The organism is Massilimicrobiota sp. SW1139 (assembly GCF_012027715.1).
In the GTDB taxonomy this organism is placed as follows: Bacteria; Bacillota_I; Bacilli_A; order Erysipelotrichales; family Coprobacillaceae; genus Allocoprobacillus; species Allocoprobacillus merdigallinarum.
Map to the genome: position 1 here is coordinate 1 of NZ_SJOR01000007.1, position 57,671 is coordinate 57,671.

Consider the following 57,671-nt stretch of genomic DNA (forward strand, 5'->3'; position numbering starts at 1 on the left):
CATTATGAACGAACACGATTCAACGCGCTATCTTTTTGCACAAAGTATTAAAGATTTAATGGCAAAACAGTCATTAGATAAAATGACTGTTACAGATATTGTGAAACATAGTGGAATGACAAGACAAACTTTTTACCGCTATTTTAAAGATAAATACGATTTGGTTAATTGGTATTTTGAAAAACTGGCTGATAAATCATTTCGACAGATTGGCAATTCTTCAACACTGAGAGAAGGACTGATTAAGAAATTTACTTTTTTACTGAATGATAAAATCTTTTTTATGCAGGCGTTTCAATCTAAGGATTATAATAATGTCGAAAATTATGATTATCAATGTATTTTAGAGTTTTATCAGAATATTATTTATAAAAAAATAGGAAATATTCCTACGGATATTATGTTTTTATTAGAAATGTACTGTCATGGTTCTATCACAATGACAGTGGAATGGGCGATTTCAGGAATGAATAAGACACCTGAAGAAATGGCTGATTTATTAATTCAGGCTTTACCTCCTAAATTAGAGCAATTGTTGTCTGATTTATAGTTTTGATGAGCCTATATGGGACATGTTAATAGGTTATGAAAGTGGAGTTCATATCAATATAGAATTCCTGTGAAAATGTTTTATGAAGTAAAGTGACAAACGCTTTCATTTGTCACTTGTTTTTATTTTCACAAGAATGTTAAAATAGAATCAGCAAAATAAAGGAGATGTAATAAAAATGGCAAACAGATTTGTATTAAATGAAACAAGCTATCATGGAAAAGGAGCAATCAATGAAATTGTTACTGAAGCAAAAGCAAGAGGTTTTCAAAAAGCATTGGTTTGTTCTGATCCGGATTTAATTCAATTTGGAGTTACAAAAAAAGTAACAGATTTATTAGACGAAGCAGAATTGGTTTATGAAATTTATTCAGATATTAAAGCTAATCCAACAATTGAAAATGTACAACATGGTGTAGAAGCATTGCATAATGCAAAAGCTGATTATATTATAGCTATTGGTGGTGGATCATCAATGGATACTGCTAAAGCGATTGGGATTATTGATCGTAATCCAGAATTTGGAGATGTAAGAAGCTTAGAAGGTGTTGCTGATACTAAAAATCCATGTACACCAATCTTTGCAGTACCTACAACAGCAGGAACAGCAGCTGAAGTCACTATCAATTATGTTATTACTGATGCACAAAAAGATAGAAAAATGGTATGTGTAGATGTTCATGATATTCCAGTTGTTGCTTTTGTTGATCCTGATATGATGGCAAGCATGCCTAAAGGTTTAACTGCTGCAACAGGTATGGATGCATTGACTCATGCGATTGAAGGATATATTACTAAAGGAGCATGGGAAATGAGTGATATGTTCCATTTAAAAGCAATCGAAATCATTGCGAAAAACTTAAGAGGAGCTGTTGAAAATACACCAGAAGGTAGAGAAGGTATGGCTTTAGGTCAATATATCGCAGGTATGGGATTCTCTAATGTTGGTTTAGGATTGGTTCATAGTATGGCACATCCTCTTGGAGCATTATATGATACACCTCATGGTGTGGCTAATGCGATTATTTTACCAACAGTTATGGAATACAATGCACCATATACTGGTGAAAAATATAAAGATATTGCTGAAGCAATGGGTGTTGATACAACAGGTATGAGCCAAGATGAATATCGTCAGGCTGCAATCAATGCTGTTAAACAATTATCACAAGATGTTGGTATCCCAGCTGATCTTAAAGATATTGTTAAAGAAGAAGATTTAGACTTCTTAAGTGAATCAGCTTTAGCTGATGCATGTTGTCCAGGAAATCCTAGAGATACAAGTGTTGAAGAAATTAAAGCATTATATCAATCTTTATTATAATAATTCACAAAGTACATCTGTCATGGGTGTACTTTTTTTGTTATAATGAAAATGGAGTGTGAAAATAGATGGAAATGATTAACCAAACATTAATAATGTCTTTTTTAGGGATGATTGCAGTTAGCAGTATTGTTTTTCCTATTCTTTTTCTTGTACAAAGACGTAAACAACATCGTGAATGGATGCAGTGGTTAGAGATGAAAGATAAAAATAAATCTTAAGATGGATTTTATTGATAATTTTAAAAATGATATTATACTATAAAGTAGAGGTCGTTTGACAATTCAATGGTTTTATAGTAATATTTAGGAAATTTATGTGATGAGAAGGAGATATGTATCAAAATGGACTCGAGTCAGATAGTCATGATTTTTACTTTTATTGTGCTTATTTCATTATCGGCTCTTTTTTCAATGAGTGAAACAGCATTTATGTCAATCAATAAAATAAGAGTAAAGACATTGGCAGAGGAAAATAATAGGAAAGCGATTCTAATTCGGTCATTATTAGAAGATCAGACACGTTTATTAAGCTCGATATTGGTAGGAAACAATTTAGTCAATATTGCTGCTTCTTCTTTAACGACATCTTTTGTGATTAGTATTTTAGGTAATGAAGGAACGGGTGTTGCACTTGCAACAGGTGTTGTGACTTTAATTATATTAATTTTTGGTGAGATTACGCCTAAATCTCTAGCTACACAAAACGCTGAATCTATTGCTTTTGGAGTATGTCGCTTCATTAAGCTGGTTGTTATTATTTTTACTCCTGTTGTGGCTATTTTAAATATTGTTTCAGGTTTTTTTGTTCGTCTTTTTGGTGGTGATGCTAACAAAGGTCCAACAATGACAGAAGAAGATTTAAAAACCATCGTTACTGTTTCTCATGAAGAAGGCGTTTTGGAAGATGAAGAAAAAGAAATGATTCATAATGTGTTTGAATTTGGTGATACTGAAATTAAAGAAGTCATGACTCCAAGAATTCATGTTGAAAGTATTTCTGATGATACGACTTATGATGAAATCATTTTAGCTTTTAGAGAATCTCAATTTTCAAGATTACCTGTTCATAATGATTCATATGATGAAATTATAGGTGTATTATATATTAAAGACTTGTTTTTATATGATGTTCACCGTGAAGATTTTGATGTAACAAAAATCATGCGTGATACTTATTTTGTTTATGAATTCAATCAGATTTCTGATGTTTTTGAAGCTATGCGAAAAGATCATGTGTCGTTAGCGGTTGTATTAGACGAATATGGTGTCATGAGTGGAATTGTAACTTTAGAAGATATTGTAGAAGAAATCGTTGGCGAAATTGATGACGAATATGATGAAGTTGAACAGTCCATTGTTGATTTAGGTCGAGGTGAATATCTCATTGATGGAAGTTTGAATATTGATGAGGTTAATGATGTTTGTGAAACATCATTTGATTCAGAAGATTTTGAGTCTATTGGTGGTTTGGTTTTAGGACAGTGTAATGGAAGTCCTGAAATCAATCAGGAAATCATTATTGATTCGGTTATATTTACAATCAAAGAAATTGATAAGAATAGAATTGTATTGTTGCATTTAAAAAAGGGATTTGAAAATGAAGACGAGAAAGGGGAGGAAAAACAAAGTTAATGTTTTTCCTCTCTTATTGGTGGGAGGCCATTTATGAGAGAATTCTATGAGCGATGTACAATTATATATGATGATTATCGTACTGCTATACCACCGTATGCAGCTGCGGCCTTATCTTTTTATCTTCTGTTGCTGTTAATACCAGCATTTACATTAATTGCGATAGGAACATCACTTTTTAATATTGATATGACTGTACTCCAAAATATTATAGAGCAGTTTGTTGTTAAGGAATATGCACAGATGTTGATTGAAATATTAGAATCACGTTCTTTTAATACAGTTGCCTTAGTGACAATTCTGGTATCTATATATACAGTTTCAAGAGGTATTGGCAATATTTATGAAATCAGTAAACGTATGTATCAACCTGAAACTGAAGAAAGTATCTTAGGGTTTTATGTTTATACGATTAAGATCACTATTTATTTATTATTGTTGTTGATTGGAGTTATTGCGATTACTGCGATTGGACCGTTAGCTTATATTTTTAACTTTTTATATTCCTATGCAGGAATCCGTCATATTTTGTTATATGTTTTAATCTGTTTTTGTTTAACTGGCATTTATATGATTGTACCAAGAATGAAAATTCATTATAGCGATGCTTTTCAAGGGGCATTGGTTGCCAGTGTATTACTATTGATATTATACTATGCATTGAGTTTTTATTTTCAAATTGCTGATTATCAGTCCGTATATGGGCCATTGGCTTCTATTGTGATTGTTTTGTTTGTTTTTAACTGGACTGCCGAATTTTTCTATGTTGGCATGTATATTACAAATATATTATATTTCAGGAGGATCTCTGATGAGAAAAGAAAGAGTAGAAATAAAGAAATTGGGAATTAATGGTGAAGGAATAGGGTATATTGAAAAAAAGATATGCTTTATTCAAGATGCTTTGCCAGGTGAAATTGTAGATGTTGAAATCATTGAAAGAACACGTCAATTTACAAAGGGAAAAGTTGTCAGATATATTCAAAAGTCACCATATCGACAACCATCGGTTTGTAAAGAGTACACAAATTGTCAAGGTTGCGCTTTAACAACGCTTGAATATTCAAAACATTTATCATTTAAAAAAGGATTATTGAAAGATGCCTTAAAGAAATACACACATTTTGATGTAGAACGTTTACCTATTCAAAAAACAATAAAAGCACCTGAAACTTTACATTATCGTCAGGTTGTGTCTTTGCCTATAACATATTTTAAAGGAAAAGTACATGCTGGAATTTTTCAGCGTGAAACAAAATATTTAACTTTAATGAATCAATGTTCAATGCAAGATTCCTTGATCAATACATGTATTCAAAAGATTGAAGATATTTTAAATGAACATCATGTCAGAGATTATAATGATAAAGTTAAAAAAGGTTTACGCTTTATGCGTATGCGAAATATTGATGGACAAATTCAAGTTTTATTTGTGACTGGACAGGATGGCATGAAACAGGAAGTCATCAATGATATCAGCCAAATTCCTGAAGTGAAAAGTATCTGGTATACAATCAACACAACACGTTATCAGCAATTTGAAATGCAAGGATATAAAAAGGCTTATGGACAATCTTATTTGCCATTCCAGTTTTTTGATCAGAAGTATTTATATTCGATAAAATCTGAATTCCCTGTTTATCCTCAAATGGAAAAAATAAAACTTGATACAATTCGTTCTTTATTATCTGAAAATTCAAAGATTTTATCATTGAATTGTGGAATAGGTTTATTAGAACTTTCTTTAAAACAAAATATTGTTGCTGTTGATGAAAAGAATTATCATATTCATGATGCAAAAGAAAATGCAAAATTCTTGGTTAAAGATAATGTTCAATGGATTTGTCAAAATGTTCATGAAGCATGTATTCAACAATGCAAGAAGAATCATTTTGATGAAGTGATTGTAAGAAGTTCTGAATTAAGTGATGCTTTTAAACAAAGTTTTATCTTATCAAAAATAAAACATATTATATATGTCAGTGATCACCCATCTTCTTTAGCGAAAGATTTAGAAGAATTGGATAAATATTATCGTATAGAAAAGATCATTCCTATAGATACATATCCATATTCTGCTAAATTTGATACAGTGGTTAGTCTGATTAGAAAATAGTTTCCTTTTATGGGAAACTTTTTTTGTGAACATTTTGTGAACATAGGATATAATTCTATTTCCAAATACATAAAAAAATGCTATACTATACTAGTATTTTAAAGATATGGAGGGATATAATGTCAATTTTATCTGGAAAAGGAAAAGTAAAGTTAGATGGCCAAAAAGGCTTAACTAAAGATAAACCTATTTTGACTATCGAAACACCTGACGTTATTTATGTTCCCCTTGTTTTAGGAGTTGCAACAGATTTTGATGTTCATGTTAAAGAAGGAGATCATGTCTGCATTGGAACAAAATTGGCAACACGTAAAAGTATGTACGTTCCAATTTATTCTCCAGTTTCTGGAACAGTTAAGGGAATAGAAAAACGTATGCATGCTTCAAAGCGTTTACAAAATCATATTGTGATTGAAAATGATCATAAAGATGAAAGAGTAAAAGCATATGAAGTCAGTGATCCTGATCATATGAGTCAGGAAGATATTATTAAAGCCATTAAAGAATTGGGAATTGTTGGATTAGGTGGTTCTGGATTCCCAACATATGTTAAATATGAAAATGTTCAAAACATTGAAACAATTTTAATTAATGGTGTAGAATGTGAACCATTCTTAACAAGTGATCATGTCGCTATGAAAAGAGATATTAAAGCACTTTTTGATGGAACACATTATTTAATTCAAGCTGCGGGAGCTAAAAAAGCCATTATTGCTATTAAGGAACATAAACCTGATTTAATGGAACTCTTAGTAGAAGAAGCTAAAAACTATGATAACATTGAACCACGTGAAGTTCCTGATCGTTATCCTATGGGATGGGAAAGAGTATTGATTCGTACGGTCTTTAAAAAGGAATATGATCGTTTACCTGCTGAAATAGGTGTTATTGTCAATAACTCATCAACAGCTATTGCTGTTTCTAAAGGAATACGTCAAGGCGAAGCGATTACACGTCGTGTTGTGACATTCTCTGGAAATGGTTTGAAAGAACCACAGAATGTTGATGTCGCAATTGGAACACCAGTTAATTATATTGTTGAAAAAATTGGTGGATATATTGATGAAGATTGTGATGGATTCTTAGTTGGTGGTGGACCAATGATGGGAAAATCTGTTATGAATGATACATTTGTAATCTATTCTCATAACAATGCCATTACAGTTATGAAAAAAGAAAATATTCAACCATTACCATGTTTAAAATGTGGTGAATGTACATTGCACTGTCCAATGCATTTGCAACCTGTACGTATTATGCAGGCAGAAAAGGCAGCCAATGTTGAACTTATTGAAAAATTAGATACATCTCGTTGTGTTGAATGTGGTATGTGTACATATATTTGTCCAAGTAAGATTGAAGTGACAGATATGGTCGCAAAAGCAAAACGTCGTTACCAGTTAGCACAAAGAAAAAAGAATGCGTAGGGAGGGTGAAGATTAATGAAAATTACTTTACAAAGAACATCACCAAATTATAGACAAAAGCTCTCTACACATCGTATTATGAGAGATTTAACAATTGGTCTTTTGGTGTTAGTTGCTTATTCTTTATATTATTATTACTATAACTTTACAACAAATGATCCATTGATGCATGTTGCATTGATGTATATTGTTTCTTTAGTTGTTGCGATTGCAACTGAAGCTGTATGGGCACTTATTCATAAAGAAAAAGTTCTCACTTATTTGAAAAATAGTTTTGCATGGGTAACAGCTATTATCTTTACATTAACATTGCCAGCTGGAACACCTTTATATGTGACAGCTATTGGTTCATTTATTGCTATATTCTTTGGTAAATTAGTTTATGGTGGTTTTGGACACAATATCTTCAATCCAGCTTTGGTTGGTCGTGTTGTTGTACATTTGGCTTATGGTGCAGAACTGATTGCAAATATTCCTGATACTGTAAATGGTGTTGATATTGCAACAAAAGCAACACCAACAACAATGTTGGCTGGAACTTCATGGCTAGGTGGAGAAAGTTTCTCTTATACTTTAGGTGATTTATTCTTCGGTAATCATACTGGTGCTTTAGGAGAAACTTGTATTGTATTGATTTTAATTGTTGGAATTATATTAGCTATCAGAAAAGTTTATGATGCGAGAATTCCAGTTGCTTATATGGGAACAATCTTAGTTTTAGCTGAAGTGTTTGCTTTAGTGAATGGATTAGATCCTATAAGTTATCCATTAATTCATTTCTGTTTAGGTGGAGCAATGTTTGGGGCTGTCTTTATGGCAACGGACCCAGTTACATCACCATCTAGTCCGTTAGGAAAGATTATTTATGGTATTTGTTTAGGATTTTTAACAATGATTATTCGTTTAAAAGCGAATTATCCTGAAGGTGTATTATTCTCAATTTTAATGATGAATATGTTAACACCATTAATTGACTCATTTGTTTTAGGTAGAACTGACCAAAATGTTGGTAAACAATGGGCTGCTATTGGTATTAGCTTAGTGGTAACTGTTGCATGTGTCTTTGGTATTAGCACAGGTATTAAAAATGATGTTGCTGCAGCTGAACAGGAAGCATTAGAAGCTCAAAAAGCAAAAGAGGAAGAAGAAAAGAAAAAGGCTGAAGAAGAAGCTAATAAAGTTCAATGGACATATCTTGAAACAACTGATGATGGATATGTCATGCAAGTTAATGGATTTGGTGGAAGTGCTAATCCAATGAAAGTGGCAGTTAAAATTGATGGTGATACAGTTGAATCTGTTAAAGTTCTTGAATACGCTGGTGAAACAGGTGGATATGGAAAAGATTTAATCGAATCAGGAACAGGCGGAAAATTAAATGAAAAAGCCAAAACTTTCTATGATCAAGTGTTAAATGGTAGTCTTTCTACAAGTGATGTTGATGGTATTGATACATCAACAGGTGCGACAGTCACTTCAAAAGGAATTGTCAATGCGATAAAAGGTGCGATTGAACAAGCTCAAAAAGCACCGGTTGTTGATGGTGATACTTACACATATACTTTAACAGCAAAAGGATACGGTGGAGATGCTAATCCAATGACAATTAAAGTTTCTGTGAATAAAGCAAATGAAACTGTCACAAAAGTAGAAGTTGTTGAATACGCTGGAGAAACAGGTGGATTTGGAAAAGATTTAATTGAATCAGGTGCTGGTGGAAGTTTAAATGAAAAAGCGAAAACTTTCCATGATAATGTTTTAAATGGCGAAACTAAATGGGCTGATGTTTCTGGAATTGATACATCAACAGGAGCAACAGTTACAACAAAAGGAATTGTCAATGCTATTCAGGAAGCTATTGATCAAACAAAGTAGGAGGGAAATAAGATGAAAAATATTGTTAAATTAACTGTTTTCCTTGCAATTGTGGCTGGCTTAGCTGGAGGCGCTTTGTCATTTGTTAATGGCATGACAGATCCCATTATTCAAGAACAAAAAATTGCCAGTGTTAAGGAAAATTTAGTCAAAATTTATTCTAGTGGTGAAGAATTTAAAGCTTTAGATGTTTCTTTAAGTGATTATCCTGCTTTGGTTTCAGTATATGAAGCCGATAAAGGTGGAAGTGCTGTAGGATATATTTATGAAACTGCTGCTCAAGGATATGGTGGACAAGTCAGAGCCTTGATTGCTTTAGATAAAGATGGAACATATAAAGGATTACAAATTATTGATTGCAGTACTGAAACAAAAGGTATTGGTGATCAAGTCGCTGGTGAAGCATTTATTAGTAGTGTTGTAGGTAAGAACATTGGTGATTCTATTGATACAATTTCTGGTGCTACCATTTCTTCAACAGCTGTTGTGGAAGGAATTGAACAAGCAACACAACATTACAATGAAAACTATAAGTAAGGAGGGAACATAGATGAAGAAATTTGATATATTTAAAAAAGGGTTAATTGCTGAAAATCCAATCTTTGTTTTATTGTTAGGTCTATGTTCATCCCTAGCAATTACAACTTCATTAACAAATGCAATTGGTATGGGAATGGCTGTTATTTGTGTTTTGTTAATGAGTAACTTTATTATTTCTTTATTAAGAAAAATCATTCCTAACGAAATTAGAATACCTGTATTTATTGTTATTATTGCAACACTTGTTAAATGTGTTCAAATGCTTATGAATGCATATACACCTGCTTTGTATGAATCATTAGGTGTTTTCATTCCTTTAATTGTTGTCAACTGTATTATTTTAGGAAGAGCAGAAAGCTTTGCTTCTAAAAATGGTGTTGTTGACTCTATTTTAGATGCTTTAGGAATGGGGCTTGGATATACATTTGCAGTTGTGATTATTTCATTCTTTAGAGAATTAATTGGAACAGGTGGTTTATCATTATATAATCCATTTGATGCAAGTCAGATTATTTTCCAATTTAGTTTCTTTAGTGATTACGCAATCAGCTTGTTTACTCAACCTGCTGGAGCCTTCATTACTTTAGGAACAATTCTTGCGTTTATTCAATTCTTAAAAGTAAGAAAAGCTAATAAAGCAAAGAAAGCGGAGGTCAAATAGTTTATGGAATTAGTCAGTTTATTTGTAGGTTTAACGTTTGTTAATAACGTTGTATTAAGTAAGTTTTATGCTATTTGTCCATTATTAGGTGTTTCTAAGAAACCTAAAAATGCTTTGAACATGGGATATGCTGTTACATTTGTCATCTTCTTAGCATCAATTATCACATATCTTTTATACTATTATGTATTAACTCCATTAAATATTACTTATTTGGATTTAATTACATTTATCTTGGTTATTGCGTCTTTAGTACAATTTGTTGAAATGTTCTTGAAAAAGACAAGTCCAGAAATTTATAAATCAATGGGTGTCTATTTACCTTTGATTACAACAAACTGTGCTGTATTAGGTGTAGCATTAGATAATATCAGTGCTGGTTATACATTTATTGAAGCTATGGTTGCAGGTCTTGCAGTACCAATTGGATTTACAATTGTTATTTATGTTTTTGCGACAATTCGTGAAAGATTAGACATTGCAAATGTTCCTGAAAGCTTTAAAGGAACACCAATTGCATTAATTACTGCTGGTATTATGGCATGTGCTATTGCCGGAATCGCAGGTCTTGTTTAATGACTATTTGGGCAATTATTTGGCTAGTTATTTTAATAGCCATCTTTATTGGAACATATTTATTAAATAAACACACACCAAAACCAGAAGGGTGTGAAGATATGAGTGAATGTGTAGGATGCAATAACATTGCTTGTTCTCATCACAGTGCTCATCATAAGGAGGAAGTCAAAGATGCAAATTAGTGCTATTTTAGCATTGCTTGTTATTGGAGCTGTACTTGGATGTGTTTTAGGTATAGCGAATCAATATCTTCGTGTTGAAGAAGATAACCGTATCAGCGATGTTACAGAAATGTTGCCAGGTGCCAATTGTGGTGGTTGTGGTTATCCAGGATGTGCTGGTTTTGCTGGTGCTTTGGTTGAAGGAGAAGCATCAAAAGTGTCTGCCTGTGTTGTCAGCAATCAGGAAACAAGAGAAAAAATTGCAAATTATTTAAATGAAACACCTGGACCAGATGGAAAAACAGTAAACGTTTCAATTTAAATGTTTCATAAGGAAATTGACTATGAAGTGTCAATTTCCTTTTTTTATATTTTTGTTTTGAGTGATCATTTTAAAAATACTGGACTTCTTATATATTAATGCTTTACATTCAAAAAAATGTGTATTATAATACTGTTCGTAACCGAACAATGGAGGTGGTACGATGTTTAGAGATCCAATTGGATATCGTATTAAAACATTAAGCAATTTAATGAAAAGAAATATGGATAAACATTTGGGACCCCAACATGATAGAGCGACAATGATGCAAACCTGGATCATTGGTTTTGTTCAATTAAGAGACAGTGAAGGCAAGGATACTTTTCAAAAGGATATTGAAGAGGAATTTTCTATTAATCGTTCAACGACTTCTGAAATGCTGACCTTGATGAATAAGAGGGGGTTGATTGAACGTGTTCCTGTAGATTATGATGGACGTTTGAAAAAAATTGTTTTAACCAAAAAAAGTTTAGAGATTCATGAATGGATTAATCAGGCTATGATGCAACTTCATGATAAATTAACTGATGGTTTAACAACGCAACAAATTGAAACATTTATAGATGTTGCGGATCATATGATTCAAAATATGTCTAAAAATGAACAGGAATCTACTGATTAGAAATCGTGTTGGTTACAAAATCGTTAAAGAAGGGGTGGTTATATGGTTATTAAAACATTGATGAAACAAATCAAACAATATAAAAAAGATTCTTTTTTAACAATGTTTTTTGTTATCGTCGAAGTTATTTTGGAGATTTTGATTCCTTTGTTAATGGCAAGAATTATTGATTTAGGAATTGAAGCTGGAAATATTAATGCTGTATATAAATATGGATTTATCATGTTTATTATTGCAATTGGAACTTTATCAACTGGTTTTTTAGCTGGGAAATATGCTGCAAAGGCTTCAACAGGATTTGCTGCTAACTTAAGAGATGGAATGTATACAAATATTCAATCATTTTCATTCTCTAATATAGATAAATACAGTACTGCTGGACTTGTTACACGTTTAACAACAGATGTGACGAATGTTCAGATGGCTTATCAGATGATTATTCGTATGTGTATTCGTGCACCAATGAACTTAATTTGTGCCCTGACAATGGCTTTTATGATTAATCATGAATTAAGTTTGATTTTTGTTGGAGCAATGGGATTCTTAATTATTGTTTTAGGATTTATCATGATTACAGCGACACGTTATTTTAATCAGGTCTTTCCTAAATATGATGATTTAAATGAAAGTGTTCAAGAAAATGTTGTCGCTATTCGTGTTGTCAAATCATTCGTAAGAGAAAAATATGAAAATGAAAAATTTAAAAGAGCTGCACAAAATATCTATCGTTTATTTGTAAAGGCTGAATCTGTATTGGCTTTAAACAACCCTGCTATGATGACAGCTGTTTATGGATGTATTTTACTTTTATCATGGTTAGGAGCAAAGAGTGTTGTTGGTGGAACTCTAACAACAGGAGAATTGACAACATTATTTAGTTATATCATGAATATTTTGATGTCATTAATGATGTTATCTATGGCATTTGTTATGATCACAATGTCATTTGCTTCAGCAAGACGTATTGCAGAAGTTTTAAATGAAAAATCAGATTTGGTTTCTCCTGAAAATGCCTTAAAAACAGTGAAAAGTGGATCTGTCACTTTTGATCATGTGACTTTTTCTTATAAACATGGAACAGGTGAACCAGTGCTTAGAGATATTGATATCCACATTCACTCTGGTGAAACAATTGGAATTATTGGTGGAACTGGAAGTGCCAAGAGTACACTTGTCAGCTTAATCAGTCGTCTTTATGATGTTGATCGAGGAAGTGTCATTGTAGGTGGTGAAGACGTTAGAAAATATGATTTGGAAGTTTTAAGAAATGAAGTAGCCGTTGTTTTACAAAACAATGTCTTATTTAGTGGAACCATTTTACAGAACTTAAGATGGGGAAATGAAAATGCGACTTTAGAGGAATGTCAGGAAGCATGTCGTCTTGCTTGTGCTGATGATTTTATTCAAGATTTCCCTGATAAGTATAATACTTATATTGAACAAGGTGGAACAAATGTTTCTGGTGGACAAAAACAACGTTTATGTATTGCCAGAGCATTGTTAAAGAAACCAAAAATATTAATTCTGGATGATTCAACAAGTGCTGTTGATACTGCGACTGATGCAAGTATTCAAAAATCATTTGAAGAACGTATTCCAGATACGACAAAAATTATTATTTCACAGCGTGTATCAAGCGTTCAAAATGCAGATCGTATTATCGTATTAAATGATGGTGTTATTGATGATTTTGATACACATGAAAATTTATTAAAAACAAGTGATATTTATCGTACAATATATGAAACACAGACAAAAGGAAAGGAGGAAGCATAATATGAAAAAACAAAATGTTTTAGCACGTCTTTTAAAGAAAGTCTTTAAACGTTATGGTTTAGCTATAGTCATTGTTTTAATATGTATTATTGGGCAGGCTATCTGTAGTGTTCAGGGACAGGTATTCCAACAAAGATTAATTGATGATTATATTATGCCTTTAATTGGACAGCCATCTCCTGATTTTTCTGGATTGTTTTCTGCTCTTTCTGTTATGGCTTGTTTCTTTTTGGCAGGAATTGTTTTTGCTTATGCATATAACCGTATCATGGTGTCTGTTACACAAGGATTCTTACGTGATTTACGTGTAGAAATGTTTGAACACATGGAATCATTACCAATTCGTTATTTCGATAGAACAACTCACGGAGATATTATGTCTGTTTATACAAATGACATTGATACTTTAAGACAATTAATTAGTCAATCTATTCCACAGTTTACTTCAAGTGCTATTACAATTATTACTGTCCTTATATCAATGTTAATGTTAAATGTGACTTTAACATTGATCAGTGTCATTATGGTTTGTATTATTCTCTTTATTTCACGTTCTATTGGAAGACGTTCAGCAAAATATTTTATTAAACAACAAGAAACATTAGGAAAAGTCAATGGTTATATTGAAGAAATGATTTCTGGACAGAAAGTTGTTAAAGTGTTTAACCATGAAGAAAAAGCTATTGAAGGTTTTAGAGATATTAACGAAGAATTACGTCACAGTTCATATCAAGCTAATAAATTTGCCAATGTTTTAATGCCAGTTACCATTCAGGTAGGAAATATGTCATATATTTTATGTGCGGTGATTGGAGCTGTTTTGGCATTATCTGGTTTTGATTCTTCATTAACAATCGGAACACTTGTCGCATTTATGACATTGAATAGAAGTTTTAATAACCCAATTGGGCAAGTGTCTATGCAAATCAATTCTATCGCTATGGCACAAGCTGGAGCGAAACGTATTTTTGAATTGCTAGATCAGGAAAAAGAAGTAGATGAAGGTATCGTGACATTATGTCGTGTAGAATTTGTTGATGGAAAAATGGTGGAAACTGATAAACGTACAGGACATTGGGCATGGCGTCATCCAAGAGCAAACGGTGAAGTAGAATTGGTTGAAATGAAAGGTGACTTGAAATTAGAAAATGTCAACTTTGGTTATTTTGATGATCATATGGTTTTACATGATATTGATGTATTTGCTAATCCTGGTGAAAAAATTGCTTTTGTTGGAGCAACTGGTGCCGGTAAAACAACTATTACAAACTTAATTAATCGTTTTTATGATATTCAAAGTGGAACGATTACTTATGATGGTATTGATATCAAATTAATTAAAAAAGATGATTTACGTCGCTCATTAGGTGTCGTATTGCAAGATACACACTTATTTACAGGAACTGTTATGGATAACATTCGCTATGGACGTTTAGATGCGACTGATGAAGAATGTATTGAAGCTGCTAAACTTGCTAATGCAGATGCTTTTATCAAACATCTACCTGATGGCTATGATACAATGTTAACTGGAGATGGAGCGAATCTTTCTCAAGGGCAACGACAATTGATTGCGATTGCTCGTGCTGCAGTTGCGAATCCTCCTGCTTTAATCTTAGATGAAGCCACTTCATCTATTGATACAAGAACAGAAACTCTTGTTCAAAAGGGTATGGATGGATTAATGGAAGGAAGAACAACATTAGTTATTGCCCATAGATTATCTACAATTAAAAATAGTGATTGTATTATGGTTCTTGAACATGGTCATATCATTGAAAGAGGTAACCATGAAACATTGATGAAACAAAAAGGTAAATATTATCAATTGTATACAGGAGCTATTGAAATGGATTAAGGTCTTAGGACCTTTTTCTTTTTAAGCACATAAGTTGTAAAAAGTGAAAGACTATGATAAACTTCAGTATATCAATAAAAGAAAAAACTATAATATGATAAAGGAGGCGCTGCATATGGCAGAAGTATTACATGTAAATAGTCAGGAATTTGAAAATGTTATTGCTCAAAATGATGTTGTTTTTGTAGATTTTTTTGCAAACTGGTGTGGACCATGCAAAATGCTTGCACCAAGTATTGATAAATTGGCTAAAGAACATCCAGAAGCAAAGGTTGTGAAAGTAGATGTAGATCAGGAACCATCTCTTGCAATGCAATTTGGTGTACAATCTATTCCAACATTGATAACTTTTAAAAAAGGACAAGCTGTCAATCGTCAATTAGGATTTGTTCCTTATGAAACTTTAGAAAATATGTTGAAATAAAAAAATATCTCCTAGATTTTTTCTGGGAGATATTTTTTGAGTCTTTTTTGTCCTTCGTCTGATAAAACAATATCTGTTTCAGCAAAATATTGAGCTAAGACATCAGCGTCTTTAAGAATCTCACTATATACATCATCAACTTTATCTTTTTCACTATGTCTAGCAATGGCTTGTTGAATAATAGCTTTTTCATCATCCTGAAATTCACTTAAAATACTACTGATCCATTCACTACATCTTAGACCATGCTGGAATGAGGAATGTTGAGTGAATTGAATGTAGTCATGAAATAATCCAATGATGCCTGCAAGTTCAACATCTAAGTGCTGTTCTAAGGCAAGTTTTTGACATAAAGTAGAGACTTGAATGCTGTGTAGTAAAGCTTTTTGCTTATAAATACCATGACATTGTTCTTCAATATGTGTAAAGAAATAGTCTTTTAATGTTTCATAACGATTCATCTTCTTAACCCCTTTGGATATAAGTTTTTAGCTAAGCCTTGACTTTCTTTATAAAAAGAAAGAGGATAATCTTCTACAAAAATGACACCATAACCTTTGTGGTTTGATCCCTGGATGGCTTCTCCATGCAAATACTGTTTGATTTCATCATCATTTTCATGAAAACGATAAAACTGTTTGACGTCTTTTTGAGTTAATGTTAAAGCTAAAGCAAGACTTGGTTCAAATCTGTTTTTCTTGCATTCCCCTAGATAAAGTCCATTGCGTAAAACACGTATTCCTTGTAAATCAGGGAATTGAGGCATGAGAGCATAAATATGATTATGATTGTCATAAAGATAATCAGGAGTAGGAATGTTGAGATATTTCTGATAAAATTCATCAACCAGTTTTTGATTTTGTTTAGAAATATGAGGTTTCATAGGCTTGTATTTTTTAGATACAGACTGACCATTTTTTTGAATGCAGGCAATGAAATGTCCCTCGCCCTGATAATGATGCGGATATAAACGAACAACTCCATCTAGTCCAATGCCATTAGCCATTCCATGACTTCTTTTGAGTGGCTTTAAACAACAATCATATTGTTCAAGAATATATTTGATTTGTTCTTCATTTTCTTTTGTATTATATGTACAGGTAGAATAAATCAGTATTCCTCCAGGCTTTAATAATTGCATCGCCTGATCAATCAATTGTCGTTGAATATAGGCACATTCCTGTACTTTTTCAGGGGACCATGTTGTGATAGCTTGTTCATCTTTTCTAAACATCCCTTCACCACTACAAGGTGCATCTAAAATGATTTTATCAAAAAATTCAGGAAGAATTTTTGTAAATTGAATAGGATCACAATTGGTTACAATGGTATTTTTTAAACCAAATCTTTCAATATTTTCAGAAAGAATTTTGGCTCGCAATGTATTGATATCATTGGTAATCATTAAACCTTGAGGACCTAATCGACTGGCCACTGCACAGCTCTTTCCTCCTGGCGCCCCACACATATCTAAGATATAATCATCTTTTTGAATGTCTAAAAAATGAGCGACAAGCATGGCACTTGGCTCTTGAATATAATACAAACCACAAGAGAAAAAAGGAGATTTTCCTAATGGGTATTTTTCATAATCAAAATAATATCCATCTGGTACAACTGGATGAGGAGAAATAGCGTCCTGATTGAAATAATGTAGACAATCCTTTTTTAAAGGATTTAAATAAAAAGCTTTAACAGGAGGCTTTTGTAATGATTGTATAAAATCATCATATTCATCTTTTAATATTGTTTTCATTTCATTTTTAAATAATTCATTCATTTTGTTCACCAATGCTATTATACAAGTGAAAAATGTCTATGTAAACTAGAAAAGATATGTTAAAATAAGAAACGGTGATGTTATGAAAAGGTGTCAATGGGCTTATAATGAGCGTTTAATCGCTTATCATGATCATGTATGGGGTATTCCTCAACATGATGAAACGCAATTATATAAAATGTTAGTTTTAGAAGGTTTACAGGCAGGACTGAGTTGGGATATTGTTTTAAAAAAAGAAGAATTATATGATAAGGCTCTTGATCATTTTGATTATCATCGCATTGCCTTATATGATCAAAAAAAATATGATGAGTTAATGCAAACAGAAGGATTGATCAAGAATCGTTTAAAAATGAAGGCAATTATAACGAATGCCAAAGCTTTTCTTGAAATTCAAAAACAATATGGAAGTTTTGATTCTTTTATATGGTCTTATGTTGATTTTCAACCGGTCCCACATCATTATCAGACATCACAGGATGTTCCATCAAGTGATGAACTATCTACACAAATTTCTAAAGATTTAAAAAAACATGGTTTTTGTTTTGTTGGTCCAACAATTATATATAGTTATTTGCAGGCTATTGGTATATATAATGATCATGAAATAAATTGCGATTTTTATTGATTTTTAAAAAGATATGTAATATAATAAATAAGCAATTTGATTTGCCTGAGTGGCGAAACTGGTATACGCACAGCACTCAAAATGCTGCGACCTATGTCATGTCGGTTCGAGTCCGACCTCAGGCACCAATTGAATACAAAATCATGAAAAAGATTTCTTTTTCATTAACATGAAGGTATCGAACAAGATAAAGAATTTTGTTCGATATTTTTTTATGGCTCAATACATATTTTTATACACAAGATGATGAATTGGTTTGACTGATAGCTATTTCAAGGATTTTTGCGTGATAGATTTTCATATAAAATTCGACAGGATAAAAGAAAAAATGACTATATTTGATAATATTCTTGCAAAAAAATGACGAAAAAGTGAAGAAAATAGATCAAAAACATATGTTATTCTATGAATATTTTGGAAATATTGTAAAATAAAATCAGGAGGTGTAAAAATATGTTAGAAAATCATATTTTTGGATGTGTTGATCATATTTATGATGATATTATTTTAAATGGATCTGATGAATTAAAAGATATTATTCGTCAATTTGAAAATGTAGCAGGAGATGAAAGTCCTTATTTTTTAAAGAAAGGTATTATGTTAGCCATGACATTATGTTTGAATCAGCTTCAATTTCAGGATGAATTGTTTGAAGGTGTTTTACAGGAATATTTAGAACATATGATGGAAGCCATTCCTGAAATGAAGAAAACAGTCATATGTCGTATTGTGGTTAGAGAGTTAGAAAAGTATATTCATCGCCAGGTACGTATCCCTTATCATATGCCTTTAAATGAATTAGCATATTATATATTAACCATGTTTCAGGCAGAGGGTACTCATCTTTTTACATTTATAACTGATCAGGGAAAATTTGGTTGTGATCAATGTGATGAAGAAATGTTGGATGATTATGCATCAGATGTTTTCTTAGATGAACTAGATTTGAAAAAGGGGGATACTTTTTCGTTGTGGTATGATTTTGGTGATGATTATATATTTGATATTCAGATTCAAGATATTGAACAACACCCAAATGTACAAACTCTTCATGATATAGAAATTATGGCTGGAGAAGGCTTTGGTATTTGGGAAGATGAACATTCACTTTTGGATATGTATTATCATGATAGACAAGCTTTCGTTGAGCATATTCAAGATTTAGGTTTGAATTTGGATGACTTTATTTTTGAAGAATTTGATGTAGATACAGCAAATGGTGCTTTATTTGATGATTATGAATTTTTAAAACATGCTTATATGTATGATGAATATGAAATGTAATGGTTTGTGTTTTTGAATGGAGACTATAAAAACGTGATTTGAGGATGGAAAATAAAGATAAAATAGATATTCTGTTGATATTGAAAAAAATATTTGACAATATAAAAAAGCTTGTTATAATGTATTAGTGCAATAAATGATAGCAGCACATAGAGGGTTAGCCCATGCGTTTGTGACAAAGGGATGTAGAGTATCTTGCTGCAAAGAGAAATACTTAGTACAAACACACCCTAACTGATCTATGCATGTTATTGTTTTATGCCAAATAAAACAATAGGAGGAAAGAAAATGTCACGTTATACTGGACCACAATGGAAAAAATCTAGACGTTTAGGTTTTTCAACATTAGAAACTGGTAGAGAATTAGCAAGAAGACCATATGCACCTGGTCAACATGGTCAAAAAAGAAAAAAATTAACAGAATATGGATTACAATTAGCTGAAAAACAAAAAGTAAGACATATGTATGGAGTTAATGAAAAACAATTCCATAACACATTCAAAAGAGCTGGGAAAATGGAAGGAGTTACTGGTTACAATTTCTTCTGTTTACTAGAATCTAGATTGGATAATATTGTTTATAGATTAGGTTTTGCAACAACAAGAAGACAAGCAAGACAGTTAGTTAACCATGGACATATTTTATTAAATGGAGTTAAAACTGATATCGCTTCTTGTCAAGTTAAAGTTGGAGATGTTATTTCTGTTAAAGAACGTTCTCGTTCATTAGAAATTATCAAAAATGCTTTAGCTTCTCAAACACATGTACCAGGATTTGTTGAAGTTGATGCTGATAAAATGGAAGGTAAATTCATCAGATTACCTGAAAGATCAGAATTAAATCAAGAAATCAATGAATCACTTATCGTTGAATACTACAACCGTTTAGGATAAGATGATCAATATCAAAGTATTGGACAGTTATTTTGTTCAATACTTTTTTCTTTTGATGGCAGTATATCTCTTGTCTATGTAGGATTTTGGAAAAAGATGATGAAATACCTTTCTATTTATGATAAAATAAAACTTAGGAAAAGAGAGGAATTTTAAATGATGGATAATATTATGAGATTGATTGAACAAATAGGTATACGTAATCTCATTTTTATAGGTATAGGTATTGTTGCGCTTGTAATACTACTTTTATTTTATAGGGGAATGAGATTAAGAAAATATAGGAAATTAATTGTGGATGTGGAAAATCGCATGAATGGTATTAAATCACTGCCATTACAATATCGTTTAGGAAGAGTCCATAGTATTTCTAAAAATATGCCAGAAGTTTTGGAAAAATATGAAGAATATGCTCAGGAATTTGAACGTATTACAGATTATCAGAAAAATCAATTAGGTGTATTGGTTAATGAAGTAGATGAACAGCTTTTTTATGGTAAACTTAGAAAAATATCTTCTAAAATGAAAGAATTAGAAAGTATGTTGAAAATCTATGAAGATGATTCTCAGGTTTTACTGGCAAAAATTGAAGAAATTACTGAAATTGAGAATGTTCAAAGAATTGAAATTATTCGTGTGAAAGAAAAGTATCGACAATTGATAGATCACTATGAAACAATCCGTTTTAAAGTAGAAGATTTTGTTAAGGGCATTAAAAATATTTTTAATAATCTTGATGATTCTTTTGTAAAGCTTGAAGATATGATGAATAATCAGAGATTTGAAGATGCTAAAAATTTAACACAGGATATTGATAAAAAAGTAGACTGGTTAAATGCCCGATTACAGGAGTTACCTGATTATATCGCTATTGTCAGACAGTATATTCCTAAAAAGATTCATTATTTGGATAATTTGATTAAAGATATGTCTAATGGAGAATTTGCGTTAGAAAAGTTAAATGTATCTGCACGTTATCAGGCCATCCAATCCACTTTAGAAACAACAACTCAACATATTCAACAATTACAATTAGAAAATGTTGGTGAAGTCTTACAGAAATTAGTTGATGATATTGATGCTATTATTAAAGATTTAGAAGTTGAAAAACAATCATACGATGATTTTAAAACAAAATGGGATGAATCTTATACAGTTATTACCCAGATTTATGATCAGTATAAACAAGCTTTAATTGATCAGAATCGTATTGAAAATTTATATCTGATTAATGAAGATTATGTTGATATTCAAGAAAAATATAAGGACTTTGATCAGATTTTAAGAGAATCTTATGATTTAGAAGAAGAAATGAATGCAGGTAATTTCTCTTACTTACAAATGATTGACAAAGTTGAAAAGATAAAAAATGCAGCTTTGACTCATCAGGATGACTTAAATTCATTCTTTGCATTTCGTGATCATTTATATTTACAGGAACAGCGTGCTATTGATGAGTTAGAAAATATTAATATTGTATTATTGGAAATCAAATCTGAAATTAAGAATAAACACTTACCTATGATCAATGAATCTTACAAAGATTATATTCAGGATTCATACGATAAAGCAGCACAGATTCAAGCCTATCGTATGCATCGTCCAGTGGAATTGTCTGAATTATCTAAACGTGTTGATAGTGCAAGAGATATTATTTATAAATTATATGATAATGTCCATAACTTAATTGTTACAGCTGAAATGGTTGAAGAAGCTATTGTTTTTGGAAATCGTTATCGTTCTACTTTTTTAGAGGTGAATACTGAATTAACAAAGGCAGAAGTTTTATTTAGAAATGGCGAATATACAAAGGCTTTATCAACTGCAGTAGATATTATTGAAAAGATTCAGCCAGGTTCATATGAAAATTTAATTCAAAAAACAAGCGAAAAGTCCTAATTTGGACTTTTTTAGTGGCTTTTTCTTAATAAAAATGGTATATATACATATAATGAACTATGGAGGAAAGATATGATTTATTTAGATTATGTATCAACAACACCATTGAACCAAGAAGTGAATCATATGTATCAGTCATTATTAAATGATTATTTTGCTAATGCTGATTCGTTATATTCTTTAGGATTAAAAACAAGTGCTTTAATGGAAAAATCAAGAGAATTAACAGCACAATTATTACATGTTTTACCAGAAGAAATTATTTTTACAAGTGGTGCCAGTGAATCTAATAGTGCAGCTATTAAAGGATGTGCTTTTCAATATCAAAACAGAGGAAAACATATCATTACAACTGCAGTAGAACATTCCAGTGTTTATCAGTCATGTATTCAATTAAGAGATGTCTTTGGTTTTGAAGTTGATTTTATATCAGTAGATGCTTCAGGAAATCTTGATTTAAAACAGCTGGAAGAAGCAATCAGACCAGATACAATTTTAATCACGATGATGTATGTAAATAATGAAGTGGGAATGGTTTTTCCTATTGAAAGGGTTTATCAGATGATTCAAAAGATCAATCCAAAAATAAAATTACATGTCGATATGGTACAGGCTTTAGGAAAGATGCCTATTGATCTCACTCATGTAGATTTAGCGAGTTTTTCAGCACATAAAATTTATGGATTAAAAGGAAGTGGTGTTTTATATAAAAAAACATCTACGTCATTAGTTCCATTAATTAATGGTGGTCAGCAGGAACATCAATTGCGTGGAGGAACATCTAATACAGCTACACATACAATGTTTGCGAAAACATTAAGATTAGCTCTAGAAAATTTAGAACAGAAATATCAATACGTGACTTCTTTGAATCATTATATAAGAGAACAGCTCACTCAGATACCTGATATTGTCATCAATACACCTAGTGAGCATGTTTCACCATATATTCTCAATTTTTCATGTGTAGGGTATAAACCAGAAGTGATTTTACATGCTTTAGAAATGTATGAATGTTATGTATCAACCAAAAGTACCTGTTCATCTCATAAGAATGATATTTCAAGAACATTACAGGCGATGGGAATTCGAGAAGATATTGCTAAAAGTGCGATTCGTATTAGTTTTTCTCATCATACGACACAAGATGAATTAGATGAATTTTTATTTTATTTAAAGAAAACTTTAAAAACTATTAAGAAACAGAGGTAATTGTCAATGGAATGTAGTCATATATTAGTCAGATTTGGAGAACTAACAACAAAAGGGAAAAATCGTAAACTTTTTATTCGTAAATTAACACAGAATACAAAGGAAATATTAAAAGAGTTTTCACATTTAAGATATGAAATGTCTTTTGATCGTTTATATATTATGTTAAATAATGAAGATCCAGAGGCTGTATGTCAGAAGTTACAGACAGTCTTTGGCATTCACTCTTTTTCAGTTTGTTATAAAGTGGAAAGTGATTTAGAAAAAATAAAAGAAGTATGTTTACAGATTGTAGAGAAAAATCAAGGGCATACTTTTAAAATCAAAACAAAGCGTAATGATAAAGATTATCCACTTCACTCACATGATATCAATACAGCTATTGCTGGATATATTTTTCATCATACATCAAAAGACTTAAAAGTAGATGTTCATCATCCAGAAATATTAATACAAGTTGAATTGCGTAAAGAATGTACCTATGTTATGGATAATGTGATTCAAGGTGCTGGTGGTTATCCTGTTGGTATTGGTGGAAAAGCTTTATTGATGTTATCAGGTGGGATTGATTCACCAGTTGCCGGATATTTAACATTAAAACGTGGTGTTGATATTGAATGTATTCACTATGCTTCACCGCCATATACAAATGAATTGGCAAGGGAAAAAGTTTTAGATCTTGTTGATGTTTTAAGACATTATACTCATGGAAAAATCACTGTACATATCATTCCTTTTACAGATTTACAATTAGCTGTATATGATCATTGTGATGAAAGTTATGCGATGACAATTATGCGTAGAATGATGTATAGAATTGCTGAAGGAGTGGCACATCAAAATCAATGTTTAGCATTAGTGAATGGTGAAAGCATTGGACAAGTGGCTTCTCAAACTTTGGAAAGTATGTCTGTTATTAATGAAGTGATTCATATGCCAGTTATTAGACCAGTTGCTTGTATGGATAAATTAGAAATTATTGATATTGCTCAAAAAATTGGAACATATGATATTTCTATTCGACCACACGAAGACTGCTGTACAATTTTTACACCAAAGCAGCCTGCTACAAAACCAAAAAGCTATAAAGCTGAAGCATTGGAAGAAACATGGGATTATCAAACGATGATTAATGAATGCATTGAACAATGTGAAACAATTGTTATTGATGATCATTATAAAGAAGTAGAGGATTTGTTTTAATTAAAGAATTTTAAAAAAATTTAAAATAAATGAATAATTTTGTCACCTTGACACAAACTAATTGTGTCAGGAGGTGAAAGCAATGAACTCAAAAAATTCAAAAAATAGATTAGTTGTTCCTGGTGCTCAAAATGCAATTGATCAAATGAAATACGAAATCGCTAATGAATTTGGTGTTAATCTTGGACCTGATGCAACATCTCGTGCTAACGGATCTGTTGGTGGTGAAATCACTAAGAGATTAGTTGAAATGGGACAAAATCAGATGGCAGGTAGACAATCTCAAAATCGTTAAGCTATTATAAAAAATCCTAGTCATAATCTTTATTATGAGTAGGGTTTTTTCATTTTTGATAAAAAGTGTATTCGCTTTCAAATTTTTGTTGAGTTTATTCTACAATTTATGTACAATAAATATATGTTATGTATTGTAGGAGGAATAAAAATATGACAAAAATTATGGCAGTCAATGCAGGAAGTTCATCTTTAAAATTTCAATTATTTGAAATGCCTGAAGAAACAGTCATTACATCAGGAATTGTAGAAAGAATTGGGATGGATGATGGTATTTTTACAATAAAATATAATGGAGAAAAAAAGACAACGACATGTCCGATTCCTGATCATCAGGTCGCTGTAGAAATGCTTTTAAAAGCATTGGTTGATGAAGGAGTCGTGACAGAATTAAAAGAAATAGATGCTGTTGGACATCGTATTGTTCATGGTGGAGAATATTTTAGTGATAGTGCTGTTGTTGATGATGATGTTGTCGCAAAGGTTGAAGAACTTTGTGAATTAGCGCCTTTACATAATCCAGCACATTTAATTGGATATCGTGCATTTAAAGCAGAATTACCTAATGTACAGCATGTCTTTACTTTTGATACAGCTTTTCATCAAAGTTTAGATAAAGAAAGATATTTATATCCATTACCATTAGAATATTACACAGATTTAAAAGTGAGACGTTATGGAGCACATGGAACAAGCCATAAATATGTTTCTGAACAAGTGATTGATATGTTAGGGAATCCAACTGAATCACGTGTTATTGTTTGTCATTTAGGTAATGGTGCAAGTATTTCAGCAGTATTAAATGGAAAATGTATTGATACATCTATGGGATTCACACCACTTGCAGGAGTTATGATGGGAACACGTTGTGGAGATGTTGATCCATCTATTATGCCTTATTTATGTAAGAAATTAAATAAAACACCAGATGAAGTCTTAGAAATTTATAATAAGAAATCTGGTATGCTTGGTATTTCAGGAATTTCATCAGATTCTCGTGATATTGAAAATGCTTTATTTAAAGAAGGTGATGATAGAGCATTATTAACAAGTTTATTGTATGCAAGAATTGTTTCTAAATATATTGGAGCTTATTATGCTGAACTTGGTGGATGCGATGCGATTGCCTTTACAGCTGGTGTAGGTGAAAATGCAGCTTATTTAAGACGTTTGATTATTGATGATGTTTCAAAAGCTTTTGGTGTCTTCTTGGATGAAAAACTAAATGCTGTGAGAAGTGATGAAAATAGAGTGATTTCTCATCAGTTCTCACAAATTAAAGTTATGGTTATTCCAACAAATGAAGAAGTTATGATTGCAAGAGATACAGTCAGATTATTAGGGCTATAAGAGAGTTGAATGATCAACTCTTTTTTATTATGGTTATTTTGATATAGAAGAATAAATCTTTTATAAGTTCATATTTATGTGATAATATGGTATTATGATAAACAAAGGTGATGAGAAATGGATAAAATATTAAGAATTAGAAAAGAGTTTGATCAGGTTATTATATATAGACATGTGAATCCTGATTTAGATGCATTTGGTTCCCAACTGGGAATGTATTGGACATTAAAATCAATCTATCCACAAAAAAATATTGTTTTAGCTGGTGAAATGAACAGTGATTTATTAAAATATTATCCTTCTTTTGAAATGGGTGAAATCAAAAAAGGTTATACTTTAGGAATTGTTTTAGATACTGCCAATCGTGAACGTATTGATGGGGATATATCTGTGTGTGATCAGATACTCAAGATTGATCATCATATAGTTGTAGATTCATATGGTGATATTAATATTGAAGATGAAAAAGCTTCTTCATGTAGTGAAATTGTGACTTTATTAATGAAACGTGGAAAAGTTCAAATCCCATTAGAAGCTGCCAATGCTTTGTATTTAGGAATTGTTGGAGATAGCAATCGCTTTTTATATCATTCGACATCTCAAAAAACTTTTGAAGCAGCTTCTTATCTATTGGATATGGGAATTGATATTGAAAAATTATATCAGAAGCTTTATATGCGTACAAAACAGGATTTGGAAATTACAAAATTTATTTATAATCATTATCAGGAAGATGGTCATATCGCATGGTATTATTTGAGTGATGAAAATTTAAAAGCATTACAGATGAGTCGAGAACAAGGGTCTTCTTATGTTAATGTGTTAGCTAATTTTGAAGAGTATTCTGTATGGATGGCTGTGACTCAAAATAAAAAAGACAACAACTATCGTGTAAGTATCAGAAGTCGTGGTATTCCTGTTAATGAAGTGGCAGCACTTTTCCATGGTGGTGGACATGCTTATGCTGCTGGAGCAACCCTTCAATCATTAGATGAATTGGAAGAACTTATTGAAAAATTAAAGGAGAAAATCAATGGAAAATATATTTGAAAAGTTTTTTACAAGAATGACAGAAAATAGGCAAAGTCAATTTTTTCAACAACGTCAGCCCCAAAAAGGCGGGACAATAAAGGCATTGGTCATTGTTTTGATTGTTTTTTTGATTGTTGAATACTTTGTTTTGATTCCTATTAATTTGAGATCACCTGATTTTGTTTTCTTTTTCAGTATTCTGCTTGTTATTTTTATAGCATTAAGAAGTTTATTTCAGGCTTCATTTGATAAAGTAAATAAGATACTTAGTGTAGTGATTGCGTTATTGCTAGTTTATGTTTTTGCTGGACAATTAATCAGTTCACCTATCTTTTTTGCATCAAGTTATCAAAAACAATTAGATGTTGATAAAAATGCTGATTTCTATAAAGATAATCCTAAAGTGAATTATCAGTCAATTCCTGTTGTTGATAAAGAAAGTGCTGAACGTTTAGGAGATCGTAAAATGGGTGAGATTGTCGATTACGTTTCACAATTTGAAGTTGATAATGATTATGTTCAAATCAATTATCAGGATAAACCTTATAGAGTCACAACATTATCATATAGTGATTTGATTAAATGGTTTACGAATCATCGTGAGGGATTACCTGCCTATATTCGCGTAGATATGGTGACACAGGAAAGTGAAGTTGTTCGTTTAGATGAAGGAATGAAATACTCACATTCTGATTTATTCTTTAGAAATATTGATCGTCATTTACGTGTTCACTATCCAACTAAAATGTTTGAAACACCTTCATTTGAAATTGATGATGACGGACATCCATATTGGGTGGCACCGACTTATACTTATAAAATTGGTTTATTTGGTGGTAAAGATATCACAGGTGCAGTGTTAGTTGATGCTGTGAGTGGTGACTGTCAATATTATGATATTCAAGATGTTCCAACATGGATTGATCGTGTTTATCCTTCTGAATTGTTAATAGAACAGCTTAATAACTGGGGAAAATATACACACGGTTTCTTTAATACGATTTTCTCTCAAAAAGGTGTTTTAAAACCAACAGACGGATATAATTATATAGCTTTAAATGATGATGTTTATTTATATACAGGTTTAACATCAGTATCTAATGATGCTTCCAATGTAGGATTTGCATTGATTAATATGCGTACGAAAGAAGCCAAATATTATGCGATTAGTGGAGCAGAAGAATTTTCAGCAATGTCTTCTGCTGAAGGAAAAGTCACAGATTTAAAATATACGGCAACATTCCCTATTTTGATTAATGCTGGAGGAGAACCAACATATTTTATGTCTTTAAAAGATAGTGCAGGTCTTGTTAAAAAATATGCGTTTGTCAGTGTTGAAAATTATCAGATTGTTTCAGTTGGTGATAGCGTTGCCGAAGCAGAAAAAGAATATTATGCATTGTTGAAAGATAATGGTAAAACAAATGTTGATTATGATACAGAAAAATTAACAGCTGTTGTCAGTGATATTCATGAAGTTGTGGTTAATGGAAATTCACAATATTATTTCCAGCTTCAAGATTCGAATCAAGTCTTTATTGCACCTATTTCATTAAATGCTCAATTGCCTTTTGTCAAAGCGGGTGATACAGTGACGATTGAATATGTCAATGATGAATCGACTTCACAAACTGTTTCTTCAATTACGATTCAATAAGGAGGAAGATTATGGGTGAATTATTTCAACGTTTAAAAATGTATGAACCTCTATTTGGGAAATGGAAAATAGATTTTATTGCCATCACTTATACAGATATGGCATGGGTCTATTTGAAAGATGATTATGGCAATGATGCTTTAATGAAAGTGAAAACTTTATTTTGCTTAGAAGAAGATGTGGAAAATGAAGTTTATGAATTGATGAATAAATATGACATCTTGGATTTTCCTGATTTAACACATTCACCTTATTTAGAAGAAGAACATTATTATATTGAAGATGGATCTGAAGTCAAAGGTGTTGATATCTGTTTGTTGTCAAGATATTCACTAGAGGAAGATAACAATCAGCTTTTATCTACCAATGAATTGCTTCAATTAGGTCTACAATATATGAATGGACAGGATAGAGTTCAGGATGAATATCGTGCTTATCAATTGTTTGAAAAAGCAGCTTATCATTCACATGCCAAAGCTATTTGTTCACTTGGATATATGAATGAAGTAGGGTTAGGAACAAAAGTCAATAAGGAACAGGCAGTTGCTTTTTATCAGCAGGCTGCTGATTTGGGTGATAGTCTGGCAGCCTGTAATTATGCTTATTGCTGTTTAAAGGGGATAGGCTGTCAAAGCAATTTACAGCAGGCTTTTGAATATTTTGAAAAGTCTGCCCAAGATCAATATCCTCGAGCTGTTTATTATTTGGGAGAATGCTATTGCTTTGGTTATGGAACGCTCAAAGATGAAATGAAAGCCATGACTTATTATAAACAGGCAGTAGATTTAGGATATACACAAGCTAAATATAGCATTGGGTATTGTTATGAATATGGTATAGGTGTCGCTAAAGATCTTGAAAAAGCTTTTTTATGGTATTTGGATGGTGCCAAAGATGGTCTGCCTGTTGCACAGGTTCAAGTTGGTTTTGCCTATGAAGTTGGTGAAGGTGTTAAACAGGATAGTGAACAGGCTGTGTACTGGTATCAGCAGGCTTCGTCACAAAATTATGCACCTGCTCATTGTTATTTGGCATATTGCTATGAAATGGGAATTGGAACACCTGTTGACTTAAAAAAAGCAAAAGAACTTTATTTACTTAGTGCGAATATGGGATATCCTCGTGCTATGATGGCTTATGGACATATGATTGAAGATGAACATCCTGCATTAGCTTTGGATTATCTTAAGCGTAGTGCGGATTATGGCTATTATCCAGCCATCAATAAGTATGCCTATTATCTGGAAAAAGGAATAGGTATAGAAAAAAATGAAAAACTGGCATTTGAATATATTCAAAAAGCTGCCAATGATCAAGATGCTCAAGCGATGTGTACTTTAGGATACTACTATGAAATGGGCATAGGAACAAAAAAAGATACAGCCAAAGCTTTTGAATATTATCGTCAATCTGCTCAGGCAGGTCATTTACATGGTATGACAAACTGGGGTTATTGTTATGAAGCTGGTATTGGAACTGAGCAGGATTTGTCAAAGGCTATAGAGATTTATCAACAAGCTGCTGATTTAGGTTATGATGTGGCGCAATGTAATTTAGGATATTGCTATGAAGTGGGAATTGGGGTAGAACCTGATTTACAAAAAGCCAAAACCTTTTATTTATTAGCTGCAAAACAAGGACATTTAAGAGCTATGTGTAACTTGGCTTATTTATATGAACAGGGCGTTGATGGTCAACCTGATTATCAGGAAGCTAGAAAATGGTATGAGCAGGCTGCTCAATATCAATATCCTCGAGCACTTTGTTGTTTAGGATATTTCTATGATGAAGGATTAGGGGTTGAAGTTGATTTAGAAAAATCATTTGATTATTATCAACAGGCAGCTAATTTACATGATGGAGCCGCTTTGTGTACTTTAGGCTACTATTATGAAAACGGGATTGGCTGTCAAAAAGATGAACAACAGGCTGTAGAGTGTTATCGAAAATCAGCGGAATCTGGAAACTTGCGTGGTTTAACCAATTTAGGTTGCTGTTATGAACTCGGAATTGGAGTTGAAAAAGATTTATCTCAGGCTATTTCTTGTTATCAACAGGCAGCTGATTTAGGATTTGATGTTGCCCAATGGCGTTTAGGATACTGTTATGAAGATGGAATTGGTGTTGAACAGGACATGTCTAAGGCTATTCAATACTATCAGGAGGCTGCTAAACAAAATAATCCACGTGCTTTATGTGGCTTAGGTCTTATTTATGAAGAAGGTCGAGGAGTGCCGGTTGATTTAACGAAAGCTTTTGAATATTATCAACAAGGTGCACAACTGAATGATGAAGTCTGTCAATGTAATTTGGCTTTTTGTTATGAACATGGAATCGGTGTCGAGCAGGATTTTGCTCAGGCCAAATATTATTATGAATTATCAGCTCAAAAAGGATATCCAAGAGCTTTATGTAATTTGGGTGTCATGTATGAACTGGGACTAGGATGTCAAAAGGATGAAGAAAAAGCTTTACAGCTTTATTATCAAAGTGCAAAGTTTAATTATTCGCCTGCCATTTGCAATGAAGCCTCATGTTATGAAAATGGTATAGGGACAAAGGTCGATTTATTACATGCTTTTGAATTATATTTAAAAGCAGCTAAAAATCAATGGGCTCGAGCTATGTATCATGTTGGTCGTTTCTATGAAGATGGCTTAGGAATTGAAGTGGACATAGAAAAAGCTGTACAATATTATGAATTGGCTGGTCAAAATGGTATAGCAGATGGATATGTCGAAATGGGGAGAATGTATGAATGGGGCATATTGAAACAATCCAATGATCAAGCTATAGAATATTATCAAAAAGCGCTTGATATGCAATCACCACGTGCTTATTATGCACTTGGAAATATGTATAAAGATGGAAAAGGTGTTCAACAGGATTATTCAAAAGCGATTGATTATTTTCAACATGCCGCCAAGATGAATCACGCTTCATCGCTTTATAATCTGGCTGTGCTATATGATTTTGAAGCTGGTAAAGAGTTTGAAGATAAACAAAAAGCAATCACTTATTATCAGCAGGCTGTTGATTGTGGACATGCAGGGGCCATGAATAATCTGGCAGTCTGTTATAAAGAAGGAGATGGTGTCAGCAAAGATTTAAAAAAGGCTTTTGAATTATTTTTAAAAGCTGCCAACCTTAATAATGGACACGCTTATCTCAATCTTGCGAGAGCATATACGTATGGACAAGGAACACAGGTTTCTTTAAAAGATGCTAAATACTGGTGTCAAAAAGCACTGGATGCTCATATTGAGGGTGCTAATGATTTAATGAAAGTGATTAAAAGAAAGTCATTTTTGCATCCTAAAAAGATTAAATAAGGACAACACAGATGTGTTGTTTTTATTATGGAATAAAGTTTGGTATATTTCATAAGGGAATAACAATAAATATAGGAATTCACGCATAATTATGATATAATTACAAAATGAATTGAGGTGGAAAGATTATGAAATCAAAGATTTTAATAGTTGATGATGAAGAACATATTAGAGAATTAATCCGTTTTTATTTAGATAAAGAGGGATTCTCAGTGGTTCAGGCTGCTAGTGGAGAGGAAGCTTTACATCTTTTAGAAAATGAATATATTGATTTAGCAATTGTTGATATTATGATGCCAGTGATGGATGGATTTCAATTGGTAGAGGAAATGAAGGAAATGAAAGACATTCCCGTTATTATGTTAACTGCCAAATCACAGTCAGCAGATAAATTAAGAGGTTTTTCATTAGGAATAGATGATTATGTGACAAAACCATTTGATCCTGATGAACTTTTAGCAAGAGTGAAAACAATTTTAAAAAGATATAGTATCAATAGTCAGAATATTGTGACTTTACATGATGTGGTTTTTGATGGAGATAAATATGAAATCAGATATAAAGATCAAACAATTCATTTGCCTTTAAAACAGTTTGAATTGGCCTTTGAATTAGCGAAAAATCCTAATCAGATTTTTACTCGTGAACAGTTAATTGAAAAAATTTGGGGAATGGATTATGATGGATTTGATCGTACTGTAGATGTTCATATTAAACGTATTCGTGAAAATTTAGGACATTTGCCTGGATTTAAAGTTGTGACAGTAAGGGGATTAGGATATAAGATTGAGGTTGAACCATGAAATCCATTTATGGGAAGCTGATTATTGGATTTTTAGTCAGTATTTTATTTAGTTTTTCAATTGCTGGATATTTTTCATTGCGTAAAAATGCAAATGAACTGGGGTTACTGGCTGTTGAAGAACTTAAAAATTCAACAGAACTTATAGAAGATTTTATTCAATTAATAGATCGAGATGATTTAGATAAAATATTACAGGGTTATGCCTCAACTTCAGAAGTGAGTTTTTATATTGAAAGTAATGGTCAAAAAAAGACTTATGGAAATATCAAAGGAGAACATCTCTCTCATGAAGAAGCAGATGTTTTAAGAGAAAATATAGGACAAAGTATTATTTTACAAGATTCATCTATACGTATTTATGCAAAATCTTTTGAAGTCAAAAATCAAAATTATATTGTCTATGTTCAAAAAGATATGAGTAAAAGGGAAATGATTTTCTTTGATTCTGCTTTAATAGCTGTCTTTTGTATGCTTGTTGCTGGAAGTATCACATTTTTAGTCATTGCTGATATTATTGTTAAACCTATTTCACGTTTAACTAAAGCAACAAATGAATTATCAAAAGGAAATTATCGTGTTCGTGTTAATTATACTGGTAAGGATGAAATTGCACGTTTAAATCGCAGTTTTAATCAAATGGCTCAACAGCTTGCCAAGCAGGATGAAACACGTCAACAGTTCATATCTGATGTTTCACATGAGTTTCAAACGCCTTTAACGGCTATTCAAGGTTTTGCGACAATCTTAAAGAATGAAAAATTAACTGATGAGCAACGTCAAAAATATGCAGATATCATTTTATTTCATAGTAAACGTTTATCTACACTTTCTAAAAATATGTTACAGTTAACTTTATTGGATGGTGAAGATGTCAAATTAGAAATCAGTGAGTTCTCGTTAATTGAACAGTTAAATCGTGTTATTGAAACACAAGATAATTTTGCTTTAAGTAAAAATATTGAAATAGAATTTGAAATACCTAAAAATGATATTCGTATTGAAGCAGATGAGTCACGTTTAGAACAAGTGTGGATTAATTTGATCAACAATGCGATTAAATACACACAAGATAATGGAGTTGTCATGGTACATATCAAGAAAACATCTAAAGAAGTGGAAGTCAGTATCGAGGATACGGGTGTTGGTATGAGCAAAGAAGCTATTTCACATATTTTTGAACGTTTTTATCGTCAAGATAAATCACGAAGTGTAGAAGGCAATGGATTAGGGTTATCTATTGTAAAAAGAATTGTTGATTTACATAAGGGACGTATTGATGTTATATCAAGAGAAGAAGGAGGCAGTCGCTTTACCGTTCATTTGCCTCAGAATAAATCATTTCATATTAGTGAAAGACTTATAAAAAAAGAAAATCATGGTTAGAAAGGAATTGATTTATGTATTTAAAAAGAATTGAATTACATGGTTTTAAATCGTTTGCCGATAAATCAGTCATTGAATTTCAGCCAGGAATTACTGGGATAGTTGGTCCTAATGGTTGTGGAAAATCGAATATCAGCGATGCTGTCAGATGGGTATTAGGTGAACAGTCAGTGAAATCATTACGTGGTTCTAATATGTCCGATGTTATTTTTAATGGTAGTGAAGACCGTAAGGCACAAAATGTTGCTGAAGTGACACTTGTATTTGATAATGAAGATCGTTTTATGAATGTTGATTATAATGAAGTAGAAATAACAAGACGCTTATATCGTCAAAATAATGAGGCAGAATATTTAATTAATAAGGAACCATGTCGTTTAAAAGATATTGTTGATTTAATTATGGATACAGGTTTAGGTAGAGATTCACTTTCCATCATTTCACAGGGAAATATTTCTTCGTTTGCTGATAGTAAGCCTGAAGAAAGAAGAGGAATGTTTGAAGAAGCGGCAGGTGTAGCGAAGTATAAAAAAAGAAAGCTTGAATCGATTCGAAAATTAGAAAGAACAAAGGATAATTTGGATCGTGTTGAAGATATTTGTTTGGAATTAGAAAAACAGATTTCACCATTAAAACGTCAAAAGGAAAAAGCTGAAATTTACTTGGATTTAAAAGAACAGTTACAGTCTATTGAAGTAAGTGTACTGGTAAAAGGAATTGAAACTTTATCTCAATCTTTACAGGATTTAAATCAATCTTTAGATTTACTGGATAAAGAAAAAGTGACAATTGAAGGACAAATCTTAATTAATGAACAACAAAATGAAAGCTTAAAGAAAAAGATGTTTGATTTGGATCAGGAAGTCAATGGACTTCAAGGCCAACTTTTAACAGCTATGAATAATGTTAATCAATTAGAAACACAAAAAGTTGAGATTGATGCTAATCGTAAACATATTTTAGAAACAACTAATAAAGAAGATTTACAGGCACGCATGGAACAGTTAAAAGCCATTTTACAAGATGCTATTAGTGAATATAATGATCGTGTTAATCGTTATAATGAAACAAAGGAAGAAAAATTAACTTTGGAAGCTTCTCAAGAAAAAAATCGTGCTCAGATGAATGCTTTAAGACAGGATATTGAAAATCTTAATTTAAAATTGCATCAAGACCGTCACCGTAGAGAACAGCTGGTTGATTTGGTAGAAAACAAATCTGGGTATAGTTATGGTGTACGTTCTATTATAAAAGCTAAAGATTCCATGAATGGAATTGTAGGTGTACTTGGAGATTTATTAGAAACTCAAGAAGAATATGAAACAGCTTTAGCAGTTGCTTTAGGAAATGCAGTGCAGTTTATTGTGACTGATAGTGATGAAGATGCGAGACATGCTATTCATTTTTTAAAGAATAATAAATCAGGACGTGCAACATTTTTACCTATCACAACAATGAAGGAAAGACATTTGCGAGAAGAACATTTACTGGTATGTCAAAATACACAAGGATTTTTAGGTGTTATGAGTGATTTTGTGAGATATCCTGATAAAATTAAAACGATTGTTTTGAATCAATTAGGACATGTGATTGTAGCTGATACATTGGAGAATGCTTCTCTTTTATCAAAAGCAACATATGCCAGATATAAAATTGTAACTTTGGCTGGTGAAGTCATCAATGTGGGTGGTTCATTAACTGGAGGAAGTTTTAAACAATCTTCATCACTTTTAACAAATAAACGTGAATTAGAATTGTTACAGGAAACCATCCGTCAAAGTGAACAAGATATAACAATGAAGAAAGCCAAACTTAATGAATTAGATAATTTAGCAAGAGAAATTTCTCATAATCTTCTACAAAAACAGATGTCATTTGCTAAATTGGAGTTGGTTGTCACAAATAAGAAAAGTGAATTACAGATTGCCAAAAGTGAATATGAAAGTTTAACACATCAAAGCGTTGAATTATCAGAGATTGAAAAAGGAACGCAAGATAATCAATTGCTTCAAGAGCTAAATGAAGCTAAAAAAAGAAGAGATCGTTTAACTGAAAGTATTCAGGCTAAGCGAGAATTGCGTATGAGTTTTGTTAATGAAAATGATCAGCTGGAAGATACTTTGAAAGTCACACGAGCTCATTTAAGACAAATTCAAAACGATATGACACAAAAGCAGGTTGATAAAGCGAAACAGGAAACAGAACTGCAAAATCATTTACAGCGTTTAAATGAAGAATATAAGATGACATATGAATTTGCCAGTGAAGAATATGCTCGTGATATTGATATGCAAAAATCCAAAGAAGAAGTACGTTTATTAAGACATCAGATTGATTCTTTGGGACATGTCAACTTACAGGCTATTGAAGATTATGAAGAAGTGTCTACACGTTATGAAACTTTAAATCATCAGCGTTTAGATCTTATTCATGCTCAGGATAGTATTTTAAAAGCTATTGATGAAATGGATGAAATCATGGTTTCACGTTTTAGTGAAACATTTGAAAAGATTAATCATGAATTTAATATTGTGTTTAGAAATCTTTTTGGTGGTGGAAAAGCGGAATTGAAATATAGTGATCCTGATAATATTTTAGAAACAGGAATTGACATTGATGTACAGCCACCGGGAAAAGCTGTCCAGAATATCACTTTATTCTCGGGAGGAGAAAAAGCATTGATTGCCATCTCATGTCTGTTTGCTATTTTGCGTGTGCGACCAGTGCCAATGTGTATTTTAGATGAGGTTGAAGCCGCTTTGGATGTTGCGAATGTAGAACGTTTTGCCAAATATTTAAGAGAGTTTTCTCATCAGACACAATTTATTGTTGTCACTCATCGTGAGGGAACAATGGAAGAATGTGATCTGTTATATGGAGCTACTATGCAACAAAAAGGTGTGACAAAACTTGTGAGTGTGAAATTAAAGGATGCTATTGATTTGGCACAAACGGCATCATAGATGAAAAAATATTGACATATCATCAAGAAGTGTTATCTTTATGATATGTCAATCAGTTTGAGGAGGATGTTTATGGGCTTTTTTAGTAAAATCAAAGAAACATTAGTAGGAAAGTCAGCAAAACAAAATGATAAATATGTAGCTGGTTTGGATAAGTCTAATTCTTCATTTTCATCAAAAATCAATGAATTAGCAGCACGTTATCGTGAAATAGATGATGATTATTTTGAAGAACTGGAAAATATTTTGATTATGAGTGATGTTGGTGTCAATATGGTTATGACAATTGTGGATGAAATTAAAAAAGAAGTTCGTCTTCAAAACATCAAAGATCCTAAAGAAATTAATGAAATTATTATTGATAAGATGTTTGTCATTTATGCCAATGATTCCTATATGACAACGAAGATCAATTATGATGATGAAGATTTAACAGTTATTTTAATGATTGGTGTCAATGGTGCAGGGAAAACAACAACGATTGCTAAGTTGGCTCATATGATGCTAAATGAAGGTAAGACAGTCATGGTTGCTGCAGGTGATACTTTTAGAGCTGGGGCCATTGATCAGCTAGATGTCTGGGCTAAACGTCTAGGTATTGAATGTGTGAAAGGTAAAGAAGGTGGAGATCCGTCTTCAGTTGTCTTTGATGCTTTAAAACGTGCAAAAGAACAAAAAGTGGATGTTTTGATTTGTGATACAGCCGGACGTTTACAAAACAAAGTGAATCTTATGAACGAATTAGAAAAGATGAATCGTATCATAAAGCGTGTTGTACCACAGGGGCCACAGGAAACTCTTTTGGTTATTGATGCGACAACAGGACAGAATGGAGTTTCTCAGGCACAGGAATTTTCTAAAATCACGGATATTACAGGTCTTGTTTTAACAAAGATGGATGGAACTGCTAAAGGTGGTATTGTTTTATCTATTAAAGATGCTTTAAATATTCCAGTTAAATTTGTTGGTTTAGGTGAACAAATGGATGATTTACAGGAATTTGATCTTGAACAATATATCTATGGTTTATGCAAAGGATTATTGGAGAAATAATATGACATCACATTTAGAAAAGACACAACGTGTGAATTTGTTGATGGATTGTTATGGTGATTTATTGACAGATAAACAAAGACAATATTTATCGTTATATTATGAAGAAGATTTTTCTTTGTCTGAAATTGCTGAAGACCTGATGGTTTCTCGTAATGCTGTATATGATCAGCTAAAACGAGCAGTAGCTTCATTAGAAGAATATGAGTCAAAGCTTCATTTAATGGAAAAGCATATTGAGCGTATGGCTTTGATTCAAAAAATTGAAAATCAGCAAATTGATAATCAACAAATGCAAGATTATTTAGAAATGTTAAAGAAGATATAGGAGGATAAAATATGGCTTTTGAATCGCTTTCTGAAAGATTGCAGGAGAGTTTAAAAAAGATTAGAGGACAAGCAACTTTAACAGAAGAAAATATGGACGAGATGCTTCGAGAAATTAGATTGGCTTTATTAGAAGCAGACGTGAATTTTCAAGTTGTTAAAGAATTTATTGCGAATACGAAACAAAAAGCTTTGGGACAGGATGTCTTAGGTTCATTAAAACCTGGACAGGTCGTTGTCAAGATTGTTCATGATGAGCTGGTTGAATTATTAGGAACAACAGTCAGTGAACTAGATTTATCAAAAAAACCAACAGTTATTATGATGGTTGGATTGCAAGGTTCTGGGAAAACAACAACTTCTGGAAAGATTGCAAAATTATTATCTAAAAAATATAGTAAAAATCCATTATTGGTTGCGGCAGATATTTATCGTCCAGCTGCAGTTGATCAGTTAAAGACGCTTGGGGAACAATTAGATATTCCAGTCTTTGAAAAGGGAACAGATGTGAAAGCAGAACAAATTGTCAGTGAGGCTATGAATTATGCTTATGCGAATCATCATGATGTTGTTCTTATTGATACTGCTGGTCGTTTACATATTGATGAACCTTTAATGAATGAATTACAGAACATTAAAGATATTGTTCATCCTAGTGAAATCTTATTAGTTGTTGATGCATTGACAGGACAAGACATTGTCAATGTTGCTCAATCATTCCATGATCATTTACAAATTACAGGTGCTGTTCTAACAAAATTAGATGGTGATTCACGAGGTGGGGGAGCACTATCTATTCGTCATATTACACATGTACCGATTAAGTTCATTGGGACTGGTGAAAAATTAGATGCGATTGATTTATTCTATCCAGATCGTATGGCAGATCGTATTTTAGGAATGGGTGATGTCGTTTCATTGGTTGAAAAAGTTCAAGATGTTTATGATGAAAAAGAAACAATGAAAACATTTGAACGTATGAAACGTGGTACTTTTGGTTTGGATGATATGCTTGAACAAATGCATCAAGTTAGAAAATTAGGACCTTTATCTGGTATTTTAAAGATGATTCCAGGTATGCCAAAAATGCCTCAAATCAATGATGAAGATACTGATAAAAAATTAAAATTAACAGAATCCATTATATATTCCATGACATTAGAAGAAAGACGTGATCCTTCTATTTTAAATGCTAAACGTAAAGAAAGAATTGCAAAAGGATGTGGACGTAGTGTGGCTGATGTCAATCGTTTGATAAAACAGTTTGAAGCTTCTAAACAAATGATGAAACAGATGGGAAATTTAGATCCAACAACGGGTATGCCTACGCAAAGGCCACAAAATCGTATGAATTTTAATCCTAATCGTAAAAAGGAAAGACATAAGAAGAAAAAGAAAAGATAGCCAAAAGTCCTTATTGATGATATAATCAATAAGGCTTTTGCATATTGTGAAGCTATGTAAAGAATATGTAAAAAATATAAAATAAAAGAATTTATACAGAAAGTATGATAGTATTATAGGAAAATAAATGATTGGAGATAGTAAAATGGATCAAAATCAAATTAAAGGATTAACTCATGGTGAAGTGCTACAACGTCAGCAACGTGGTGAAGTTAATCGACAACAAAAAACAATTAGTAAAAGTTATAGTCAGATATTTCGTGAAAATATCTGTACATTATTTAATTTATTAAATGTTTTAATTGCGATTGCTTTAGCGCTTGTTGGAGCTTGGTCAAATCTTGTTTTTATTGTGATTATCATTGCTAATGTCTGTATAGGAATTATTCAAGAGATACACGCTAAAAAGCTGGTTGATGAGTTATCATTGCTGATGATTCCTCATGTTAAAGTTTTAAGAGATCAGCAACAAGTGACAATTCATGTTGATGAAATCGTAATGGATGATATTATGATTTTAGAAGCAGGAGATCAGATTTGTTGTGACAGTGTTGTTATTGATGGTGAAATTGAAGCTAATGAATCTTTATTAACTGGAGAATCTGATCCTATTCATAAAAATCAAGAAAGTGATTTGCTTTCAGGAAGTAGTGTTATTAGTGGAAAATGTCATGCAAAAGTTATTCATGTTGGTGAAGATAACTATACATCACGTTTAACAAATGAAGTCAAAAAAGCAAAAGAATTACAATCAGAATTATTAAATTCAATGCGTAAAGTAACAAAAGTGACAAGTTTTATGATTGTTCCTTTAGGAATCATTTTATTTCTTGAAGCTTATTTTCTTAGACAAGATGCTTTGTCACAGGCTGTGATCAGTAGTTCTGCAGGTTTATTAGGAATGTTGCCAAAAGGGCTTGTTCTATTGATGAGTGTAAGTTTGGCAGCAGGAGTCACAAAACTTGCTAAGCAGAAAATTTTAATTCAGGATATTTATTCTTTAGAAACACTTGCTCATGTTGATACATTATGTTTGGATAAAACAGGAACAATAACAAATGGAAAAATGAAAGTTGAAAAGGTAGAGTTTTTATCTTCTTTATCATCTGAAACATTTACAGAATATTTTGGTTCTTATTTGCATTATAGTGATGATAACAATGCAACTTATCAAGCAATATGTGATCATTTTACACTGAATGAAAAACATGTTCCAAGTCAAAAGGTTGCCTTTTCATCACAACGAAAATGGAGTGCCATGACATTTGATGATTATGGAAGTATTGTTATGGGAGCACCTGAACGTTTAATGAAGAATCTACCAGCATCTTTAATGCAGCAGATTGAAGATGGTAAACGTGTAATTATTATTGCATATACTCAAAATAAGCTTGATGCTAAAGCTCCACTTCCTGAAGTGACACCAGTTTTGGCTATTGTTTTAACTGATATGATACGTAAAGATGTTGAAAAAACATTGCAGTATTTTGATAGTCAGGGTGTAGATGTGAAAGTTATTTCAGGAGATCATGTTTTGGCTGTCTCTAAGATTGCTCAAATGGCAGGATTGAAAAATTATGATAAGTATATTGATTTAAGTGAAGTTCAAAATAGTGAAAGTCAAATGGATGAACTTGTGAATCAATATTCAGTTTTTGGTAGAGTGACACCTCAACAGAAAAAATGGCTTGTTGAAGCATTAAAAAGACAAGGTCATACAGTCGCAATGACAGGTGATGGGGTGAATGATATGTTGGCTTTAAAAGAGGCAGATTGTAGTATTGCGATTGCTGAAGGTAGTGAAGCAGTTAAGCAGTTATCTCAAATTGTTTTATTGAATTCAGAGTTTTCATGTTTGCCTGAAGTTGTTTTAGAAGGACGTCGAGTTGTTAATAACTTAACAAGAGTTGCTAGTGTTTTCTTTATTAAAACAATTTATTCTATTATTTTAACAATAGCATGTGCAATCTGTAATATTCCATTCCCATTTATTCCTATTCAAATTACTTTAATTGACTTTGCAATTGAAGCTTGGCCATCATTTTTAACATTGTTGGAACCACAAACACAAAAAATCAAGGGGCAGTTCTTACCAACAGTATTAAAAAATACATTCCCTCATGCTTGTGGTGTCTTATTATGTTTTTTACTTGTTTATACAGGTCGACCATTATTCCATATTCCTATGGAACAAAGTGTCACAATGATGTATTTGGCACTTGCATGTATGAGTATGCAGGCTGTCATCGTTTCAAGTTTCCCAATGACGAAATTACGTTTATTTGTCTGTGTAACTATGGTTTTAGGATTTATTTTGGCTATCCTTTTATTCCATCAATTATTACACATCACAATGCTTACATATTCTCAAATCATTCTCACAATCATTATTACTTGCATTGGATTGCTCTTTAAGGAGGTTGTTAGACATATTATTGCTTTCAAAACAAAAGATGTTAAGTAAAAATACTTGACACATTTCAAATATATGTTATACTAGGAAAGCAAAATCAATAAATGGAGGAAAGATTATGGCAGTAAAAATTAGATTAAAAAGAATGGGTGCAAAAAAATCACCATTTTATAGAATTGTAGCAGCAGATTCAAGAATGCCTAGAGATGGACGTTTCTTAGAACAATTAGGAACTTATGATCCTAGACAAGATCCAGCTGTTGTCACAATCAAAGAAGAAGAAGTTTTAGCATGGTTAAATAAAGGTGCTCAACCTTCTGATACAGTAAGAAATATCTTAAGCCAAAAAGGTATTATGAAAAAATTTGCTGATTCAAAAGCAAAAAAATAAGCTGGTGATATAAAGTGGATTACGTCAAAACTTTACAGGAACTTGCAAGTGAACTTGTTATTGAAAAAGATAAATTAGAAGTCAGACAGATGCCTTCATTAGATGAAGATACAATCGTTTTATATGTCTATGCTTCAAAAAGTGATATTGCAAGATTAATCGGTAGAAAAGGAATGATGGCTAATTCTATACGTCAACTTATGTCTGTAAGTGGACGTTTAAATCATCAAAAATTAGACATCAAATTTGAATCTTACGGAGAATAGATGTGGTTCCACATCTATTTTTTATTCAAGGAGGACATTATGAATCAAGTCATTGTTGGAAAAATCGTGAATACACATGGCATTAAAGGAGAATTGAAAGTAAAAGCATCAACAGATTTTATTGAAGAAAGATTTCAAAAAGGGGCTACGCTTTATTTGGAATATCAGGGCCAAACTATAGAAATGACAGTTGCTTCACACCGTTTTCATAAAGGACATGTGTTAGTGACTTTTGAAAATCATCGCGATATTAATTTAGTGGAAAAATATAAAGGATGTTTACTTTATGCTTGTAAAGATGAAAACTTATTAGGTGATGATGAATATTATGTTAGTGATATTATTGGCTGTCAGGTTTATAATGATGGTCAGTTGATTGGTGTTGTACAAGATGTTCAACTTTATGATCATCATGATATTTTAGTTGTTAAGGGAAAAGAAAAAATTATGATTCCTTATGTTGATGCTTTTATTGTTGATGAAGATATAGAAAATAAGCGTATAGACGTACATTTAATAGAGGGATTTTTATAATGAAAATTGATATTTTATCATTGTTTCCTGAAATGTTTAATGGTTTCTTAGAAACTTCTATTATCAAAAGAGCTATAGATGCACAAGTTGTGGAAGTTCACGTTCATGATTTTAGAGAATTTGCTGATAATAAACATAAAAAAGTAGATGATTATCCTTATGGTGGGGGACAAGGTATGGTTTTAATGTGTCAGCCTATTATTGATTGTTTAAAGACACTGACGACTCCTGACAGTCTTGTCATCTTAATGTCACCACAGGGACAGACATTTCATCAGCAATTAAGCTATCAATTATCTTTAGAAAAACATTTGATTTTTATATGTGGACATTACGAAGGATTTGATGAACGTATTCGTGACTATGTGGATATGGAACTTTCCATTGGTGATTATGTCTTAACAGGTGGAGAACTTGCCAGTATGGTATGTTGTGATGCGATTATTCGTTTATTGGAAGGCGCTATTCGTGAATCTTCTCATGAAGATGATTCTTTTAGTCAAGGATTGTTAGAATATCCACAATACACACGTCCTTATGAATATGATGGAAACTGTGTTCCTGATGTTTTGATGAGTGGTCATCATGAAAAAATTAGACAATGGCGTTTGGAACAATCTTTAAAGAAAACTTATTTGAAACGCCCTGATTTATTAAAAACTAGAAACTTTACTGATGAAGAATTAAAAATATTAGAAAAAATCACAAAAAAAGATTGATTTTTATAATAAAAAATGATAATATTTCTTAGTCTTTGGACGCAGAAGCTCCGCTGGTTAAATAACGTATGAACTTCGAAGATAAATTTTGTGAAGGAGGAAGTCATATCATGAATATGCAATTAGTACAAGAAATTACTAAAAAACAATTAAGAAACGACATTCCAGATTTCAAACCTGGAGATACTTTAAAAGTTTATGTAAAAATTCAAGAAGGAGATAAAACACGTACTCAGTTATTTGAAGGTGTTTGTATTGCTAGAAAAGGTGGAGGAATTTCTGAAACTTTTACTGTTAGAAAAATTTCTTACCAAGTTGGTGTAGAAAGAGTTTTCCCACTTCATTCACCAATCATTGATAGAATTGAAGTTGCTAAAATTGGTAAAGTACGTAGAGCTAAATTACATTACTTACGTGGATTATCAGGAAAAGCTGCAAGAATTAAAGAAATTCGTAAATAAAAAGTATGGGATGGTCCCATACTTTTTTTCTAGTCTTTTGAGCCTATTAAATGTATAATAAAAAGGTACATAGAAAAGGAGCGATGAGAATGAACAAAAAGAAACTCTATGTTTCTATTGTAGAAATTATAGTTGTGATTGCTGTGACTATCGGTATTTTTAAATTTGTTGTAATACCAGTAAGAATTGAAGGCATTTCAATGGAAAATACATTACATGATCATAGTATAGCTATGATTAATGCTATGGGAATTCAAGAAGATAATATCCATCGTTTTGATATTGTAGTGATTGATAGTCAGCAGCTTAATGAAAAGATTATTAAACGTGTTATAGGATTACCTAATGAAACAGTACGTTTTGAAAATGATGAATTATATATAAATGATGAGCTTGTTCAACAAGATTTTTTAGATCAGGATTTTGTTGAAGAATCAAAATTAACTTATAATGTTGAACAATTTACAGATGACTTTGAAGTCACTTTACAAGATGGTGAATATTTTGTGATGGGAGATAATCGTTTGCGTTCCACTGATTCTCGAGAGTTGGGACCATTTACTATTGATGATTTTGTTGGAACGAAAGGACTTGTGATCTATCCATTTACTGATATTCAATGGATTGATTAAAAAGGAGGGTGATGAAAATGGCAAATCAAGGTTCAAAAATGAATATTCATTGGTTTCCTGGACATATGGCTAAAGCTAGAAGAGAAATAACAGAAAAAATAAAAGTTATTGATATTGTCATTGAATTGGTAGATGCACGTGCTCCTTATTCATCAAAAAATCCAATGATTAATGAGATAACAAAAAATAAGCCTCGTCTTATTGTTTTAACAAAGAAGGATATGGCAGATGACCAGTATACCAAACAGTGGGTTCAATATTATGAAAAATGTGGCTATCAGGCTATGAGTGTGAATCTAAAGAATTTCAATGAATACCAGAAAGTTATTGAAAAATGCCGTGTTGTTTTGAAAGATAAAATGGAAAAGGAAAAAGCCAGAGGTCTCAAACCACGTGCTATTCGTGCTATGGTTTTGGGAATTCCAAATGTCGGGAAGTCAACTTTTATTAATAAACTGGCAAATCGTAAAGCTACAGTGACAGGAAATAAACCAGGTGTGACTAAGGCTCAACAAATTATTCGCATTGCTAAAGATTTTGAATTATTTGATACACCAGGTGTATTATGGCCAAAACTTGATGATGAACATGTGGCTAAAAATATAGCATTATTAGGATCAATCAAACAAAGTATTTTACCTTTAGATGATTTGTTTATTGAAGCTATGCGTTATTTGTCTAAGCATTATCCGGAACTTTTAAAAGAACGTTATCAATTAGAAATTGATGAAAATGATCCTGATTGGATTATTCATACATTTGATCATATTGCAAAAATAAGAAAAATAAAACCATTACGTGGGGAAACGGATTATGATCGTGTTATGGAACTTTTCTTTAGTGAAGTCAATGATGGTAGCATTGGAAAAATCACATGGGAGGATCCAACATGTGTGAACGACTAAAATATGAGCAAATGGCTTATGATTTAGGAAAACATTATATTGTGGGACTTGATGAAGCTGGTCGTGGTCCAATGGCTGGTCCATTGGTTGTAGGAGCTGTTATTTTCCCTCGAGATTATTATGATGAAAGAATTAATGATTCTAAAAAATTAACTGAAAAAAAACGTGAAGAACTTTATCGTATTATTATTGAAAATGCGTTAGCTTATCAAATTGAAATTATTGATGTTGAAGATGTTGACCGTTTAAACGTTTATCAGGCTAGTAAAAAAGGAATGCTGGACGCTATTGAACACATATCTATTCGTCCAGATTATGCATTGACAGATGCTATGCCTTTAGGTGATAGTATTGAACATCAGTCTATTATAAAAGGGGATGGATTATCTTTAAGTATTGGTGCAGCGAGTATTTTGGCTAAAGTGACACGTGATCGTATCATGCAGGATTATGCTAAAATATACCCTGAATATGGTTTTGATAAGCATAAGGGTTATCCCACAAAGCAACATAAAGAAGCTCTCAAAAAATATGGTGTGACACCTATTCATAGACATTCTTTTCAGCCAGTTATTGAGGTTTTAAATCAACAATTAAGTTTATTTGATGAATAAACACATCATCAGATTCTATATTTTTTTACTACAAAGTAAAAAATATCAAAATTATTATATCTTACATTCTGTGAAGTGCATTTTTCTCAATGCATTGATCAAAGCAATCAATAGAAAAATTGATTGTTTTTTATTTTTTGAAAAAAATTCATGGAAAAAAAGAAAAATGACAATTTTTTGCGTATATAAATAATAGGAGGATAATTATATGGAAGAATTAGTATTGTATTTTTCTTTAAAGTATGAAGGGGATTTTCAAAAAATCTATAAAGCTTTAATGAATAAAGAAAGAGTTGATGAAGAATTAAAAGTAAAATTAATGAAAAGGATGAATTGTCGTTACATAACAATTTTTAGTGATGAATATCCAGAATTGCTGAAACAGATTAACTGTCCACCATTTGTTTTGTATTATTATGGGGATTTATCATTGTTGAAAACAAAAACGATTGGGGTTGTGGGAATGCGTAATATGAGTGAATATGGGAAACGAGCAACACATTTGTTTGTGAAAGATTTAGTTCAAAATGGGTATACCATTGTCAGTGGGATGGCAAGAGGTATTGATACTGTAGCTCATCAAAATGCAATTGCCTATGGTGGACGTACCATTGCTGTACTTGGAACAGGGATTGAATACTGTTATCCTAAAGAGAATAGACTATTATATGAGGAGCTGAAAGAACATCAGTTGGTATTAAGTGAATATCCTTTTTTAACTGCTCCTCAAAAACGTCTGTTTCCATTTCGTAATCGTATTATTGCGGGTTTATCTTACAGTATATTAATAAGTGAGGCAAAACAAAAAAGTGGAACCATGATTACAGCTGGCTATGCTTTAGAACAAGGAAAAGACATTTATTGTATTCCAGGACGTTTTGATGATTATCAGGGGTGTAATGAGCTTATTAAACAGGGAGCTAAACTTGTTTTAAGTGCTCAGGATATTATGGAAGATGAAGATTATGGTTGACAAATCAAAAAAAAGACTTAATAATAGAAAACACGTAGGAGGTAATATGATGGGTAAGAATTTAGTGATTGTTGAGTCGCCATCAAAATCAAAAACAATTCAAAAGTATTTAGGTGCAGATTTTGAAGTGACTTCATCAAAAGGGCATATTAGGGACTTGGCAACTACCGGAAAAGGTGGTTTAGGAGTCGATGTGGAAAATAATTTCAAGCCTAATTATGTTATTAATAAAGACAAAAAAGATGTTGTGAAAGAGTTGAAAAAATGCGTGAAGGAAGCTGATTATGTTTATTTGGCTACTGACCCTGACCGTGAAGGTGAAGCAATCTCTTGGCATCTTGCAGAAGTGTTGGGATTAGATGAAAATTCAACAAATCGTATTGTTTTTAATGAGATTACACGTGATGCTGTTATCAATGCATTGAAAAATCCTCGTACAATTGATCAAAATCTTGTTAAATCACAAGAAACGAGAAGAGTTTTAGATCGTATTATTGGATTTAAGCTTTCTAAGCTTCTACAAAAAAAGATTAAATCGAAATCAGCTGGTCGTGTTCAGTCAGTTGCATTGAGGTTAATTTGTGAAAGAGAAAAAGAAATTGAAGCTTTTATTCCTGAAGAATATTGGAAAGTCAAAGCTCAATTTGAAAAAGATGATGTGACATTTGAAGCAGAGCTTGCTAAATATCACAATAAAAAAATTGAACTTCATAATGAAGAAGAAACAAATGCTGTTTATGAGGCTTTAAATAAAGAGTTTCGTGTTTCTGATGTGAAGAAAACACAGAAGAAACGTGCTTCAAAACCACCATTTATTACATCTACATTACAGCAGGAAGCATCTTCAAAGTTGAATTTTAAAGCAAAACGTACAATGATGATTGCTCAAAAACTTTATGAAGGTGTCGATATTGGTAATGAAACTGTCGGTCTTATTACGTATATGAGAACGGACTCTATTCGTTTATCTGAAGGATTTATTCATGAAGCTAAGCAATATATTGGTGAAAAGTTTGGTCAAGACTATGTCGGTAGTGTGAAGGTGTCAAAGAAAAAAGACAATGTTCAGGATGCTCATGAAGGTATTCGACCAACAAGTATTATGCGTACTCCAGAAAGTGTGAAAGAGTATTTAAGTCGTGATGAATATAAGTTATATTCTTTAATTTATGCTAGAACAATTGCTTCATTAATGGCTCCAGCTAAATTGAATGCTACAACACTTTCATTGGATAATAATGGTTATGAATTTAAAGCGAGTGGTTCAGTTATTTGCTTTGATGGATATTTAAGAGTTTATGGCGCTTATGAAAAACAAACTGATGAAATTCTACCTGAAGTGACAGTTGATGAAAAATTATTAAGTCAGGATATTCAAAAAACACAGCATTTTACAAAACCACCAGCTCGTTATAGTGAAGCAAAATTAATTAAGGAACTTGAAGATTTAGGAATTGGTAGACCAAGTACTTATGCAAGTATTATTGATACAATTGTAACAAGACAATATGTTGAACTTGTTGATAAAGCATTTAAACCAACGGAGTCAGGTTTATTAACAAATGAAAAGCTTGTTGAATTCTTTGATAGTATTATCAATGTTGAATATACAGCTCAAATGGAAAAAGAACTTGATGAAATTGCTGAAGGACATGATGATTATGTTCATGCTTTAACAACATTTGAAGATAAATTTGAACCTTTGTTAGAAAATGCTTATGATAAGATGGAGCAGATTCAACCACAAAAAACAGGGGAAACATGTCCTGAATGTGGTGGTGATCTAGTGATTCGTAAAGGAAAATATGGATCATTTGTTGCTTGTTCTAACTATCCAACATGCAAATATATTAAAAAGGAACCTGAAACGATTGAGTATACAGGAGAAACATGTCCAAAATGTGGTAGTCCAATGATTTATAAGACAGGACGTTATGGAAAGTTTGAAGCATGTTCAAATTATCCTGAGTGTAAATATATTAAAAATGAACGAAAAAAAGCTGAACCAGTGATGACAGATGAAGTTTGTCCAAAATGTGGTAGTCCAATTGTCATTAAAAAGGGACGATTTGGAGAATTTAAAGCTTGTTCAGCTTATCCAAAATGTAAAACAATTATTAAATAAAAGTCCCATATGGGACTTTTTAGAAAGGAAAAACAAATGGAAAGAGTCAATATTATAGGGGGCGGATTAGCAGGAGTAGAAGCTGCTCATCAGTTGGTTTTACGCAATATTCCTGTGCGTCTATATGAAATGCGTCCACATCAGACAACTGGTGCTCATAAAACTGAATACTTTGCTGAATTGGTTTGTTCTAATTCATTAAGAGCAGATGGACTTCATAATGCTGTAGGTGTATTAAAAAAAGAAATGGAAATGAATCACAGTTTAATTATGAAATTTGCCAGAGAACATCAAGTTCCTGCTGGAGGTTCATTAGCTGTTGATCGTTTTGGGTTTTCAAAAGCAATTAGTGAATACATCGAATCTCAGCCATTAATTGAAGTTGTACGACAAGAAGTGACTCGGATTCCTGAAGGTCCAACAATTATTGCTTCAGGCCCACTGACAAGCCCTGCTTTATCACAAGATATTCAACAATTATTGCAGAAAGATTATTTTTATTTTTATGATGCAGCAGCACCTATCATAGAAAAAGAAAGTATTGATTTTTCAAAAGCTTATCTCAAATCAAGATATGATAAAGGAGATGCTGAATATATTAACTGTCCGATGAATGAAGAACAATTTGAAGCTTTTTATAAAGCTTTAATTGAAGCTGAAGTTGTTAAACCAAAAGATTTTGAAGAAAAGTTTTTTGAAGGCTGCATGCCTTTTGAAGAAATTGCCAGAAGAGGAAAACAGACTTTACTTTTCGGACCGATGAAACCTGTTGGATTAGAAAAGGATGGTCAAAGACCATATGCTGTTGTTCAATTAAGACAAGACAATGCTGTTGGTTCACTTTATAATATTGTTGGATTCCAGACACATTTAAAATGGGGAGAACAGGAACGTATTATTCATATGATTCCTGGTTTAGAAAATGCTAAAATTGTACGATATGGTGTTATGCATCGAAACTGTTTTATCTGTTCGCCTCGCTATCTGAAACCAACATATCAGTTTATAAATCGTGATGATCTGTTTTTTGCTGGACAAATGACAGGTGTTGAAGGATATGTGGAGTCAGCTCAAAGTGGCATAGTGGCTGGTATTAATATGGCAAGATATTTACAAGATCAGGAATTACTGATTTTTCCTAGAGAGACAGTGATGGGCTCTTTAGCATATTATATTACTCATGGTAGTGAAGAGGATTTTCAGCCAATGAAAGCTAATTTTGGAATTTTACCTGATTTAGCTGTGCGTGTGAAGAAAAAAGAACGTAAGGATGCCTATGCCAAACGAGCTATTGAAACAATGGAGGATTTTATTTCAAATGTCTGATTTTTATAAGACAATGAAAGAATATTTACATTATTTGCAGTATTTTAAAAACTATTCATCTTTAACAATCAAAGGATATCAAAGAGATATTGAAGAGTTTATTCAATACTGTCAGCGTGAGAATATTTCTTGTTTTGAAACAGTGAAGTATTCTTTTTTAAGAGGCTATTTGGCTTATTTACATACTAAGAATTTATCACCTAAAACGATTAATCATCATATGAGTAGTCTAAGAGGACTTTATCGCTATTTACAAAAAGAAGAACGCATTGATGATAATCCGTTTCTACTTATCGAATCGTTGAAAGAACCACAACGTCAACCAGATTTTTTATATATTGATGAAATGTTAGATTTGTTAGATAGTATTGATACACATACATCATTAGGGCGTCGTAATAAAGCAATGCTTGAATTAATGTATGCCTCAGGACTACGTTGTTCAGAAGTTGTAGAGTTGCAGTTATCACAAATTGATTTTTCTAGACAACTGCTGTTGATTCACGGAAAAGGTGGTAAAGATCGTTACGTTCCGTTTCATGATTATGCGGCTTCATGGTTAAAAGATTATATTGAAAACGATCGCCAAGAGATAATGTCAAAATCACAACAGGATCATCATTTTGTATTTATTAATAAGTTTGGTAAACCGTTAACAAATCGTGGTGTGGAAGATATTGTCAATCGTGTTGTCAAAGCATATGATCCCACTAAGAAAATTCATCCTCATACCATTCGTCATTCTTTTGCAACGCATTTATTAGAACAGGGTATTGATTTACGTGTTGTTCAGGAGCTATTAGGACATGCTCATTTATCAACAACACAGGTTTATACACACATTACAAAACAGCATTTAAAAGAAATTTATGATCACTCACATCCAAGAAATCAACAAAATCATTAAGAAGTGAGAATATTTGAAAAAAATGTTGACGATAAGATGATAAAATGATAATATACAAATGTTGTAGACCTCTAGCTACAACCGCACATACAAGGTGTTAAAGCGAAGCTGCCTTGATTGGCGAGTCTGAGATTATTATAAAAAGAAGGAGGTACATCATGTACGCAATTATTGAAACTGGTGGAAAACAATTAAAAGTTGAAGTTGGAGATTCTATTTTTGTTGAAAAATTAGATGTTGCTGAAGGAGAAGAAGTTGTTTTAGATAAAGTTTTATTTATTGGAGATAAAACAAATAAAATCGGTAATCCTTATATTAAAGGAGCTACTGTCACTGCTCAAGTTGAAAAACAAGGTAAAGAAAAGAAAGTTTTAATCTATAAATATAATCCTAAAAAGCATTATCATAAAAAACAAGGTCATAGACAACCTTATACAAAATTAGTGATCAAAGATATTAAAAAAACTGCTAGAAAAGCAGCTCCAAAAAGCGAAACTGCAGAAGCTGCTGAATAATGATTGAAGCTGTTATTAAAAAGCACAAACAATCCATTGTTCAAATAACGGTTTCTGGACATGCTCAAAGTGCTGAATATGGCAAAGATTTAGTATGTGCTGGAGTAAGTACTGCTTGCATAGGAATTGCAAATGCATTGGTGCATTATCAGTTTTTATCACAAGAGCTAGGTACGATTGAGATTAATGATGGATATATTGATATTAAGGTTCAACATACGAATGAGCAGATTCAAGTGGTGCTAGGGACATTTGAAGTCATGCTGGAAACAATTGAAGAATCTTATTCAAAATACATGAAAATCAAAAAGATGGAGGTATGAAACCATGATGTTTAAGTTAGATTTACAATTATTCGCTTCTAAAAAAGGTGTTGGTTCAACAAAAAATGGTCGTGATTCTGAATCAAAAAGATTAGGAGCTAAATTATCTGATGGGCAATTCTGTACTGCTGGTTCTATCATTTACAGACAAAGAGGAACTAAAATCCATCCAGGTGTAAATGTTGGAAAAGGTGGAGATGACACTTTATTTGCAAAAGTAGATGGTGTTGTGAAATTTGAAAGAGACGGAAGAACAAGAAAAAAAGTTTCTGTTTATCCAGCTGCTTAATAGGAACCCCTTATATGGGGTTCTTTTTTTGAAAAAGACGGTAAAGAAGGTGAAAAGATGAAGTTTATTGATAAAGTACATATTTATGTTGAAGCAGGTAAAGGTGGCGACGGTGTTGTGGCATTTCGTCGTGAAGCCTATGTACCTAAAGGTGGACCTGCTGGAGGAGATGGTGGAAAAGGTGGTAGTATTATTTTTGAAGCTACAACATCACTTTCCACTCTATTAGACTTTAGATATCATCGTGAATATAAAGCAAAAAGTGGTGGTCAGGGAATGGCTAAAAAGATGCATGGTGCAGATGGTGCTGATATGATTTTAAAAGTTCCTGTTGGAACTGTCATTTATGATGAAGATAGTGGACGTGTTTTAGCTGATTTAACTCATGATAAGCAAAGAGCGGTGATTGCTAAAGGTGGACGTGGTGGACGTGGAAATGCACGATTTGCAACAAGTCGTAATCCTGCTCCAACTATTTGCGAACGCGGAGAACCTGGTGAAAAATATAATTTGATTTGTGAATTAAAATTACTTGCGGATGTTGGGTTGGTTGGATTCCCATCAGTGGGGAAATCAACGTTATTATCAGTTGTAACACGTGCAAAGCCAGAGATTGCTGATTATCATTTCACAACAATTGTTCCTAATTTAGGAGTGGCTCAATCTAAAGATGGACGTTCATTTGTTATGGCTGATTTACCTGGTTTGATTGAAGGAGCCAGTCAAGGAAAAGGATTAGGTCATCAGTTCTTACGTCATATTGAAAGATGTCGAGTTATTGTTCATGTTATTGATATGGGTGGTACTGAAGGTCGTGATCCTTATGAAGATTATTTGGCTATTAATAAAGAGCTTGGTGAATATAAATATCGTTTATTAGATAGACCACAAATCATTGTTGCTAATAAGATGGATGAACCTGCAGCTGAGGAAAATCTTGAACGTTTTAAAGCTCAATTGAATGAAGATATTCCTGTTTTTCCTGTTATTGCTTTGATTCAAGAAGGTGTAGATATGGTTCTTTATGCAATTGCGGACTTATTGGATCGTACACCATCATTTGCCAGTGAAGAGGAAGAAACAGAAAACAGTGTTCTCTATACATATGAAAAACCAGATGAAATTGGATTTGAAATTCATAATATGGGTAATGGGCAATGGCACGTTACTGGTGAAAGAGTGGAAAAAATTGTTCAAATGGCATCGCTTGGTAGCGATGATGGTGTCAAACGTTTTGCACAGAAAATGCGTAATATTGGTTTGGATGATGCTTTGCGTGTGGCAGGTGTTCAAGCTGGAGACACAGTTTCAATTTTAGATTTTGAATTTGAGTTTTATGAATAAACCAATTCCATAATAGATGAAAAAATGAGAAAATTGCTTCTCATTTTTTTATTTATGTTAAAAGTGTGCTATAATGATGTGGATATTATGAAATGGGAGTTGTCACATGTATAGTTATATTAAAGGTGTTATTGTCGATATGTGTAAAGATCATATCGTGGTAGATAATCAAGGAATTGGTTATTTAATTTATGTTTCTAATCCTTATCAGTTTACAAAAGGAAAAGAAACATTAGTTTATGTGTATCAACAGGTCAGAGAAGATGGTATTATTTTGTTTGGTTTTTTAACCAAAGAAGAAAAAGATTTGTTTTTGAAGTTGATACTTGTCAAGGGAATTGGTTGTAAAACGGCTATTGGTATTTTAGCTACTGGTGATGTTCAAGCAATTATTTCAGCAATTGAATCCAAAAATATTACCTATTTAAGAAAAATCCCAGGTATTGGACCTAAGGCCGCTCAACAGATTGTATTAGATTTACAAGGTAAATTTGATATACCATCATCACAAATTGTTTTAACATCAGTAGAATTTGATGAAGCTGTAGAAGTTTTGATAGCTTTAGGATATAAACGTCAGGATGTTGATCGTGTGATGAATACACTTTCTCATGAATCGCTAGATACAAATGGGTATGTAAAAAAAGCTCTAGGTTTATTAGTCAAGATATAGGAGGGTGACTATGGATTTAAATCATGATGTTTTAGATATCAATGAACATATAGAAGATGAAGAAAATCAATTAAGACCTCAATCTTTTGATGAATATATTGGACAAAGTCATTTGAAGAAGAATTTAAAAGTTTTTGTTGGGGCGGCTAAACTAAGAAATGAAACATTGGATCATGTTTTATTGTATGGGCCACCTGGTTTAGGAAAAACAACTATGTCCATGATTATTGCTAATGAAATGGGAACGCATTTAAAAGCAACAACTGGACCAAGTATTGAAAAAACTGGTGATTTGGTTGCTATTTTAACATCACTTGAACCTGGAGATGTCTTATTTATTGATGAAATTCATCGTTTGAATAAAGTAGTAGAAGAAATTTTATATCCAGCAATGGAAGATTTCTATGTAGATGTTGTTATTGGAAAAGAAGCTTCAACACGTTCTATTCGCATTGATTTGCCACCTTTTACACTTGTTGGAGCGACAACACGTGCTGGTGATTTATCAGCACCATTAAGAGATCGTTTTGGTATTGTTTCTAAACTTGAATATTACAATGTTGAAGAATTAACATCTATTATTAATCGTACCAGCCAGGTTTATCATATTGAAATGGATGATGAAGCTAAAATTGAATTAGCCAAAAGATCACGTGGAACACCAAGAATTGCCAATCGTTTATTTAGACGAGTGAGAGATTTTGCACAATATAATGGTGATGATGTTATTACAAAAGAAAGAACAGTGGAAGCTTTACAATCGTTAAAAGTAGATGAATTAGGTTTAGATGATGTTGATCATAAATATCTATTAGGTATTATTCAACGTTTTCGTGGTGGGCCAGTTGGCTTAGAGGCTATTGCTGCAAGCATTGGTGAAGAACCATTGACTTTAGAAGATGTTTATGAACCTTATTTATTGCAGACAGGATTGATTAAAAGAACGCCTAGAGGGCGTGTTGTTACTGAATTAGCATATCAGCATTTTCACATTTTAAAAGAATCTTAGGATTCTTTTTTTATTTGAGGAGGTATTTATGAAAAAGAAATATCAAGTGTTAGGTCTGATTATTTTAATGATATGTTCTATTGTATATGATTTTCAAAAACCAGATGTTCAAAAAGAAGAGATGATTTCTTTGTCTTATGTTATTTTAGAAGGGGAATTTTTAAAAACAGGAAAGTATGAATTTGAAGGTGAAAAAACAATTCAGGATATTATTGATGAGGTTGGCGTTTCTGAGCAAGCTAATTTAAACTCTGTAAAGGGTGATAAGATTGTTGAAGATGAAAGTCGTTTATATATACCACCCCAACAAGAGCATGCGATTTCTTTAAATGATGCCTCTCAAGAGGAACTTATGAGTTTGCAGGGAGTAGGCGAAAAAACAGCGTTAAAAATTATTGATTATCGTCAACAACATCCTTTTGAAACAATTGAGGATATTATGAATATCCGTGGAATTGGAGAAAAAACATATTTAAGGCTTAGGGAACATCTATGCTTATAAGATATCATTGTTTCTATTATGCATTAGGACTTCTATGTCTGACATTGGGAAAAGTTCTTCATCCACTTTTTTATTTGTTATTAGGGGTTTATGCTATTTTTGTTTATCGACGATTATCTTTATATCATTTATGTTTGATGATACTTTTATGTATCATTTTTTATTTACAGCCACATCATATTTTACAATTACCTTCAGTGATTGAAGGTGAAGTCATTAAAGCAAGTGAAAAATATTGTTATTTGAAAACAGATATAGGGACCGTTAAGCTTTATCATCAGGAAGCTATTGAATATGGTGATGTGATTAAAGCAAAAGTTGAACCACTAGAGCTTTATGAAAATACAAATGATTATGCTTTTTGTGAAAGAGATTATCTTT

Annotated in this window: 57 protein-coding genes, 1 tRNA gene and 1 other annotated feature (1 of these 59 running past the window's edge); of the genes, 56 read left to right on the forward strand and 2 right to left on the reverse strand. The window is 32.1% G+C overall.

Annotated features, from left to right (window positions below):
- The 17 genes from E0K96_RS05385 to trxA all read left to right on the forward strand — a co-directional run.
- Nucleotides 1–550 (forward strand): TetR/AcrR family transcriptional regulator C-terminal domain-containing protein (locus E0K96_RS05385; RefSeq protein WP_370519881.1); only part of this gene is annotated, 550 nt, incomplete at its 5' end.
- Nucleotides 551–728: 178 nt separating this feature from the next.
- Nucleotides 729–1,874: a lactaldehyde reductase gene (gene fucO, locus E0K96_RS05390; RefSeq protein WP_168081753.1), complete on the forward strand. Its 1,146-nt coding sequence runs from the start codon at nucleotides 729–731 to the stop codon at nucleotides 1,872–1,874.
- Between the two features lie 68 nt (nucleotides 1,875–1,942).
- Nucleotides 1,943–2,095, forward strand: a complete 153-nt coding sequence (locus E0K96_RS05395) for a hypothetical protein (protein ID WP_168081755.1) — start codon at nucleotides 1,943–1,945, stop codon at nucleotides 2,093–2,095.
- Between the two features lie 123 nt (nucleotides 2,096–2,218).
- A complete protein-coding gene (locus tag E0K96_RS05400) occupies nucleotides 2,219–3,508 on the forward strand; it encodes an HlyC/CorC family transporter (RefSeq protein WP_168081757.1) in 1,290 nt (429 codons plus the stop codon).
- A gap of 33 nt (nucleotides 3,509–3,541) precedes the next feature.
- On the forward strand, nucleotides 3,542–4,360 hold the full coding sequence (locus E0K96_RS05405; RefSeq protein ID WP_168081759.1) for a YihY/virulence factor BrkB family protein: 819 nt from the start codon (nucleotides 3,542–3,544) through the stop codon (nucleotides 4,358–4,360).
- Nucleotides 4,320–5,624: a 23S rRNA (uracil(1939)-C(5))-methyltransferase RlmD gene (rlmD, locus tag E0K96_RS05410; protein ID WP_168081761.1), complete on the forward strand. Its 1,305-nt coding sequence runs from the start codon at nucleotides 4,320–4,322 to the stop codon at nucleotides 5,622–5,624. Before E0K96_RS05405 ends, rlmD begins: the two co-directional genes overlap by 41 nt.
- A gap of 119 nt (nucleotides 5,625–5,743) precedes the next feature.
- The gene (locus E0K96_RS05415) at nucleotides 5,744–7,051 is read left to right on the forward strand and encodes an RnfABCDGE type electron transport complex subunit C (protein WP_087242972.1); all 1,308 of its coding nucleotides are present in this window, start codon (nucleotides 5,744–5,746) and stop codon (nucleotides 7,049–7,051) included.
- 15 nt (nucleotides 7,052–7,066) lie between these two features.
- A complete protein-coding gene (locus tag E0K96_RS05420; RefSeq protein WP_168081763.1) occupies nucleotides 7,067–8,926 on the forward strand; it encodes an RnfABCDGE type electron transport complex subunit D in 1,860 nt (619 codons plus the stop codon).
- Nucleotides 8,927–8,938: 12 nt separating this feature from the next.
- Nucleotides 8,939–9,463 (forward strand): RnfABCDGE type electron transport complex subunit G, encoded by a 525-nt coding sequence (locus tag E0K96_RS05425; RefSeq protein WP_168081765.1) that lies wholly within the window; start codon nucleotides 8,939–8,941, stop codon nucleotides 9,461–9,463.
- Nucleotides 9,464–9,476: 13 nt separating this feature from the next.
- Entirely contained in the window at nucleotides 9,477–10,127 is a 651-nt protein-coding gene (gene rsxE, locus E0K96_RS05430) for an electron transport complex subunit RsxE (protein ID WP_087242967.1), read from the forward strand.
- Nucleotides 10,128–10,130: 3 nt separating this feature from the next.
- A complete protein-coding gene (locus tag E0K96_RS05435; RefSeq protein ID WP_087297112.1) occupies nucleotides 10,131–10,703 on the forward strand; it encodes an electron transport complex protein RnfA in 573 nt (190 codons plus the stop codon).
- Nucleotides 10,703–10,888, forward strand: a complete 186-nt coding sequence (locus E0K96_RS05440) for a hypothetical protein (protein ID WP_087242963.1) — start codon at nucleotides 10,703–10,705, stop codon at nucleotides 10,886–10,888. Before E0K96_RS05435 ends, E0K96_RS05440 begins: the two co-directional genes overlap by 1 nt.
- Nucleotides 10,878–11,189: an RnfABCDGE type electron transport complex subunit B gene (locus tag E0K96_RS05445; protein WP_087305438.1), complete on the forward strand. Its 312-nt coding sequence runs from the start codon at nucleotides 10,878–10,880 to the stop codon at nucleotides 11,187–11,189. Before E0K96_RS05440 ends, E0K96_RS05445 begins: the two co-directional genes overlap by 11 nt.
- A 163-nt stretch (nucleotides 11,190–11,352) precedes the next feature.
- Entirely contained in the window at nucleotides 11,353–11,811 is a 459-nt protein-coding gene (locus E0K96_RS05450; RefSeq protein ID WP_087242959.1) for a MarR family winged helix-turn-helix transcriptional regulator, read from the forward strand.
- Nucleotides 11,812–11,853: 42 nt separating this feature from the next.
- The gene (locus E0K96_RS05455) at nucleotides 11,854–13,587 is read left to right on the forward strand and encodes an ABC transporter ATP-binding protein (protein ID WP_168081767.1); all 1,734 of its coding nucleotides are present in this window, start codon (nucleotides 11,854–11,856) and stop codon (nucleotides 13,585–13,587) included.
- A 1-nt stretch (nucleotide 13,588) separates the two neighbouring features.
- Entirely contained in the window at nucleotides 13,589–15,445 is a 1,857-nt protein-coding gene (locus tag E0K96_RS05460) for an ABC transporter ATP-binding protein (RefSeq protein ID WP_168081769.1), read from the forward strand.
- Between the two features lie 115 nt (nucleotides 15,446–15,560).
- Nucleotides 15,561–15,869, forward strand: coding sequence for a thioredoxin (gene trxA / locus E0K96_RS05465; protein WP_168081771.1), 309 nt, complete (start codon nucleotides 15,561–15,563; stop codon nucleotides 15,867–15,869).
- Between the two features lie 11 nt (nucleotides 15,870–15,880).
- On the opposite strand, the gene E0K96_RS05470 is transcribed toward trxA, so the two are convergent.
- Entirely contained in the window at nucleotides 15,881–16,330 is a 450-nt protein-coding gene (locus tag E0K96_RS05470; protein ID WP_168081773.1) for an HD domain-containing protein, read from the reverse strand.
- Nucleotides 16,327–17,649: an RsmF rRNA methyltransferase first C-terminal domain-containing protein gene (locus E0K96_RS05475; protein WP_168081775.1), complete on the reverse strand. Its 1,323-nt coding sequence runs from the start codon at nucleotides 17,647–17,649 to the stop codon at nucleotides 16,327–16,329. The genes E0K96_RS05470 and E0K96_RS05475 overlap by 4 nt, the downstream gene beginning before the upstream one ends.
- 82 nt (nucleotides 17,650–17,731) lie before the next feature.
- On the opposite strand from E0K96_RS05475, the gene E0K96_RS05480 reads away from it, so the two are divergent.
- From E0K96_RS05480 to E0K96_RS05670, 39 genes are all read left to right on the forward strand, one after another.
- Nucleotides 17,732–18,277: a DNA-3-methyladenine glycosylase I gene (locus tag E0K96_RS05480; RefSeq protein ID WP_168081777.1), complete on the forward strand. Its 546-nt coding sequence runs from the start codon at nucleotides 17,732–17,734 to the stop codon at nucleotides 18,275–18,277.
- A 43-nt stretch (nucleotides 18,278–18,320) separates the two neighbouring features.
- Nucleotides 18,321–18,405: transfer RNA gene (locus E0K96_RS05485), tRNA-Leu, on the forward strand.
- A gap of 325 nt (nucleotides 18,406–18,730) precedes the next feature.
- A complete protein-coding gene (locus E0K96_RS05490) occupies nucleotides 18,731–19,561 on the forward strand; it encodes a plasmid pRiA4b ORF-3 family protein (RefSeq protein ID WP_168081779.1) in 831 nt (276 codons plus the stop codon).
- Between the two features lie 288 nt (nucleotides 19,562–19,849).
- Nucleotides 19,850–20,455, forward strand: a complete 606-nt coding sequence (gene rpsD, locus E0K96_RS05495) for a 30S ribosomal protein S4 (protein WP_087242940.1) — start codon at nucleotides 19,850–19,852, stop codon at nucleotides 20,453–20,455.
- Nucleotides 20,456–20,614: 159 nt separating this feature from the next.
- A complete protein-coding gene (locus E0K96_RS05500; protein WP_168081781.1) occupies nucleotides 20,615–22,354 on the forward strand; it encodes a septation ring formation regulator EzrA in 1,740 nt (579 codons plus the stop codon).
- A gap of 72 nt (nucleotides 22,355–22,426) precedes the next feature.
- Nucleotides 22,427–23,566, forward strand: a complete 1,140-nt coding sequence (locus E0K96_RS05505; RefSeq protein WP_168081783.1) for a cysteine desulfurase family protein — start codon at nucleotides 22,427–22,429, stop codon at nucleotides 23,564–23,566.
- Nucleotides 23,567–23,572: 6 nt separating this feature from the next.
- Nucleotides 23,573–24,769 (forward strand): tRNA uracil 4-sulfurtransferase ThiI, encoded by a 1,197-nt coding sequence (gene thiI, locus E0K96_RS05510; RefSeq protein ID WP_087242934.1) that lies wholly within the window; start codon nucleotides 23,573–23,575, stop codon nucleotides 24,767–24,769.
- 82 nt (nucleotides 24,770–24,851) lie between these two features.
- Nucleotides 24,852–25,064, forward strand: coding sequence for an alpha/beta-type small acid-soluble spore protein (locus tag E0K96_RS05515; protein ID WP_087242931.1), 213 nt, complete (start codon nucleotides 24,852–24,854; stop codon nucleotides 25,062–25,064).
- Nucleotides 25,065–25,216: 152 nt separating this feature from the next.
- Nucleotides 25,217–26,413, forward strand: coding sequence for an acetate/propionate family kinase (locus E0K96_RS05520; protein ID WP_087297704.1), 1,197 nt, complete (start codon nucleotides 25,217–25,219; stop codon nucleotides 26,411–26,413).
- 117 nt (nucleotides 26,414–26,530) lie between these two features.
- Nucleotides 26,531–27,463, forward strand: coding sequence for a DHH family phosphoesterase (locus tag E0K96_RS05525; RefSeq protein WP_168081785.1), 933 nt, complete (start codon nucleotides 26,531–26,533; stop codon nucleotides 27,461–27,463).
- Nucleotides 27,447–29,102, forward strand: coding sequence for a CvpA family protein (locus E0K96_RS05530; protein ID WP_168081787.1), 1,656 nt, complete (start codon nucleotides 27,447–27,449; stop codon nucleotides 29,100–29,102). The genes E0K96_RS05525 and E0K96_RS05530 overlap by 17 nt, the downstream gene beginning before the upstream one ends.
- An 11-nt stretch (nucleotides 29,103–29,113) precedes the next feature.
- Nucleotides 29,114–32,434, forward strand: coding sequence for an SEL1-like repeat protein (locus E0K96_RS05535; RefSeq protein WP_168081789.1), 3,321 nt, complete (start codon nucleotides 29,114–29,116; stop codon nucleotides 32,432–32,434).
- Between the two features lie 128 nt (nucleotides 32,435–32,562).
- Nucleotides 32,563–33,237: a response regulator transcription factor gene (locus E0K96_RS05540; RefSeq protein ID WP_087242923.1), complete on the forward strand. Its 675-nt coding sequence runs from the start codon at nucleotides 32,563–32,565 to the stop codon at nucleotides 33,235–33,237.
- Nucleotides 33,234–34,622, forward strand: a complete 1,389-nt coding sequence (locus tag E0K96_RS05545) for a sensor histidine kinase (RefSeq protein WP_087242921.1) — start codon at nucleotides 33,234–33,236, stop codon at nucleotides 34,620–34,622. Before E0K96_RS05540 ends, E0K96_RS05545 begins: the two co-directional genes overlap by 4 nt.
- Nucleotides 34,623–34,636: 14 nt before the next feature.
- Nucleotides 34,637–37,585, forward strand: coding sequence for a chromosome segregation protein SMC (locus E0K96_RS05550; RefSeq protein ID WP_087297698.1), 2,949 nt, complete (start codon nucleotides 34,637–34,639; stop codon nucleotides 37,583–37,585).
- A 72-nt stretch (nucleotides 37,586–37,657) separates the two neighbouring features.
- Nucleotides 37,658–38,638, forward strand: coding sequence for a signal recognition particle-docking protein FtsY (gene ftsY / locus E0K96_RS05555; RefSeq protein ID WP_087242917.1), 981 nt, complete (start codon nucleotides 37,658–37,660; stop codon nucleotides 38,636–38,638).
- Between the two features lies 1 nt (nucleotide 38,639).
- Nucleotides 38,640–38,966 carry a YlxM family DNA-binding protein gene (ylxM, locus tag E0K96_RS05560; protein ID WP_087242915.1) on the forward strand — a complete coding sequence of 109 codons (327 nt, stop codon included), beginning with the start codon at nucleotides 38,640–38,642 and terminating at the stop codon, nucleotides 38,964–38,966.
- 11 nt (nucleotides 38,967–38,977) lie between these two features.
- On the forward strand, nucleotides 38,978–40,369 hold the full coding sequence (gene ffh / locus E0K96_RS05565) for a signal recognition particle protein (RefSeq protein ID WP_087297697.1): 1,392 nt from the start codon (nucleotides 38,978–38,980) through the stop codon (nucleotides 40,367–40,369).
- A 145-nt stretch (nucleotides 40,370–40,514) separates the two neighbouring features.
- Entirely contained in the window at nucleotides 40,515–42,833 is a 2,319-nt protein-coding gene (locus tag E0K96_RS05570) for a cation-translocating P-type ATPase (RefSeq protein ID WP_168081791.1), read from the forward strand.
- Between the two features lie 67 nt (nucleotides 42,834–42,900).
- Nucleotides 42,901–43,173: a 30S ribosomal protein S16 gene (rpsP, locus tag E0K96_RS05575; RefSeq protein ID WP_087242909.1), complete on the forward strand. Its 273-nt coding sequence runs from the start codon at nucleotides 42,901–42,903 to the stop codon at nucleotides 43,171–43,173.
- 14 nt (nucleotides 43,174–43,187) lie between these two features.
- Complete coding sequence (locus E0K96_RS05580) at nucleotides 43,188–43,439, forward strand: KH domain-containing protein (protein WP_087242907.1); 252 nt, start codon at nucleotides 43,188–43,190, stop codon at nucleotides 43,437–43,439.
- 39 nt (nucleotides 43,440–43,478) lie between these two features.
- A complete protein-coding gene (rimM, locus tag E0K96_RS05585; protein ID WP_224762536.1) occupies nucleotides 43,479–43,973 on the forward strand; it encodes a ribosome maturation factor RimM in 495 nt (164 codons plus the stop codon).
- Nucleotides 43,973–44,692: a tRNA (guanosine(37)-N1)-methyltransferase TrmD gene (gene trmD / locus E0K96_RS05590; RefSeq protein WP_087242905.1), complete on the forward strand. Its 720-nt coding sequence runs from the start codon at nucleotides 43,973–43,975 to the stop codon at nucleotides 44,690–44,692. The genes rimM and trmD overlap by 1 nt, the downstream gene beginning before the upstream one ends.
- Nucleotides 44,693–44,802: 110 nt before the next feature.
- A complete protein-coding gene (gene rplS, locus E0K96_RS05595) occupies nucleotides 44,803–45,153 on the forward strand; it encodes a 50S ribosomal protein L19 (RefSeq protein WP_087242903.1) in 351 nt (116 codons plus the stop codon).
- A gap of 89 nt (nucleotides 45,154–45,242) precedes the next feature.
- Nucleotides 45,243–45,785 (forward strand): signal peptidase I, encoded by a 543-nt coding sequence (gene lepB / locus E0K96_RS05600; protein ID WP_240924448.1) that lies wholly within the window; start codon nucleotides 45,243–45,245, stop codon nucleotides 45,783–45,785.
- A 17-nt stretch (nucleotides 45,786–45,802) separates the two neighbouring features.
- Nucleotides 45,803–46,690, forward strand: a complete 888-nt coding sequence (ylqF, locus tag E0K96_RS05605) for a ribosome biogenesis GTPase YlqF (protein WP_224759470.1) — start codon at nucleotides 45,803–45,805, stop codon at nucleotides 46,688–46,690.
- A complete protein-coding gene (locus tag E0K96_RS05610; RefSeq protein ID WP_168081795.1) occupies nucleotides 46,675–47,304 on the forward strand; it encodes a ribonuclease HII in 630 nt (209 codons plus the stop codon). The genes ylqF and E0K96_RS05610 overlap by 16 nt, the downstream gene beginning before the upstream one ends.
- 208 nt (nucleotides 47,305–47,512) lie before the next feature.
- Entirely contained in the window at nucleotides 47,513–48,277 is a 765-nt protein-coding gene (gene dprA, locus E0K96_RS05615; RefSeq protein WP_168081797.1) for a DNA-processing protein DprA, read from the forward strand.
- A gap of 49 nt (nucleotides 48,278–48,326) precedes the next feature.
- The gene (gene topA, locus E0K96_RS05620; RefSeq protein ID WP_168081799.1) at nucleotides 48,327–50,402 is read left to right on the forward strand and encodes a type I DNA topoisomerase; all 2,076 of its coding nucleotides are present in this window, start codon (nucleotides 48,327–48,329) and stop codon (nucleotides 50,400–50,402) included.
- Between the two features lie 36 nt (nucleotides 50,403–50,438).
- On the forward strand, nucleotides 50,439–51,728 hold the full coding sequence (gene trmFO / locus E0K96_RS05625; RefSeq protein ID WP_168081801.1) for a methylenetetrahydrofolate--tRNA-(uracil(54)-C(5))-methyltransferase (FADH(2)-oxidizing) TrmFO: 1,290 nt from the start codon (nucleotides 50,439–50,441) through the stop codon (nucleotides 51,726–51,728).
- The gene (xerA, locus tag E0K96_RS05630) at nucleotides 51,721–52,635 is read left to right on the forward strand and encodes a site-specific tyrosine recombinase/integron integrase (RefSeq protein WP_168081803.1); all 915 of its coding nucleotides are present in this window, start codon (nucleotides 51,721–51,723) and stop codon (nucleotides 52,633–52,635) included. The genes trmFO and xerA overlap by 8 nt, the downstream gene beginning before the upstream one ends.
- A gap of 69 nt (nucleotides 52,636–52,704) precedes the next feature.
- Nucleotides 52,705–52,773, forward strand: a sequence feature (ribosomal protein L21 leader region).
- 20 nt (nucleotides 52,774–52,793) lie between these two features.
- A complete protein-coding gene (rplU, locus tag E0K96_RS05635) occupies nucleotides 52,794–53,150 on the forward strand; it encodes a 50S ribosomal protein L21 (protein ID WP_087242889.1) in 357 nt (118 codons plus the stop codon).
- Nucleotides 53,150–53,473, forward strand: coding sequence for a ribosomal-processing cysteine protease Prp (locus E0K96_RS05640; protein WP_168081805.1), 324 nt, complete (start codon nucleotides 53,150–53,152; stop codon nucleotides 53,471–53,473). Before rplU ends, E0K96_RS05640 begins: the two co-directional genes overlap by 1 nt.
- A 4-nt stretch (nucleotides 53,474–53,477) precedes the next feature.
- A complete protein-coding gene (gene rpmA / locus E0K96_RS05645) occupies nucleotides 53,478–53,762 on the forward strand; it encodes a 50S ribosomal protein L27 (RefSeq protein ID WP_087242885.1) in 285 nt (94 codons plus the stop codon).
- Nucleotides 53,763–53,819: 57 nt separating this feature from the next.
- Nucleotides 53,820–55,106: a GTPase ObgE gene (obgE, locus tag E0K96_RS05650; protein ID WP_087242882.1), complete on the forward strand. Its 1,287-nt coding sequence runs from the start codon at nucleotides 53,820–53,822 to the stop codon at nucleotides 55,104–55,106.
- Nucleotides 55,107–55,212: 106 nt separating this feature from the next.
- Nucleotides 55,213–55,779, forward strand: a complete 567-nt coding sequence (gene ruvA / locus E0K96_RS05655) for a Holliday junction branch migration protein RuvA (protein ID WP_087242880.1) — start codon at nucleotides 55,213–55,215, stop codon at nucleotides 55,777–55,779.
- 10 nt (nucleotides 55,780–55,789) lie between these two features.
- A complete protein-coding gene (gene ruvB, locus E0K96_RS05660) occupies nucleotides 55,790–56,788 on the forward strand; it encodes a Holliday junction branch migration DNA helicase RuvB (RefSeq protein WP_087242876.1) in 999 nt (332 codons plus the stop codon).
- A 28-nt stretch (nucleotides 56,789–56,816) separates the two neighbouring features.
- On the forward strand, nucleotides 56,817–57,290 hold the full coding sequence (locus tag E0K96_RS05665; protein WP_168081807.1) for a ComEA family DNA-binding protein: 474 nt from the start codon (nucleotides 56,817–56,819) through the stop codon (nucleotides 57,288–57,290).
- Nucleotides 57,281–57,671: the 5' end (the start) of a DNA internalization-related competence protein ComEC/Rec2 gene (locus tag E0K96_RS05670; RefSeq protein ID WP_168081809.1), read on the forward strand. It continues 1,598 nt past the right edge of the window; the window shows 391 of its 1,989 coding nt (coding positions 1–391); it begins with the start codon at nucleotides 57,281–57,283; the stop codon falls past the right edge of the window. Before E0K96_RS05665 ends, E0K96_RS05670 begins: the two co-directional genes overlap by 10 nt.

Bases quoted from the DNA above. Each gene is read 5' to 3' on its own strand.
- fucO (WP_168081753.1), top strand. From the start codon at position 729: ATGGCAAACAGATTTGTATTAAATGAAACAAGCTATCATGGAAAAGGA.
- E0K96_RS05395 (WP_168081755.1), top strand. From the start codon at position 1,943: ATGGAAATGATTAACCAAACATTAATAATGTCTTTTTTAGGGATGATT.
- E0K96_RS05425 (WP_168081765.1), top strand. From the start codon at position 8,939: ATGAAAAATATTGTTAAATTAACTGTTTTCCTTGCAATTGTGGCTGGC.
- E0K96_RS05440 (WP_087242963.1), top strand. From the start codon at position 10,703: ATGACTATTTGGGCAATTATTTGGCTAGTTATTTTAATAGCCATCTTT.
- E0K96_RS05415 (WP_087242972.1), top strand. From the start codon at position 5,744: ATGTCAATTTTATCTGGAAAAGGAAAAGTAAAGTTAGATGGCCAAAAA.
- E0K96_RS05570 (WP_168081791.1), top strand. From the start codon at position 40,515: ATGGATCAAAATCAAATTAAAGGATTAACTCATGGTGAAGTGCTACAA.
- ftsY (WP_087242917.1), top strand. From the start codon at position 37,658: ATGGGCTTTTTTAGTAAAATCAAAGAAACATTAGTAGGAAAGTCAGCA.
- rimM (WP_224762536.1), top strand. From the start codon at position 43,479: ATGAATCAAGTCATTGTTGGAAAAATCGTGAATACACATGGCATTAAA.
- thiI (WP_087242934.1), top strand. From the start codon at position 23,573: ATGGAATGTAGTCATATATTAGTCAGATTTGGAGAACTAACAACAAAA.
- trxA (WP_168081771.1), top strand. From the start codon at position 15,561: ATGGCAGAAGTATTACATGTAAATAGTCAGGAATTTGAAAATGTTATT.
- ylxM (WP_087242915.1), top strand. From the start codon at position 38,640: ATGACATCACATTTAGAAAAGACACAACGTGTGAATTTGTTGATGGAT.
- ruvB (WP_087242876.1), top strand. From the start codon at position 55,790: ATGGATTTAAATCATGATGTTTTAGATATCAATGAACATATAGAAGAT.
- E0K96_RS05530 (WP_168081787.1), top strand. From the start codon at position 27,447: ATGGAAAATATATTTGAAAAGTTTTTTACAAGAATGACAGAAAATAGG.
- trmFO (WP_168081801.1), top strand. From the start codon at position 50,439: ATGGAAAGAGTCAATATTATAGGGGGCGGATTAGCAGGAGTAGAAGCT.
- rpsD (WP_087242940.1), top strand. From the start codon at position 19,850: ATGTCACGTTATACTGGACCACAATGGAAAAAATCTAGACGTTTAGGT.
- rpmA (WP_087242885.1), top strand. From the start codon at position 53,478: ATGATGTTTAAGTTAGATTTACAATTATTCGCTTCTAAAAAAGGTGTT.
- obgE (WP_087242882.1), top strand. From the start codon at position 53,820: ATGAAGTTTATTGATAAAGTACATATTTATGTTGAAGCAGGTAAAGGT.
- rsxE (WP_087242967.1), top strand. From the start codon at position 9,477: ATGAAGAAATTTGATATATTTAAAAAAGGGTTAATTGCTGAAAATCCA.
- rplS (WP_087242903.1), top strand. From the start codon at position 44,803: ATGAATATGCAATTAGTACAAGAAATTACTAAAAAACAATTAAGAAAC.
- E0K96_RS05490 (WP_168081779.1), top strand. From the start codon at position 18,731: ATGTTAGAAAATCATATTTTTGGATGTGTTGATCATATTTATGATGAT.
- ffh (WP_087297697.1), top strand. From the start codon at position 38,978: ATGGCTTTTGAATCGCTTTCTGAAAGATTGCAGGAGAGTTTAAAAAAG.
- dprA (WP_168081797.1), top strand. From the start codon at position 47,513: ATGGAAGAATTAGTATTGTATTTTTCTTTAAAGTATGAAGGGGATTTT.
- E0K96_RS05545 (WP_087242921.1), top strand. From the start codon at position 33,234: ATGAAATCCATTTATGGGAAGCTGATTATTGGATTTTTAGTCAGTATT.
- E0K96_RS05435 (WP_087297112.1), top strand. From the start codon at position 10,131: ATGGAATTAGTCAGTTTATTTGTAGGTTTAACGTTTGTTAATAACGTT.
- E0K96_RS05480 (WP_168081777.1), top strand. From the start codon at position 17,732: ATGAAAAGGTGTCAATGGGCTTATAATGAGCGTTTAATCGCTTATCAT.
- ruvA (WP_087242880.1), top strand. From the start codon at position 55,213: ATGTATAGTTATATTAAAGGTGTTATTGTCGATATGTGTAAAGATCAT.
- E0K96_RS05525 (WP_168081785.1), top strand. From the start codon at position 26,531: ATGGATAAAATATTAAGAATTAGAAAAGAGTTTGATCAGGTTATTATA.
- E0K96_RS05515 (WP_087242931.1), top strand. From the start codon at position 24,852: ATGAACTCAAAAAATTCAAAAAATAGATTAGTTGTTCCTGGTGCTCAA.
- E0K96_RS05450 (WP_087242959.1), top strand. From the start codon at position 11,353: ATGTTTAGAGATCCAATTGGATATCGTATTAAAACATTAAGCAATTTA.
- topA (WP_168081799.1), top strand. From the start codon at position 48,327: ATGGGTAAGAATTTAGTGATTGTTGAGTCGCCATCAAAATCAAAAACA.
- E0K96_RS05470 (WP_168081773.1), bottom strand. From the start codon at position 16,330: ATGAATCGTTATGAAACATTAAAAGACTATTTCTTTACACATATTGAA.
- E0K96_RS05520 (WP_087297704.1), top strand. From the start codon at position 25,217: ATGACAAAAATTATGGCAGTCAATGCAGGAAGTTCATCTTTAAAATTT.
- E0K96_RS05460 (WP_168081769.1), top strand. From the start codon at position 13,589: ATGAAAAAACAAAATGTTTTAGCACGTCTTTTAAAGAAAGTCTTTAAA.
- E0K96_RS05445 (WP_087305438.1), top strand. From the start codon at position 10,878: ATGCAAATTAGTGCTATTTTAGCATTGCTTGTTATTGGAGCTGTACTT.
- ylqF (WP_224759470.1), top strand. From the start codon at position 45,803: ATGGCAAATCAAGGTTCAAAAATGAATATTCATTGGTTTCCTGGACAT.
- E0K96_RS05405 (WP_168081759.1), top strand. From the start codon at position 3,542: ATGAGAGAATTCTATGAGCGATGTACAATTATATATGATGATTATCGT.
- rlmD (WP_168081761.1), top strand. From the start codon at position 4,320: ATGAGAAAAGAAAGAGTAGAAATAAAGAAATTGGGAATTAATGGTGAA.
- E0K96_RS05640 (WP_168081805.1), top strand. From the start codon at position 53,150: ATGATTGAAGCTGTTATTAAAAAGCACAAACAATCCATTGTTCAAATA.
- E0K96_RS05455 (WP_168081767.1), top strand. From the start codon at position 11,854: ATGGTTATTAAAACATTGATGAAACAAATCAAACAATATAAAAAAGAT.
- rplU (WP_087242889.1), top strand. From the start codon at position 52,794: ATGTACGCAATTATTGAAACTGGTGGAAAACAATTAAAAGTTGAAGTT.
- E0K96_RS05610 (WP_168081795.1), top strand. From the start codon at position 46,675: ATGTGTGAACGACTAAAATATGAGCAAATGGCTTATGATTTAGGAAAA.
- E0K96_RS05665 (WP_168081807.1), top strand. From the start codon at position 56,817: ATGAAAAAGAAATATCAAGTGTTAGGTCTGATTATTTTAATGATATGT.
- E0K96_RS05500 (WP_168081781.1), top strand. From the start codon at position 20,615: ATGGATAATATTATGAGATTGATTGAACAAATAGGTATACGTAATCTC.
- E0K96_RS05535 (WP_168081789.1), top strand. From the start codon at position 29,114: ATGGGTGAATTATTTCAACGTTTAAAAATGTATGAACCTCTATTTGGG.
- E0K96_RS05540 (WP_087242923.1), top strand. From the start codon at position 32,563: ATGAAATCAAAGATTTTAATAGTTGATGATGAAGAACATATTAGAGAA.
- E0K96_RS05420 (WP_168081763.1), top strand. From the start codon at position 7,067: ATGAAAATTACTTTACAAAGAACATCACCAAATTATAGACAAAAGCTC.
- rpsP (WP_087242909.1), top strand. From the start codon at position 42,901: ATGGCAGTAAAAATTAGATTAAAAAGAATGGGTGCAAAAAAATCACCA.
- trmD (WP_087242905.1), top strand. From the start codon at position 43,973: ATGAAAATTGATATTTTATCATTGTTTCCTGAAATGTTTAATGGTTTC.
- E0K96_RS05475 (WP_168081775.1), bottom strand. From the start codon at position 17,649: ATGAATGAATTATTTAAAAATGAAATGAAAACAATATTAAAAGATGAA.
- E0K96_RS05550 (WP_087297698.1), top strand. From the start codon at position 34,637: ATGTATTTAAAAAGAATTGAATTACATGGTTTTAAATCGTTTGCCGAT.
- E0K96_RS05505 (WP_168081783.1), top strand. From the start codon at position 22,427: ATGATTTATTTAGATTATGTATCAACAACACCATTGAACCAAGAAGTG.
- E0K96_RS05400 (WP_168081757.1), top strand. From the start codon at position 2,219: ATGGACTCGAGTCAGATAGTCATGATTTTTACTTTTATTGTGCTTATT.
- lepB (WP_240924448.1), top strand. From the start codon at position 45,243: ATGAACAAAAAGAAACTCTATGTTTCTATTGTAGAAATTATAGTTGTG.
- xerA (WP_168081803.1), top strand. From the start codon at position 51,721: ATGTCTGATTTTTATAAGACAATGAAAGAATATTTACATTATTTGCAG.